Origin of the sequence: Paraburkholderia sp. GAS41 (assembly GCF_050436545.1) — a bacterium.
In the GTDB taxonomy this organism is placed as follows: domain Bacteria; phylum Pseudomonadota; class Gammaproteobacteria; order Burkholderiales; family Burkholderiaceae; genus Paraburkholderia.
In genome coordinates, this window is sequence record NZ_JBNDMK010000001.1 from 459,327 (window position 1) to 516,997 (window position 57,671).

The following is a 57,671-nucleotide window of genomic DNA, read 5'->3' on the forward strand; positions in this document are numbered from 1 at the left end:
AGCTTCGACGGTGCATCGCTGGTGCCGGAAGCGACCGGCAACCCGGTGGGCGATCCGCGCGAGTTGCTGGTCTGGTTTGTGAATCATTGCGCGGCCATGGGCATTACCATCGAACCGGAATGGACTATTACAACCGGTTCCTATGTGGGCGCGCACCCGGTCGACAAGGCGGGCATCGTGCATGGCCGTATCGACGGACTCGGCGAAGTCGAAATCAAGCTGACCTGACAGGCGGCCCTGGGCGCTTTCCCTCTGCGCCAGCGGGCCCGACCCTCCGTTTCATCCCGTCCCCTCCGCCCCGCGTCTGCACCTTCCGCAGATGCGCGCGCAGCCGTCCTGTCCCTGAGGACGCATCTGGGTAGCGCGTCTCGCCGTATACACCTATGCACGCCAGCGCGTGAGCGGCCGAAATCCGGTTATGTAAGTGTGGTCGACCATGCCATCGATGTGGATATCGTGCGTGTTGGTCGGCCAGCGTACGTTTGCATGTAATTTGTCGTGAACAAAAACCCGCGTTGCCCTGACGAACAATTCAGGCGCTGCACGAGTCAACATGTAACACCGCGTGAAGCCTGTACACGAGAATGCCGCGCCGCGCGTTGAGGAAAAAAGCGCGGCACGCAGCGCGCAGTACGCTGACAACGAGCGGATTGGGTGCAAGTCGTACGGTGATAGCGAACAGGGCGCTAGAAGCACTGCGTGCAGCCAAGATGTTTCAAGCTGTACGCATAGCGTGGATGGATTGGATGGATTGCGGCGTGTCGTGGTCAATGCCTGCACACAAGTGAGACAGAACACGTTTCGCGCAAGATAGCAGTGTTGATCGCTGCAATGTTGGGTGATCCGGTCGAAGATTGTAGGTGACCGAATCTATGTTTCCAAGTGACGATTGTAGGGAGGGCAACACGGCACGATTTTCATCACGTAGTCCGTGAAAAAAAATTTAAAAGGGTTTAGGATGAATTCGAGCGATGTCGTTTCCGATTAGCGCGCCGCGCACGACATCGGTCTAGACTTTGGCGAGGAGGTAGCATGGATATCTACAGCAGTTTCGCGACCCGCTTCGAGAAAACGCGAGAAGATGAGCTCTCGCTCGAGGAGTATCTCGCGCTCTGCAAAGACAATCCCGCCGCGTACGCTACTGCTGGCGAACGCATGTTGACGGCAATCGGGGAACCGGAACAGATCGACACTCGTAACGATCCGCGCACGTCGCGCATCTTCGCGAACAAGGTGATCAAGGTATACCCCGCGTTCCGTGAGTTCTACGGAATGGAAGATGTGATCGAGCAGGTGGTCGCGTATTTCAGGCACTCGGCCCAGGGGCTCGAAGAAAAGAAGCAGATCCTGTATCTGCTCGGCCCGGTCGGCGGCGGCAAATCGTCGATCGCAGAACGTCTGAAGCAACTCATGGAACGCGTACCGTTCTATGCGATCAAGGGCTCGCCCGTGAACGAGTCGCCGCTGGGTCTGTTCGACTACGACGAAGACGGTCCGATCCTTGAAGAGCAGTACGGCATTCCTCGCCGTTATCTGCGCAGCATTCTCAGCCCGTGGGCGGTCAAACGGCTGCACGAATACAACGGCGACATCCGCAAGTTCCGCGTGGTGCGCCGCTATCCCTCGATCCTTCGGCAGATCGGTATCGCCAAGACGGAACCGGGTGACGAAAACAATCAGGACATCTCGTCGCTGGTCGGCAAGGTCGACATCCGCAAACTCGAGCAATACGCACAGGACGACGCGGACGCGTACAGCTATTCCGGTGGCCTGTGCCTCGCGAATCAGGGCCTGCTCGAATTCGTGGAAATGTTCAAGGCGCCGATCAAGGTGTTGCACCCGCTGCTCACCGCAACCCAGGAAGGCAACTTCAAGGGCACGGAAGGTTTCGGCGCAATCCCGTTCGACGGCGTGATCCTCGCTCACTCGAACGAATCGGAGTGGAAGGCGTTCCGCAATAATCGCAATAATGAGGCACTGCTCGACCGGATTTTCGTCGTGAAAGTACCTTATTGCCTGCGCTATGGCGAAGAGATCAAGATCTACGAGAAGCTGTTGCGCAATTCTTCGCTGGCCAGTGCGGTGTGCGCGCCCGGCACGCTGAAGATGATGGCGCAGATGTCGGTGCTCACCCGCTTGCAGGAGCCGGAGAATTCCAGCCTCTTCTCGAAGATGCAGGTCTATGACGGCGAGAACCTCAAAGACACCGATCCGAAAGCCAAGTCGTATCAGGAGTATCGCGACTTTGCCGGCGTCGATGAGGGCATGACCGGTGTGTCGACACGCTTCGCGTTCAAGATCCTGTCGCGCGTGTTCAACTTCGATTCAACCGAAGTCGCGGCGAATCCGGTGCACCTGATGTACGTGCTCGAACAGCAGATCGAGCGCGAGCAGTTCCCACCGGAAACCGAGCAGAAGTATCTGTCCTTCATCAAGGACGTGCTCGCGTCGCGCTATGCAGAGTTCATCGGCAAGGAGATTCAGACGGCTTATCTGGAGTCGTATTCGGAGTACGGGCAGAACATCTTCGATCGTTACGTCACGTATGCCGACTTCTGGATTCAGGACCAGGAGTTCCGCGATCACGACACCGGCGAGAGTTTCGACCGGGCCTCGTTGAATGCAGAGCTGGAGAAGATCGAGAAGCCCGCGGGCATCAGTAATCCGAAGGATTTCCGCAACGAGATCGTCAACTTCGTCCTGCGCGCGCGTGCTGCGAACGCAGGTAAGAACCCGGCGTGGATCAGCTATGAGAAGCTGCGCGTCGTGATCGAAAAGAAGATGTTCTCGAACACGGAAGAACTGCTGCCGGTGGTCTCGTTCAACGCCAAAGGATCGGCGGAGGAACAGCGCAAGCACGAAGACTTCGTCAACCGGATGGTCGCGAAGGGTTATACGCCCAAGCAGGTGCGGCTCCTGTGCGACTGGTATCTGCGCGTGCGCAAGTCATCGTGATCCGCTCATGAAACTCATGGCGTGCCGCCCGCGCAGGAAGACTGCGCGGGCACCTTGCGAGGCGCAAGTTGTATGGACCTAGCCTTGCGATGGGCGACGCACCTTTCGTGCATTCGAAATGAGTGCGCCTGCATGGGATCGGAGTCAGCGCTTCGCATGGGACCTGAGTACCGCGCTAAAGAGCGAACTCGGGTCGACAGGTGAAGCGCGACTTCCGATCGACACAGGAGACCGGATGTGCTTCATCAAATCATCGACCGCAGGTTAGCTGGCAAGAACAAAAGCATTGCAAACCGCGAACGCTTCTTGCGTCGTGTCAAAAACTATATTCGCCGTGCCGTCTCGGAAGCGGTGCGCGACCGTAGCATCAAGGATATCCAGAACACCCAGAGCATCACGATTCCGCGGAAGGACATTGCCGAACCGTCGTTCAGGCATGGGCCCGGCGGCAAGCGGGAAATGGTGCATCCGGGTAACGCCGACTACATCCGGGGCGACAAGATTCCGCGTCCCCAGGGCGGTGGCGGCGGAGGCGGGGGCAACCAGGCCAGCAACGAGGGCGAAGGTCAGGACGACTTCGTGTTCGAGTTGAGCCGCGAAGAATTCATGCAGTACTTCTTCGACGACCTCGAATTGCCGCGTCTGGTCAAAACACATCTGCTGGCCGTGCCCACCTGGAAGAGCATTCGCGCAGGCTGGGCGGCGGAAGGCACGCCGAATAACATCGACGTGGTCCGCTCGCTGCGCAGCGCGCTCGGCCGGCGCATTGCGCTCGGCGCACCGCTCGTCAACGAACTGCATGAACTCGAAAAGAAACTCGAGGTCATGAAGGCCGATCCCGAGGATCGCCGTGAGGACATCGCCACGCTCGAGGCGGAAATCCATCATCTGCGCGGTCGCATCTGGCGCATTCCGTTCATCGATCCGTTCGATCTGCGCTACGTGAATCGCGTGAAGCAGCCGCAGCCGTCGAGTCAGGCGGTGATGTTCTGCCTGATGGACGTATCCGGTTCAATGGACGAGCAGCGCAAGGATCTCGCCAAGCGTTTCTTCATCCTGTTGTACCTGTTCCTCAAGCGCAATTACGAACGCATCGAGGTGGTGTTCATTCGCCACCACACACGTGCCGAGGAAGTCGACGAGGACACCTTCTTCCATTCCACCGAAAGCGGCGGCACGGTCGTGTCGAGCGCGCTGGAGCTGATGAAGAAGGTTCAGGAGGAGCGTTATTCGCCGAGTGAATGGAATATTTACGGCGCGCAGGCCTCCGACGGCGACAACTGGACCGACGATTCGCCCAAGTGCCGCAAGATCCTGAGTGATGACATTCTCGAAAAGGTGCGCTATTTTGCGTATATTCAGGTAACGCCCGAAGAGCAGAACTTGTGGCTCGAATATGCACAGCTTGCGCTGTCGCAGCCGCACATGGCGATGAAGAAGGTCGAAACGGCCGCCGACATCTATCCTGTGTTCAGGGAGTTGTTTGAAAAGCAGGTGGCGTCCTCATGAGCACCAAACATCTGCACAATGAGGCGCGCGGCTATCAGCCGGAGCGCAAACAAGGCGTGCCGAAGCAGAAGTCCGGGCATGCCGAAGCCGCAGCGGCCGGAACAGAGGCCACTGATGCGGGAGCGGGTCTGGACGCAGTGGAAGCACGGGGACACACCGGAACGCCCGCGGAAGGGCAAAGGGAAGTCCGTATGAACGTAGCCGATAGACGGCCTCTGCCGTGCCCGTCCGACTGGACCTTTGAGCTGATCGAAGAATACGACACCCATATTGCGCATGTTGCAGAGCAATATGAGCTTGACGTGTATCCGATCCAGCTCGAACTCATCAGCGCTGAACAGATGATGGATGCGTACGCGTCCGTCGGCATGCCGGTGAACTACCGGCATTGGTCGTTCGGCAAACACTTCCTGTCTACCGAAAAGAGCTATCGACGCGGGCAGATGGGACTGGCGTACGAAATCGTCATCAATTCGAACCCCTGCATCGCGTATCTGATGGAAGAGAACACGATGACGATGCAGGCCCTCGTCATCGCGCACGCGGCTTACGGGCACAACTCGTTTTTTAAGGGCAACTATCTGTTCAAGCTGTGGACGGATGCCCACGCAATCGTCGACTACCTCGTCTACGGCAGGAATTACATTGCGGAGTGCGAGGAGCGCTTCGGGGTGGACCGGGTGGAGGAACTGCTCGACTCCTGCCATGCGCTGCAGAATTACGGCGTGGATCGCTACAAACGGCCGCAAAAGCTCTCGTTGCAGAAGGAATCGGCGGCGCGGCGCGAACGTGAGGCGTATCTGCAATCGCAGGTGAACGAGTTATGGCGCACGCTGCCGAACCGGCACGCACCCGAACCGGAAGAAACCGACGACCGGTATCCGCCCGAGCCGCAGGAAAATCTGCTGTATTTCGCGGAGAAAAATGCGCCGTTGCTGGAACCGTGGGAGCGCGAGGTCATTCGCATCGTGCGCAAGATCGGCCAGTATTTTTATCCGCAACGCCAGACTCAGGTGATGAACGAAGGTTGGGCAACCTTCTGGCACTACACGTTGCTCAACACGCTGTACAACCAGGGCAAGCTGGAAGACGGCTTCATGATGGAGTTTCTCCATTCGCACAGCAACGTCGTGTACCAGCCGCCGGTCACCAAGCCGTATTACAGCGGGATCAATCCGTACGCGCTGGGTTTTTCGATGATGAGCGATATCCGCCGCATCTGCGAAAACCCGACCGACGAGGATCGCAAGTGGTTTCCGCAACTGGCCGGTAGTCCGTGGTTGCAGGCGCTGCACTACGCGATGCGTAATTTCAAGGACGAAAGCTTCGTGGCGCAGTACCTGTCCCCGCATCTGATCCGCGAAATGCGGCTCTTCTCGGTGCTGGACGACGACATGCGCGACGCGCTGGAAGTCTCCGCGATCCACGACGACACTGGGTATCAGTACGTGCGCCAGGCTTTGTCGCGCCAGTACGACATGCATCATCGCGAGCCGAATATTCAGGTCTGGTCGGTCAATACGCGCGGCGACCGTAGTCTGACGCTCAGGCATTTCATGAGCGACAACCGTCATCTATCCGGCGATAGCGACGAGGTGCTCAAGCATATGGCGCGGCTGTGGCAGTTCGATGTGTATCTGGAAAGCGTCGATGAGAACGGCACGGTCAGGAAACGCTATGAGTGCCGGTACGTGCCGCCAGCGGTGCGGGCCTGACGCGCAATACGCAAGTCGCAATTGGGATTACGCAGTACGCGGCCCTGAAGATGTTTCCAGCAAAGCCAGCCTTCGGGCTGGCTTTTTTTATGGACGCAACGGCTTGCTTGCCGTACGCGCGGCTTCGCATATTCCAACGCAAGGGGCGCCGAGCAAACCCCGATCCTTGTCACGCGCTACCTCGAGGAAATAAAAAAACGCCCAGTCAGGGGGCTGGGCGAAGTCACCAGGAGACTGGCGACGGAGGATTTCTGTATCGGCATACAGGCGGGCGTGTTCGTCTGCCGCGGTCCTGTTGCCTATGTGTGGCTAGCGAGCCGGCAAACCGGCTCTGTCCTGAACAACGAGTCGCCTCGCGGTGACTCAGTGGCCAACGTAGACCGGCGGCGAATAGCTGCTGGCCGTGAATTCGTTGCGTTGACCCGCTTGCGAGCTACCGCTCGTGGCCGGGCCGTAACCCGTGGTCGAAACTTGCGCGTTGCCGTTCTCCTGGGCGACGCGGGCTTCCGCTGCCTGCAGGTCCGACGGGTAATACGGATCGCGCCCGTTCGAGGGCCTGTAGCCGGCCTGCTCGAGTTGCACCAGTTCCGCACGCACCTGAGCGCGGGTCACGGGTTGATTCGACTGGGCAAACGTGGCCACCGGAGCAGCAAGTACTACGGCGATTGCAACCGCTTGAATAAGGGACTTCATGATGCTTCACCTCCAAAATTTATTTTGTCGACTGCTACCAGCAAACTTCCGCGCTGCTACGACCGGATCAATGGCCGAAGAAAATCGAATGCAGGCCGCTACGATGGGCGCCTGACTGGGAAGTCTGGTCACTCACGCCGCCGTACGAGCTGTTGGTGTTGGCGTTGGTATTCGCGCGTTCAGCAGCAACGGTTTGTGCGCTCTGGCCTTGTTGCGAAGCCGGCGCGCCCACTGCAGGACGGTAAAACGGAGCCGGGCCGTAACCGCTTGCAAATGCGGGGGCTGCGAGCGTGGCAGAAGCGGCAACCAGCAGGGCGGCGATGATCTTGGTGTTCATGGTGGACTCCATATCCGTTTCGACTTCAGTTCAGAATGGCGTCGCGACAAGCGCCTGAGCGGTATGTCTGCAACGTCGATGGAGCCAGTGTATACCCTAACTATCGAATATTTGTATCGATAGCATGAAATCACTGTTACGTTTTGGCGGCTAATCGCGTCAGGCCTGTCAGATAAGGCCGAGCGTGGGGCGGCCTACCTCAGCCGCCCGGAGAGTCGCGGGGCCGCTCGGGGTCTTTGTGCTTCGCGCCGGACCGTCACGCCACGACGATATCCGTCCCCAGCAGATGCAGCAGATCGCGTAATGCCTCGGCCTGGGCCATCCGTGCGTCGCCGCGCAGGTGAATCTGTACCGCACGGCCGGCGATCCCATCGACGGGATGCGCCAGCCATAGCTCGACCGCGAGCCCGAGACCGTCGGGCTGATTGTCGGCAACCGGTTCGATGACGCGCGGCTTGAAAGAGGCACGCTCGGACATGTGGAATTTCCTCCAGATCGGATGTGGAGACTCGATGCTAGTCAGCGTCCCGTAAGTCGACAAACGACAAATACACGTTTGCAAATCATGCCGACGCTTAGCAGAAATCACGCTTACTACAGGAACATTTGTTGGTTCTGCCGGGCCGGACGTGGCTGCTAAGGTTGCGGTCGTGCATCGTTGCAGCGATGCCGCTGCTCGAGCAGCATGACTTGGACTGCAACGCGGGATTGCAACACGGGGTTGCAATCCACGGCCGCCACACACACGAAGGTCTCCATAAAAATGAAATCCAGTACTCTCGCCGCATGGCTCCTGGGATTGATGGTCACGGTGTCCGGCGTCGCGCACGCCGATCGTCTCGACGACATCAGGAAAGCCGGCGTGCTGCGGGTTGCCACGTTCGACAGCAATCCACCGTTCGGCTTCGTCGATCCGGCCACGAATCACATCGTCGGACTGGACATCGACTACGCGAAGGCGCTGGCTGACAAGCTCGGCGTGAAGCTGGAACTGCAGCCCACCAATCCGGCTAACCGGATTCCGTTCCTGACGTCGAACAAGGTCGATCTGGTGCTGGCCAATTTCACCATTACGGACGAACGCGCCAAACAGGTCGACTTTAGTATTCCTTATTTTTCGTCCGGTCAGCAGTTCCTCGCCAAAAAGGGCGTGCTGAAGTCGCCGGACCAGATCAACGGCCTGCGCGTCGGCGCCGACAAAGGCACCACCAACGAAATCACGCTGCGCGAAAAATTCCCGCAGGCGACCATCGTGGCGTACGACGATACCCCGTTCGCCTTTGCGGCCTTGCGCGCGGGTAACGTGCAGGCGATCACCCAGGACGGTCCGAAACTCGTCGGCTTGCTCGCCAACGTGCCGGACAAGCAGAACTACGAGATTGCGCCGTTCACGATCTCGAACGACTACATGGGCGTCGGCATCCCGAAGGGCGAAACGCGGTTGACGGCTTTCGTCAACGAGACGTTGAAGGGCCTCGAAGCCGACGGTTCGGCCGGCAAGATCTATAACCGTTGGTTCGGTCCGCAAACGAAGACGCCGCTGGTGCGTATCTTCAGGATCGGCGACAAGACCGGCGCCTGAGGCGAATCCGCCGGCGTGAAGAGAAGAAGAGGGGCGCGCCTTGGCGTGCCCCTCTGCGTTTCAAGGTTCGATGAAATCCAGCAGGTCCGACGATGCAGGCATGGCTCGCTCCAAAGTATCTGACGTGGTTGTGGCAAGGTTTCGGCGTGACGGTCGGCCTTGCGTTGTGCGCGGCCGTCGCGGCGACGGCGGTCGGCTTCGCGCTGGCGATGGCGCGACATGCGCGCTATCGTCTGGTGCGGCATCTCGCCGGCGCGTACGTGGTCGCATTCCGCAATACGCCGTTACTGGTGCAATTGCTGTTCTGGTATTTCGGCGTGGCGACCTTGCTACCCGAGGCCGTCATGCAATGGCTGAATACAGCGCACAGCCTTCACGTGGCGGCGTGGGCGATACGGTGGCCGTCGTTCGAATTCGTGGCCGGCTGGCTCGGACTGACCTGCTATACGGCGGCCTTCATTGCTGAGGAGTTCCAGGCAGGACTGCGCGGCGTACCGGCAGGTCAGCATCACGCGGCGTCCGCGCTCGGGCTCACGCCATGGCAGGCGTTCCGCCATGTCGTGTTGCCGCAGGCGGTACGCATTTCGTTGCCACCGCTGTTCGGCCAGTACATGAACCTAGTCAAAAACTCTTCGCTGACGATGGCAATCGGGCTCGCCGAACTATCGTACGCAGCCCGCCAGGTGGAGACCGAAACCTTCCAGACCTTCGCGGCGTTCGGGGTGGCGACGCTGCTGTATATCGCCGTGGTGGCGCTGATCGAGGCGCTTGCGCGGGTCGTCACGTATCGGCGTGACCTATCGTTTGCGAGGCGCTGATGATGGGTTCGCTATTCTTGAGCAACCTGCCGTATCTGCTGGTCGGTGCGTTTCCAGACGGGCCGCTGGGCGGCGCGGCATTGACGCTAGTGCTCGCGGTGACGTCGGCGCTCGCCTCGGCGCTGCTCGGCATGGCAGGCGGTATTGCGCTCGCCTTGGCGGGTCGCATCGCGCGGGTGCCGTTGTTGCTCGTGATTGGATTTTTTCGCGCGATTCCGGTCCTGATGCTGATCTTCTGGACCTTCTTCCTGTTGCCGGTGGTGTTCCACGTTAACGTACCTGGCCTCGCGGCGGTCGTCTGTGCGCTCTCGCTGATCGGCGGCGCGTATCTCGCGCATTCGGTCCACGCGGGCATCCTGGCGGTCGGCGAAGGGCAATGGCAGGCCGGGATGTCGCTCGGACTCACGCGCATGCAGACATTGCGTCATGTGCTGCTGCCGCAGGCGATCCGGATCATGACGCCTTCGTTCGTGAACCAGTGGGTCTCGCTGGTGAAAGACACGTCGCTTGCGTATATCGTCGGGGTCGGCGAATTGTCGTTCGTCGCCACTCAGGTGAATAACCGCCTGATGGTGTATCCGGTGCAGATCTTCCTGCTCGTCGGTTTCATCTATCTCGTGCTATGTACCGCGCTCGACCGCATCGCGACGTGGTGGCTGACGCGCAGCCGGTCTGCCGCGCGCCGTGGCGTGGGTGCTGCTGCGCAGCCGGTCGCGGGCGAGTAATGGGCGAGTAGCGCGCGAATGATGGCGCTCCACACGCGGGCGCGAACCAGCGCCTTGTCGTGACACTCGTGACGCCCGCAACCGCCATCCTAACTACGCTACTCAACCCAGCAAGCCGCGACGTCTAACTGACCGATGGCTCGCCTTCACCCGGCTTCTTGCCCGGCCGGTCGGCCGGCGACTGGTTGCGGTTTTCGTCGTCGCGCTCGGGCAACTTGCTTTTCTCGTTGTCGCTATGGCCGGCATGCGGCGGATGCTCGAGATCCGGCGGTGTCGTGTGTTCGGGTTTGCTCATGAGAGGCTCCTTGAGTGAATCTACCCGAGACGTAGCAACTCATGGTCCTGATGGTGGGGTTTGACCGGCGACCGGCACGTTAGGGCAGCGGGATTGGATCTTGCAGACGCATAGCTGGCGTGTAGAACTGACGACACGGCGTCGCCACGACGCAACTGCATGCAAGGCGCCTGCGCATCGACGCTTAGCTGTCGCACGTGCGCGGCGCAGTCGTATAAAGTAATAAGGCAGCCGGATCCGAACGCAGTGCCGTCCCCACTTTTATGAGCTGTCTTCCACATGAAATACAAGGACTATTACGCGACCCTCGGCCTCGAGCGCAGCGCCACCGAGGATGAGATCAAGCGCGCGTATCGCAAGCTCGCGCGCAAGTACCACCCGGACGTCACCAAAGAGGCGGACGGCGAGGAACGCTTCAAGGAAGTGGGCGAGGCGTACGAGGTGCTGAAAGACCCAGAAAAACGCACAGCCTACGACCGCATGGGCAGCGAATGGCAGAACGGCCAGGAATTCCAGCCGCCGCCGAACTGGGACGAAGGTTTCGAATTCAGCGGGGCGGCCAGGGAAGCGGCGGGTGAGGCCAGTCTCGACGATTTCTTCGAAGCCATGTTTGGTCATGCGCGCGGCGCGCAGCAGCAGCGGCAGGCCGCTGCCGCGATGGCCGGACAGGATCACCACGCGAAAGTCTTGATCGATCTGGAAGACGCCTACCGCGGGGCGCAGCGCTCCATCGCCTTACAAATGCCGGTGCTCGACCCGCAGGGCAATGTCACGCTGCAGTCGCGTACGCTGGACGTCACGATACCCAAGGGCATTCGTGCGGGCCAGCATCTGCGGCTCAACGGCCAGGGCGGCCCCGCACTGGGCAACGCCCGGCCCGGCGACCTGTATCTGGAGATCGCCTTTCGGGAACATTCGCGCTTCCGTGTCGATGGCCGCGATGTTTCGCTCGATCTGCCGGTGGCGCCCTGGGAAGCGGCGCTCGGTGCCCAGATCAAGGTGCCGACACCCGATGGCTCCGTCGAAATGACCGTGCCCAAGGGGTCGCAAGGTGGACGGCGTTTGCGCTTGAAAGGCAAAGGCATTCCGGGCCCGGCGCCCGGCGATCTCTACGTCATCCTCACCATCGTCTTGCCGCCGGCCGACACCGAGCGCGCTGCCGCCGCCTATGACGCGATGCGGCAGGCCTTCAACTTCGACCCACGTGCGCATTTTTATGGATGATCGCTCATCATGAAAGAGTCCGTGACGACCTATCTGGAAGGCCAGATTGTCAATGAAGAGATGGAGTTCACGCTCGTCGAACTGTGCCAGGCGAGCGGTGCGTCGCAAGACGAGGTGGCCCTGTGGGTCGCTGAAGGCGCATTTACTCCGCGAGGAGCCGCGCCGCACGAGTGGCGTTTTAGTGGCGCATCGTTGCGCCGGGTGCGCACCGCCAGCCGCCTCGCGCGCGAACTGGAGATCAATCCGCCTGGGATTGCGCTGGTGCTCGATCTGCTCGATGAAATCGACACATTGCGCAGCCATTCGCGGCGTGCACGGAGCGGTTGAAAAACGCGCCCAGGTGAAGGCTGCATGGCCAGCGCCTATTCGCGTTGCGCGAAGCCTGTATAACGACTTACCAGGCCGCTGCAAGATTTGACGATCGCCGCGCTCAGCCGCGTTCAGCCACGCCAGGTAAGCCGCCACGGGGCATTGGGCAAACCGGCAAATGGACCTGTTCTCCGGCTCTTTTCTGCGGATCGAAATCCCGTCATCCCCGTAATATTCCGTGCTGTCGTGATGAACTGAAGGTCAGTTCACGCCTGTCACGCGACGAATCACACGGGAAGAATCGATGAGAACCAGCATGCTCTGCGCGGCTGCCGCCCTGACGGCGTGCGTCGCCGGCATTCCTGCGCACGCCGAACTAGGCGGTGCGCCCACCTGGGCCGCCGCCAGTGCGAGTCAGGTGACAAGGCTGGTCCAGCACGTCACTCTGGCCGAGGTGCCATACACGGTCAACGAAACCACGCTGAACGGCGGCACGGTCGTGCGCGAATATCTCGCGCAGAGCGGGACCGTGTTCGCGGTGGTCTGGCATGGCCCGCAAATGGCGCCGCTCAACACGTTGCTCGGTCGCTATTTTTCGTCGTATCTGCAAGGCGCGAGTGCGTTGCACGCCGCTCAACACGGCGGTCACGGGCCCGTTTCCGTGCAGCAGCCAGGTCTCGTGGTTCAGTCGGGCGGCCATATGGGCAATTTCACCGGCCGGGCCTATTTGCCGGGCGCGTTCCCGCAGGGCATCAGCCCCGACGACTTGCAATGAGCAGAACGAACATGAAGCAAACCATGGTCTGGGCGTTCGTCACGGCGCTCATTACGGTTTTTGCGGCGTGCGGCGGGGCATCGGCAATCGGCACACTGGTCTTTGGTATCGACACGCAGGCCAACAACCGGCTCGCGGGGAGCGGCGCGACGCTGCTGCAAACCAATGCGTCCGGCGACTTCAACGCGACGTACAACGGCGTGACCTACAGTGGCACGTCATACTTCGATTCAGGGTCGGCCGCGCTGTTTTTCCAGGACTCGACCATCGGCACGAACAGCCTCAAGGAGTACATACCGGGCACCACGCTGGCACGTTCCGTTTCGATAGCCATCAGCAATACGGCGACTGCGACCGTCGATTTCAACGTGGCCAATGCCAACACGCTGTTTGCTTCGGGCAACTACGCGTTCGACGATATGGCGTCCTATATGACCGGCATCTTCGACATGGGCTTGCCGTTCTTCTATGGACGTCACGTCTACTATGGCATCTCGGGCAAGACGTCGGCGGGTGGCGGCACCGGGCCGTATGTTGCGTTCACGTCGAGTTGACGCTATTGCAGGCCAAGGGGGCATACATCGCTCAATTCATCGTCAGCGCATCCGCGAGCGTTGTTTGCGGGCGCGCCACGTGGTAGCCCTGCACGTACACCCCCGGGCGTTGCCTGAGCCAGCGTAACTGCGCCTCGCTCTCTACACCCTCCACGACGACTCGCATATCCAGCTTGTCGAGCAGATCGAGCAGTCCGGTCATCACCACACAGTCACGCGCCGATACCGGCACGTGCGTCATGAACCCGCGTGCCAGTTTGACCGTATCGATCTGGGCCACGCCGAGCATCGCGAGCGGCGAATAACCGGAGCCGAAGTCGTTCAGCGCGATCCGCACGCCGAGTTGACGCAAGGTGCGCGTGAACTCCTGGGTGGACAACAGCGTCGACGCGTCTTCCGTGGCGACCAGTTCGAGTTCGAGCAGCGACGGATCGACGTCGTGACGCCGCGTCGTGTCGCGAATGGCGGCGGTGAGCGTATCGTCGAGCAACTGCGAAGGCTGGATATTGATGGTGGTAGCCGGGAGGGTCTCGCCGGCACGCCGCATTTCGCCGAGTTGCCGGCACACCGACTCCAGCATGAATTCCGTGACCTCGCGTGAGGTCTGCGTATCGTCGAAAGCCGACACGAAGCACTCGGGCAACAGCAAACCATACTCAGGATGCTGCCAGCGCAGCAGGCATTCGACATTGAGCAGCCGAAACGTCTGTGCATGGACGACCGGCTGGAAGGCGACGCCGAATTCGCCGGCCTTCAGACCGCGGCGAATCCGTTGCGCGAGCGTTTCCTCGCGGCTCGTGGACGCTGCCGCGGCACTCGGGGTGCCCCGGTTTGTCAGTTTTAACGCGGTGTTGCCAATGCGGTCCACGGCGCCTTCCTTTGTAATGTAAACGTAAGTGTGCGACGAGCCTGCGGGCCCGCTGCTGGCGTTGTGAGGAACGGGATTGGGACTAGCTTAGCGTCCCTGGCGCCGGTCGTTCAGAGCGCAAGCGAACGGTTCGACGCAAAAGCGCGATGGCGTGGCTCACATTCCACGGTCTATCGGCCCGACGTACGCCGCACTGTTCGACGATCTGATGGCGCGCCCGGCGCATTGATATGTGCCCGCTTGAGCGATGCCCAACAACGTTTTTGTTTAGAATCCCGGAGGCGACGATACGCCCGGCGTTGTGCAGCCCCATTCGTGGCTGGCTCTGTCCGCTGCGGCGGCTCACTTTCACGGTCGTGCGTGTTCGATGAATGCCTTGCGAGGGGCTGCGACGGACCGGGAGTGCGGCGAGCGACGACGGTTTTCCACAGGAGCAGTATGGTGTGGCATTTCCCTACGGCTATTCCGCCTGCGCTGTGCGCGTGGGCGGTCTTCATGAGCGTGCTCGTCACGCAGCTTGGCGCACCGTTGCCGGCCGCACCCATGCTGGTGCTCGCCGGCACCATGGCCGCTGTGGGCGAGGTGTCGTATTCGAGCGTGTTCATCGCGGCGGTCTGCGCCACCTTGCTGGCCGATACGCTGTGGTTCACCACCGGGCGGCTGCGCGGGCGGCGCATGTTGAATTCGCTGGTGCGCTTTTCGTTGTCGTTCGATGCCACCGTGCGTACCGCCCGTAACGTCTTTGAACGTCACGGCGCGCCGATTCTCGCGGTATCCAAATTCGTCCCCGGGCTTGGTCTGATTGCCGCGCCGTTACTCGGCACCACGAATATCGATCCGCGCGTGTTCCTGCTGTGGGACCTGCTGGGTGCGTCGCTGTGGGCGGGCGCGTGGCTGGTGGGCGGCGCCGCGCTGCACGACTATATCGCGCAGGGGATGCTGCTGGTACGGCATAACGGCGGCACGATCTTCGATCTGTTTGCGGTGCTGGCCGTCGTGTTCATCGCCTATCGCTGGGTGCGCCGGGTGCAGTTTCGCCGTTGGCTGGCGAAGATTCGCATCAGTCCGGAGCAACTGGACGAACTGATGAAGTCGAGCGCGCCGCCGCTCATTTTCGATGCGCGTCCTCCGGAAGTGCGCGCCAAGGAAGCGTACCGGATTCCCGGCGCACGGGCGCTCGATCTGCACTCGCCCGAGCAGCTGGATTCCGGATTGCTGACGCGGCCGATCGTCGTGTACTGCGTCTGTCCCAATGAAGCGACCGCCAAGCGGATCATCGCGCAGCTCCACGCCAAGAATATTCATCACGTCCAGGCGCTCAAGGGCGGGCTCGACGCATGGGAGCGGCGCGGTTATCCGGTCGAGCCGCTATCCGCCGATTTTCATGCGCCGCGGGAAGAAGAGGCGGAACGGGATGCCGTGCTCAACAGCGAATACACCGTACGGGCACGCCTGTCGAAGTAACGCGCCGCGCCGCTGCCCACACGCATGCGCAGACGCGCGGCTCAAGCGAGCGCGCTCAACCCGTCCTCCACGGCTCGCACATGGGCGGGCCGCACCACTCTGGCGATCTCGGCGCCATCGCGCAGAAAGATCAGCGTGGGCCACAGCTTGACCTTGAACGAGCGCCCGAGCGGGCGGCCCGGACCATCCTCGATTTTCAGACGCCGCACCTCGGGATGCGCCTGAAGCGCTTCGCCGATCAACGGTTGAGCGGCCTGGCAGTAACCGCACCAGTCGGTGCCGAATTCAAGAACCGTTGCGCCCGCAAGCGTGTCGACCTCGGCACGCGTCGGCGAGGTGGTGGAATAGGCGCTGGAAGCGGCGGCATCATGGGTCATTTTTGCTCCGGATTGGACTGCGCTCGGATCGCGGGACCAGCACAATTTACTGGATTCGACGCCTCACCGCGCCTGGCAAGATCGCATCAATGTAGCGGAAAACGCCACATGCGGCATTCGGTGTGCTCGCGGGTGAATTTACCCTCGGGATTCCCTCGCTTTCGCATCTTTGCAGGGCAATCTCCTGCATGCGAGAATCTGGCGCAACGGGCCAGTTTGCATTGCCGAGGCGTAACACGCGTGGCGGGCCGCTTGCGAACCTCCAGCAGAACCAGACCAACGAGAGAAGTGTGCCGAGGAGATTGCGGGAATGAAGCCGGATAGCCGAACGGCTGACGCCTTGCGCGCCAGTTTGAGCACGACCTTCCTGGTCGGCGGCGGGGAAATGGGTGCGCTGATGCGCGCGCACGACTGGAGCGCGACCTCGCTCGGGACGCCGGAGAACTGGCCGCAGGGCCTGAAAACCGCGATCCGTATCATGCTCACTTCGCGCCAGCCGATCTGGATCGGCTGGGGCCCGCAACTGCTGTTCTTCTACAACGACGCGTACAAGTCGATTATTGGCGGCAAGCATCCGGTCGCGCTCGGCCAGCCGACCGAGGTCGTGTGGCACGAAATCTGGAGCGACATCGCGCCGCTGCTCGATACGGCGTTGACAGGGGCCGAAGGCACCTTCGTCGAGCAGAAGCTGCTCATCATGGAGCGCAACGGTTTTCCCGAGGAGACGTACTACACCTTCTCGTACAGCCCGATCCCCAACGACGACGGCAGCGCCGGCGGCATCATCTGCGCCAATAGCGACGACACCGCGCGGGTGATCGGCGAACGGCAACTGATGCTGTTGCGCGATCTGGCCGCCTCGACCGCGGATGCGCGTTTGTGGCGTGACGCCTGCGAGTTGAGCGTGCGCGCCTTGCAGACCGATGCGCGCGATATTCCGTTTGCCTTGTTGTACATGGCCGAACCGGGGGGCGCGGACGTTGCCCTCGCGGGCCTGAGCGGTATTGCGCGCGGCCACCGCGCGGCACCCGAAGCGATGCGCGCCGGCGACGCCGCGCACTGGCCGTTTGCGCAAGTGCTGGGCACGCAAAGCCCGATGGTCGTGACGGATCTGGCACAACGCTTTGGTGCCGGTTTGCCGAGCGGGCCATGGAACCGCGAACCGACCGAGGCGGTCGTGCTGCCCATCATGCCGGGCGGCGAGACGGCGCGGGCGGGCGTGCTGGTGGTCGCGCTCAATCCGTGCCGGCTGCTCGACGACGGCTACCGCACTTTCCTCAATCTGGTGGCGGGGCAGATCGGCGGGGCGATCGGTTACGCGCACGCCTATGAGGAAGAGCGGCGGCGCGCGGAGGCGCTGGCCGAAATCGACCGCGCCAAGACCACCTTCTTCTCGAACATCAGCCACGAATTCCGCACCCCGCTGACCTTGATGCTGGGTCCGCTCGAAGAACTGCTCGCGAGACCCGAGACGGCGAACCACGCCGATCGCAATCTGATCGAGATCACGCATCGCAACGGCCTGAGGCTCCTGAAGCTCGTCAACGCGCTGCTCGACTTTTCGCGCATTGAAGCGGGGCGTTTTCAGATCAGTCCGCAACCGACCGATATCGCCGCTTTCACCGCCGAGCTGGCCTCGCTGTTTCGCTCCGCCATCGAAACCGTCGGGCTGCAGCTGCAAGTGGATTGCGGAGCTGCTCCGCTGATCGCCGAGATCGATCGCGACATGTGGGAAAAGGTCGTGATGAATCTGCTGTCGAACGCGTTCAAGTTCACCTTCTCCGGTGCGATTACGGTGACGGTGAGGCAGACGCCGGACGGCAGCATCGCAATGAGCGTGGCCGACTCGGGTATCGGCATTGCGCCCGATGACATCGCGCGCCTGTTCGAACGGTTTCACCGCGTGGCTGGATCGCCGGGCCGCTCGGTCGAGGGCAGCGGCATCGGTCTCGCGATGGTGCAGGAGCTGGTCAAGCTGCACGGCGGCACGATCGCGGTCGAGAGCGTGCCCGGCACCGGCAGCCGCTTCACCGTCGTGTTGCCGCGCGTGAGCCAGGGCGCCGTCGCAACGGCGTCCGGACCGGCCGCACCGGCTGCGCTGAGCCGCAACGTCCTGGCGTATGTGGATGCCGCGCGGCGCTGGATTCCCGCTTCGAACCCGCTGTCCGAAGTCGAAGTCGACGAACCGCCGCCCTTGCTGGACGAGGCCGGAGCGCCGCCCGTCGTGCCTGCCGGACAGCTGGCCGGGCGCGTGCTGGTGGTCGACGACAACGCCGATCTGCGCGACTACATGCGCCGCATTCTCAGCCAGGCGGGGCACGAGGTGGCGGTTGCCGTGGACGGGCAGGATGCGCTGGAGGCGGCGCGGGCCCACGCTCCGGACCTGATCGTCTCGGATGTGATGATGCCGCGGCTCGACGGCTTCGGTCTGCTACGCGCGTTGCGCGGCGACCCCGAATTGCGCGAGACGCCGGTGCTGCTGCTTTCGGCCCGCGCCGGCGAAGAGGCGCGGGTAGGCGGTCTCGAATCCGGCGCCGACGACTATCTGACCAAGCCGTTCTCGGCGCGCGAACTGCTGGCCCGTGTAACGGGCAATCTGCAACTGGCCCGGCTGAGGCGGGAGACCGAACTCAAGTTGCGCGAAGAGTCGCACACCCTGGAGATCCTCAACCGCGTCGGCACCGCGGTGGCGGCGGAACTCGACCTGAGCCGCGCCGTGCAGGTGGTGACCGACGCGGCGACGGAGCTGACCGGCGCCGCCTTCGGCTCGTTCTTCTACAACGTGTACGACCCGCAGGCGGAACAAGCCGGCAGGAGCGGGCGCTACCGGCTGTACTCGCTGTCCGGTGCGCCGCGCGAAGCGTTCGCCAGCCTGCCGATGCCGCGTAACACCGCGTTATTCGAGAAGACCTTCAACGGCGAGGGCATCGTCCGGGTCGACGATGTCACGCAGGATCCGCGCTACGGCCTGAGCGCACCGTTTCACGGCATGCCGCCGGGGCATCTGCCGGTGCGCAGTTACCTCGCGGCGCCCGTCATTTCGCGCAGTGGCGAGGTACTCGGCGGGTTGCTGTTCGGCCATCCTGAGCCGGGCGTTTTCGACGCCCGGGCCGAACGCATCGTCGTGGGGATTGCGGCGCAGGCGGCCACCGCGATCGACAACGCGCGTCTGTATCAGGCGGCGCAAACGGAAATCGCCGAGCGCACCAAGGCCGAGCAAGCCCTGCGCGAGTTGAACGAGACCCTGGAGCGGCGCGTGAGCGAGGCCGTCGCCGATCGCGACCGGCTGTGGGAACTGAGCGAGGATCTGCTGGTGGTGGCCGATTTCGACGGCGCACTGCAGCGCATCAGTCCGTCATGGCACAGCACGCTCGGCTATTCGCAGCATTGGCTGATGTCGCACTCGTATATGGAGCTGGTTCATCCCGACGATGTCGAGCTGGTCACCGAACAACTGGCGCGCTTGCGGCGCTCGGGCGTGCCGGCGCGTTACGAGACCCGCCTGAAGCGCACCGACGGATCGTGGCGCTGGATCGCCTGGACCCTCTCGCTCGACCGGGCCTCGGATCGCATTCACGGCGTGGGGCGCGACGTCACCACCGACAAGGAAACCGCCGAAGCCTTGCAGCACGCCGAGGAAGCGCTGCGGATGGCGCAGAAGATGGAGTCGATCGGCAAGCTGACCGGCGGCGTGGCGCACGATTTCAACAACCTGCTGCAGGTAATCGGCGGCAATCTGCAACTGCTGGCCAAGGACGTGGCTGGGGTCGAGCGGTCCGAACTGCGGGTGCGCAACGCGCTCGCCGGCGTGGCGCGCGGCGCGAATCTCGCCTCGCAGTTGCTGGCCTTTGGCCGGCGTCAGCCGCTCGCGCCGAAGGTCGTCAATCTCGGCCGCTTCATTCGCGGACTGGACGACATGTTTCGCCGGGCGCTCGGCGACGGCATCGAGATCGAGACGGTGGTATCGGGCGGATTGTGGAATACGCTGGTCGATCCGTTTCAGGTCGAGAACGCGCTGCTCAATCTGGCGATCAACGCGCGCGACGCCATGCGCGGACACGGCAAGCTCACGATGGAAGCGGGTAACGCCTCGCTCGACGACGCCTACGCGCAGCGCAATGCGGATGTGACGCCCGGCCAGTATGTGATGGTGGCGCTCACGGATACCGGCTCAGGCATGCCGCCGGAAGTGCGCGAACATGCCTTCGAACCGTTCTTCACCACCAAACCGGAAGGTCAGGGCACAGGACTCGGGCTCAGCATGGTGTACGGCTTCGTCAAGCAGTCGGGCGGCCACGTCAAGATCTACAGCGAGCCCGGTCACGGGACGACGGTGCGGCTCTATTTGCCGCGCGTGCGTCAGGAGGAGGACCGCGAGACCCAGCTCGACGCGGGTCCCGCCAAGGGCGGTGCGGAAACGGTGCTGGTGGTCGAGGATGACGAGGATGTCCGCTCCACTGTTGTAGAGATGCTGACGGAGCTGGGCTATTCGGTCCTCAGGGCAAAGGACGCGCAGAGTGCGCTGGCGATCGTGGAAAGCGGCGTGCCGATTCATCTGCTGTTTACCGATGTGGTGATGCCGGGGCCGCTGCGCAGCACGGAGCTGGCGCGCAAGGCGCGCGAGCGCTTGCCCGCCATTGCGGTGCTGTTCACCTCGGGCTATACCGACAACGCGATCGTGCATGCCGGCCGGCTCGACGAGGGCATCGAACTGCTCAGCAAGCCGTACACCTACGAAGCGCTCGCGCGAAAAATCCGCCATGTGATGCGCAATCAAATCGGGGAGAGCGTGGATGAGGGTACTGCCGGGGTGCAGGATGCGAGTCTTGCGGCGCTCGTCGATGGGCGAGGCGCTGCGGGAATCGAGGCCGTACACGCGGCCGATGCCCTCAATCGTCTGCGCATCCTGTATGTCGAAGACGACGAGCTGGTGCGCCTGAGTACGGCTGAATTGCTGCGGACATTCGGACTGCAGATCGTCGAAGCCGGCAGCGATGTCGAAGCGCAGCGCATTCTCGCCGCGCAGCCGGTCAACGTGCTGCTGACCGATGTCGGGTTAGCGGGTAAGTCGGGCGTCGATCTGGCGATCGATGCATGCCGGGGGCATCCGCAACTGCAGGTGATTTTCCTGACCGGCTACGACCTCGTGCTGACGCCTGAACAGCGGGTACTGCTGCATAACGCCATCCCGCTGCGCAAGCCGTATGACCCGCTGGCGCTGATCGGTTTGCTGCAACGCTGCGCGAGGTGAAGCCGAAGCAACGCGGACATCACCGCCAATCAATTCAGGCCGCCCGTTTGGGAAACAGAATGCCTTCCTTGACGAGGCTGCCGGGTTTGACGCCATCGCCCCACGCGCGATGCCATCCGGGGCCATCTGTCACGCCGAGCCAGCCTTGCAGCTCGCTCATCTTGCCCGGCATCACGGGATGAAGCAGGTTCGAAACGCAACAGAGCCCTTCGAGCAAGGTGTGGAGCACGGTATCCAGGCGCCCGGCGCTCTGGGCGTCTTTGGCCAATGTCCAGGGCGCGCTGCTCGCCACATACGCGTTGAGCTGTTTCACGAACTCCATCACCTGTTCGGCGGCGCGGCCGAGTTTCATTTCCTCCACCAGAGCCAGCACGGCCGACGGCAGTGCGGCCGCCCGCGTGATCAACGCCTCGTCGGCCGCCTCATGGCGTCCGGGTGCGGGCACGCGAGCGCCGCGGTACTTCACCACCATCGACAAGCTTCGCGCGGCAAGGTTGCCCAGGTCGTCGGCCAGATCGCGATTCAGACGCTGTTCGATCACCGCTTCGCTGATGATGCCGTCGAAGCCGAAGCTCACTTCGCGGATCAACGTATAGCGCAGCGCGTCGACGCCATAGGTGTCGGCAGCCGCGAGCGGATCGACGCCGTTGCCGAGCGATTTGCTCATCTTGCGCCCATCGGCGCCCAGCAGATGCCCGGATACGTGCAGACGCTGGTACGGCGCGATCCCTAGCGCGTGCGTCATGCTCAGCCAGAAGAGGGTATGCGTGCGCAAAATATCCTTGCCGATCACATGCCGCGCCGCAGGCCAGAAGTCAGCAAAGTCCGCCTGATCGGGATAGCCTAGCGGCGAGACATAGCTGAGCAGGGCATCGAACCAGACATAGGTGACGTGCTGCGCGTCCCATGGAATCGGGATACCCCACGCGAGACGCTGCACCGGTCGCGAGATGCTCAGGTCGCCTATCGGTTCTTCCAGCAGCCTGAGGACTTCGTTGCGGTACTGCGCGGGCTGGATCAGATCGGGCGTGTCGAGCAGCAACTGACGCATCCATGCCCGGTGCGCCTCCATGCGAAAGAAGTAATTGGGCTCGCGCCGCACCACGGGCGGCTCCTTGTCCTCCGGCAGCTTGCCGTCCACCAGTTCCTTCTCGGTGACGAAGCGTTCCTGGCCGACCGAGTAAAGGCCTTCGTAATCCGCCAGATAGATCTCGCCGGCGTCGTACAGACGCGTCAGGCACGCCGACACCACCCGCGCGTGATCCGGCGCCGTGGTGCGCACGAACCGGTCCGGCTCGACCGACAGACGCCGCCACGCCTGCTGGAACGACTGCGCGTGGCGTTCGGCGAACGCGCGAGGCGCCTCGTTGGCCTGCATGGCGGCCTTGGCGATTTTCTCGCCGTGCTCGTCGGCGCCGGTGAGCAGCATGACCCGGGCGCCGGCTGCACGAAGATAGCGGGCCATGATGTCGGCATGGACGCTTGCGTAGGCATGGCCCATGTGGGGCCGGTCGTTCACGTAGTAAATGGGCGTGGTGATGTATCGGTACGTCATTGCCGCTCCAGAAAAGAAAAAGGACGCCAGCGGCGTCCTTTTTTAGAAGCAAAAAAGCCCTCAGCGCCTAGGGGGAGAACCTGCCAGGAACATACGCATCGAACGAGCGGGGGCTTGGATAGCGTGGATTTTCATCGAGACCAGGGAAAGGCGAAATGGCGGCACGAGCCGCAATGCTTTTAATCGTGCCAGCAAATGCCGTCACTGTCCAGCGGCGGCGGGCGCGCAGTGGCAGTGAGTGAGGGTCAACCCGCGCGACACGCGCCTCGCGGCACACATTGAGCCAGCGCTCGGACATAATGTCGGCAACGGTGCCGTCCGCGCACCGGTGGCCGTTCGCACCCGACCCGGCACGGGCGAGCGGTGCCCGACATGCCGTGTCACGATGACTGACGAGGATTACCCCGTATGGATCGCCTCCAGGCAATGGAAGTCTTCACCCGCGTGGTCGAGACCAACAGCTTTTCGAAGGCAGCAGAACTGCTGGATTTGCCGCGCGGCTCGGTGAGCAACCTGATTCAGGCGCTCGAACAGCATGTCGGCGTCCGCCTCCTGAACCGCACCACGCGCCAGGTCAGCGTCACTGAAGACGGTGCGCTGTACTACGAACGTTGCGTCGGCATCCTGGCGGAGATCTCCGAGGCGGAGTCGTCGCTGTCGAACAAGCGGCAAAGTCCCGCGGGCACCATCCGGGTCGATACCTCGGGCACCCTGGCGAAGGCGTTGCTGTTGCCGGCCCTCGGCGACTTTTACCAGCAGTACCCGGAGATCGAAGTGCGTCTCGGCCTCGCGGACCGCAATATCGACCTGATTCAGGACGGCGTCGACTGCGTGATCCGCATGGGCTTTCTGGAAGAGTCGAGTCTCGTCGCGCGGCGCATCGGCAATTCGCGCATCACGACCTGTGCGTCGCCCGCGTATCTTGCCGAGCATGGCACGCCAACCACGCTCGAAGAGCTGCAGGGGCATCGCGCCGTCAACTATGTGTCGGCGCGCACCGGCAAGGTTTTCCCCTTCGAATTCCAGGCGAACGGCGAAGTGGTCAAGGTGACCCTGGACGGCGCGCTGGCGGTGAACGACGGCACTGTCTACATCACCGCGGGTACGCTGGGCTACGGCATTATCCAGCCCTCGCGTTTCATGGTGGCGGATATGATCGCGCGGGGCGAGTTGCAGGAAATACTCACCGCCTACACGATCCCGTCAACACCGTTGTCGATTCTGTATCCGCATCGGCGCATGAGTTCGCGCGTACGCGCATTTACCGAGTGGATCACTGAACTCGCTAACCGGCATCCGGATCTCGGTGTCTGAAACGACGCCGCGCTGCGTGCCATTCGCAACGGAAACGGCTGGTGAAGCCGGCTAGCCAAGCCGGTTAAAAAGCGCGGCGTGCTGCCCAGGTCGGCGCGGAATTATTTTTTTACAACAAACTATTTGGCGCGAAAAAGGCGGCATTTCTTTAAATTTCCGCGTTGCGCCGCTGCAGTTTTTTTCTCTTCCATGACGTCCTATGATGGCCTGAGTGCGCCGCGCGAGCGGCCTCTCAACCGTGTCGCCACGGCCTTCAGCAATCCGCATGTGACAGGCATGCACCGAACCGGACGACGGCACTCATGGACAACAGGATTCGCGGTTTCGACGGACTACGTGCTATAGCGGTGCTGATGGTGTTCCTGCAGCATCGGGTGCTGGGCAGTCGCGCTGAGGCGGGTCATCTCGGTGTATGGATTTTCTTCGCGCTGAGCGGCTTTCTGATCACCGGTATTCTGAGCGCCCAACGCAGAACCATCGAGGCGGGCGCGAGCGAGTTCCTCGTCGAACTGAAACGCTTTCTGCTGCGCCGGACGCTGCGCATCTTTCCGGTCTACTACCTGCTGCTGGCAATCATGGCAGTCCTGATGATGCTGGGACATGCCAGTCCTCAACTGAAAGGCGGCCTGCCATTTCATTTTGCTTACCTGTCGAATCTGTGGATCGGCGGCGTGTTGCGTTACTGGCCCGGCCCGTGGTCGCATCTGTGGAGTCTTTCGATCGAGGAGCAGTTCTATCTGTTCTTTGCGCCGCTGCTGCTGTTCATACCGGTGCGCTGGCATCTGCTGGTTTGCTACGCAGTCCTCGTGACCGGTGTGGTGTCCACCTTGTCGATGCGGGCGGCAGGCACGCCGGATATTGTGATCTACACGCACCCGTTGACCAACTTCTGGATGCTGGCACTTGGCGGTATCGGCGGGGCCTGGCTGCGCAGGGAAGGCTCGATACTGCGAGCGCTTCTGTTACGGCCGTCGAGCTTCATCGTATTGCTGCTCGGCGTAGCGGTGCTATGTACGACTGAGCCGGACTGGACGACGGCTTCGAACCCTGTCGTCTACACGTTCGTCTGCACGCTCTACGGCACGTGCATTGCGTCCATCGTGTGTGCCATTGCGTGCAGTGGCAGCAGCCTAGTGGTTGGCGTGCTGGAAACACGCTGGCTGGCGTCGCTGGGACGCATCAGCTACGGCTTCTACCTCTATCACAACTTCGTGCCGGATCCGGCGCGGCTGAACCGCGTGGAGGCGCTGTTCCATGGCGCGGGCGAGCCGGCCTGGATACGGCTTGCGGGGATCGTGATTTCTTTTGGCGTCTCGCTGTTGCTGGCGAAACTCTCGTGGCGTTTTATCGAAGCCCCTATTCTGGGCCGCAAGGCGGAGTGGACGCGGCGAGTGGCAGGTGCCTCTCACCCCGCTATTTCTCGAGCCGCCGCGGGTCCGACGCGCTCCGCGTCCGCATCGCCGTCCCGCGCGACATCCGTCGCGCCATCAGACTCGCCGGTGGCCGGCGCGCCGGTGGTGCGCGTACGCGTGGCGAGCAGGTCCTGATAGTGCAGCCACGACGGGTGGTCGCCCGATTTGGCCGCGTACATCGCGGCATCGGCATTGAGCAGCAAGGCTTCGGCGGAAGTGCCGTCGGCCGGATAGTGGCTGATGCCGATACTCGCGCCGACCAGCATCGATTGCCCATCGATCAGCAACGTGTCGTTCAAGGCGCGGATGATGCCGATGGCGATCTCCTGCGCGGCTTCGGTCGAACGGGCGCCTTTGATGAGCACGATGAACTCGTCGCCGCCGAGCCGCGCCACCATATCGCCCTGTGACTCGCTGCCGGACACGACCGCTTGCAGACGGCGCGCCACGGTGGCCAGCACCCGATCGCCGACGGCGTGCCCGTACTGGTCGTTGATCTGTTTGAAGCGGTCGAGATCGACGAACAGCACGGCGAGCCGCTCGCCTTTCGCGGCAGCCTCGTGAATCGCCGTCTCCAGCCGGTTGGCGAACATCATGCGGTTGGGCAGGCCGGTCAAGGCGTCGTGACTGGCGAGATGGACCAGCTCATGCTGCTTGTGATGGAGCACGTCGAGCTGCGAGCGCACTTCCAGGCGCATCCGGTCGAAGCAGCGCGCCAGTACGCCGATTTCATCCGTGCGCCGCAACGGCAAGGCGTCCATCGTATGGTCTGCGAAGAAATGGGTGGCGGCGTGCGCAAGCATGTGCAATGGCTTGGTCAGCGCGCGCGCGAACAGGATAGCGAGCAGAAACGCAAGGATGCTGGAGACCACCACCATGCGCACGATGCGCTCGCCGAGCAGCGTTGCGCCTGTCAGGACGTCGGAGAGCGGCCTGGCGAGCCCGAGGACGATGAAGCGGTTGCCGTCCGCGACGCCGAACGGCCTGCGGACGAACGCCAGCACGAGGCCGGAGGCCTGCTGAGGGTGCACCAGTCCGTTCATCAGCACATCGTTTTCCGCTTGCCGGAACAGCGGCGCGGTTGCCGGAAAGCTGTCCTGCATCAGGATGCGCCGTCCGCGGTCGAAACCGAAAGTCTGTGCGGCATTCGGGTGCACCAGGAAATCGCCCCATTCGTTGGCGAGATATACCTGGTAGTCCTGCGGTAAATCGACCTGCAGCACCTTGAGCAGGCTCGCCAGATCCACGTCGATCACCAGCGCGCCGACCACGCTGCCGTCCGCAGCCATCACGGGTGTAGCGAGGCGCAGCGTCGGCTTGCCTTCGGCGGAATGCGCGCCTTGCTCGTGATTGACCGTGATCGGCGAAATGTAGATGCCGCGCGGCGGCAATGCGAGCGTGTCGAATACGTAGGCAAACTGACCTTTTTCCTGCAGTCCGCTGGCTTCGACCCGCACCGCGCTCTGTGCGTTGCGGTCGAAACGGATCAGTTCCAGGCCATGATGCTGGCGCGTGATGAGGCGAATCTGCAGATAGCCGGGATGCGACGCCATGAAGCTGCTGAAAACTCTCGCCAGCCGTTCGCGGGCGGGGTTAGTGCCGGAACCGTCGTCGAATTGCGCGACTGGCGCGGTCGACGGCAGTGCGGCGAGCACCTGGGCGTCGGCGGCCATGTCGTCGATCGCCGCCGAAAAGCGCTGGCCCAGCATTCCGGTGGAGGTCAGCAGGTTCTGCTCGGCTTCGTGCACGAGCATCGTGCGATTGGCGTGGTACGCGTAGTAGCCGGTTGCCCCGGAGGCAACCACGCCGATGCACGCGAGCAGCAGCGAAAGCTTGATCGTGAGACCGGGGCGCATCATTGGAAAGTTTCCGGCAGATCGCCCGAGACGATCTTGCTCCACAGCGCTTCACGCCGCTCGACGTCGGTCACCGGGCGAATCCACACCAGATGCGCGTTGATATTGCTCTCGGGCGACGGCGTCAGCGTGTTGGCGAGGCCCTGGCGCCGGGTCAGGAGCGCGCTGACGTCCGGTTCGAGCATGGTGTTGATCCACGCGAGCGCGAGCGGGCGATTGGCTGCCGCACTCGTCACGGCCCAGCAATCGAGCCAGGCGAGCGCGCCTTCGTCCGGGATCACGTAGCCCACGTCGGCACCGGCACGGCGCAACTGTTCGAGTTGCTGGGTGCCGTAGTTACCGAACATCAACGCGACCTTGTGCTGGATGAAGAACGCCGTCGCTTCCTCGGGAAGCGTGTAGTAAGTGAGCAGATTGCGGCGCAGATCGATCAGCTTGAGAGCGATCGCGCGGCTTTGCGTGGCACTCAGCTTGAACGGGTCGCGATAGCCGAGGGCAAGCGCGGCAAACGAGAAATTGTGCTGCGCGCTATTGAAATCCAGCACCTTGCCGCGATAGCGCGGATTCCACAGTTCAGCCATCGAAGTCGGCGCCACCGCAATCTGCTTGCGATCGTAGATCAGACCCATCGACGAGTAGGTGAACGGAATGGCGTAAACGTTGCCGTCCGCCGTCAGCCCCTCGATCGACGAGCGCGCCTGAAAACGCGGCAATTGCCGGCGGGTATTGGGAATCTGCGTGAGATCGAGCGGCGCCAGCAGATTTTCGCGGGTGTAGCGCTGGATTTCCGCCGTGTTGGCGGCCAGTACATCGAACGGGGGCATGCGGCCAGCGTGCATGTTGTCCCAGAGCGCTTCGTCGGAATCGACCAGCGTCACTTCCACCTTCGCATGAAAGCGCGTTTCGAAGGCCTTCACCACATCGGGATCGGCATAGCCGGGCCACGCCAGCACCCGCAAGACGCTCTCGCTGGCGCTTGCCGGGGCAGCCGCGAACACGCAGCCGCAGGCGAGCAGCGAAAGCACAACCAGCGCCCGATAGGCGCGATAGATTTCACGCTGCGGGTTCACCGTTGTCCTAACGGATCGGGGCGTGCGATGCGAGATGAGCAGGAGGCCCCAGTGCATGTTATCGGTCCTTTGGCAAGCGTGTCACGGGATCCATACCGCTCAGCATCATGTGCCTGAATTCAGGCGCTTTCATGACTGCAACGGCGGTTGCCGCGCCGTCGATGCGCCTGAGCGAATCCTGATCTGTTGTTCGCCGTTTGCGAAGATTGCTGCGCGCCTCGTTCGTTTCGCGATCTGCATCTGGCTCGACACCCTGTCGTCGAAAATACGCGAGCACGCCTCTCGTCTGTTTAACGGCTTTTGCGGCCACATCTTGAGCTGCGCCGCCCGCGCTACGCTCGTGCGAATCTTTCAGAAAATAACAGTCGCAAGGGTTCGCGTAGCGGCCAGTGGAGCGCGATAAAACCGCCGGGCACCCGTTGCGCAGAGACAAAAAAAGCGGCCCCTCGCGGGGCCGCCTTGTGCTTCAGTGGATGAGGCAAAGCCTGCTTGCCAACCTCCTCGCAGATCAGCCGATCAGGACGACATCACCGTCACGGCCTTCGTCACCAGATAAGCTTCCACGGCTTCAGGGCCGCCTTCCGAGCCGTAGCCCGAATCCTTGACGCCGCCGAACGGCATTTCCGGCGTAGGCGTAGCCGGCTGATTGATCCACAACATGCCGACTTCAAGCTGCTGCGAAAGCAGATGCACGTTGGCGAACGACTTCGTGAACGCGTAGCCGGCCAGGCCGTACGGCAGACGGTTGGCTTCGGCAATGGCGTCTTCGAGCGAGTCGAAGCCGCGAATCGCCGCGATCGGGCCGAACGGTTCGTTGTTGAACACGTCCGCTTCGAGCGACACGTTGGTCAGCACGGTGGGGGCAAAGAAATTGCCTTCCGTGCCGATGCGCTCGCCGCCGGTGGCGACCGTGGCGCCGGTGGCGCGGGCGTCGTCGAGCACCTTGGCCATGGCGGTCAGGCGGCGGGCATTCGCGAGCGGCCCGAGGGTGGTGCCTTCGGCGAGGCCGTCACCGAGTTTCAGGCTCTCGGCGTGCTTGACGAGCGCCTGCGCGAACTCTTCGCGGATGCTGTTGTGGACCAGAAAGCGCGTCGGCGAAATGCAGACCTGACCGGCGTTGCGGAACTTCGCGCCGCCGGCGGCCTTGACGGCCAGCGCGACGTCCGCGTCGGCCGCGACGATCACCGGGGCGTGGCCGCCCAGTTCCATGGTGGCGCGCTTCATATGCTGGCCGGCGAGGGCGGCCAGTTGCTTGCCGACCGGCGTCGAGCCGGTGAAGGTCACCTTGCGGATGACCGGATGCGGAATCAGGTAACTCGAGATTTCAGCGGGGTCGCCGAACACGAGGCCGACCGTGCCGGGCGGCACGCCTGCTTCGACGAAGGCCTGCAGCAGGGCGGCCGGCGACGCCGGGGTTTCTTCCGGCGCCTTGACGAGGAACGAGCAACCGCTCGTCAAGGCGGCGCTCAGCTTGCGCACCACCTGGTTGACCGGGAAATTCCACGGCGTGAAGGCGGCGACCGGGCCGATCGGCTCTTTCAGCACCAGCGACTGGGCTGCCAGATTGCGCGACGGCACGACGCGGCCGTAGATGCGGCGGCCTTCGTCGGCGAACCATTCGATGATGTCAGCCGCCGACAGGACTTCGCCACGCGCTTCGGCGAACGGCTTGCCTTGTTCCTGCGTCATCAGGCGGGCGATGTCCGACGCGCGTTCGCGGACCAGTGCCGCGGCCTTGCGCATGGTGGTGGCGCGTTCGTTGGCGGGGATCTTGCGCCACGCTTCGAAGCCCTTTTGCGCGGCGGCGAGCGCGCGGTCCAGATCGGCGATGCCGGCGTGGGCGACCTTGCCGATCGGCTTGCCGGTGGCGGGATTGATGACGTCGAGGGTCTTGCCGCTGGCGGCGTCGCACCACTCGTTATTGATCAGGAGTCGGGTGTCGGTATAGCTCGATGTAGCCATGCTGGGTTCCTCTGATGGGTCGGGCGAGTGGCCGCGCCAGCGTGCTGGCGGCCGGAGATGGGGTGCTGACAGGACAATCTTAGCCGATTGTGGTTAAGGGCAGCAGCGGCACCGTCAGCCGCGGCCTGGCGCCGCCGTGGTGGAGCGCCGCGGTGGAGCACAGTCACTGCCCGGACGGCGGGACTGTATGCTGGTTGGCGCAGTCGGCGGTGGCGAGCATGCTGGCCTGGTCGGGCGTCATGGCCTGGCCTTGCGGGCTGTACACCTTGTCGATGATCGCGTTGACGGCCAGCCGGTCGGAGTCGTCCTTGTAGTATTTGGCGGCCTGGTCGAGCGCCTGGGCCTTCGTCTTCTTGTGCATGCGCCACGACGCGACTTGCCCGGCAATATCGCCAAGCGCGAAACATTGATCGCTGACTGTCTGCGCCGCCGCCTGCATGGCCGGTTGCGCGAGGCACACCGCAAACGCGGCTGTGATGACGACTCGCTTCATTCCCTGATCCTGTTGTGAGCTGGGCGACGGCTCACGCGAGGCGCTTGCCCGTCGCGTCCGAACCGTCGAACCAAACACGACAGTTTACCGGTAAGTGTGCGGCGCTGCCCTGTCGACGGGCAGGCCGGCAAACCGGCGGCGAGGGCACCGCAGCCCGCTTGCGGGACGTGCGGGCGGTGCGGGCGGTCTGCTCAGGCTGTCACCGCAGCAGGTCAGTCGAAGTCCGTCGAGCGTGAGACGCTCTCCCACTCCGCGATTTCGTCGCCTAGCGCCGCGAGTTTGTCCTGAACCAGCTTGAGCGCGTCGTTGCCGAGCACGAGGTGGACGGGCGGATCCGCGGCCTCGACCAGCCTCAGCAGCACTTGCGCCGCTTTGGCCGGGTCGCCGGCCTGTTTGCCGCTTTTTGCCTCGCGCGCCGCACGTACCGGATCGAACAGCGTGTCGTAGTCGGCGATGCTGCGGCCTGCACGGACCATCGAGCGGCCGGCCCAGTCGGTGCGGAAGGAGCCCGGTGCGATAGCGGTGACCTTGACGCCGAAACCCGCGACTTCCTTGGCGAGCGACTCGGAAATGCCTTCAAGCGCGAACTTGCTGCCGCAGTAGTACGAAATGCCCGGCAAGGTGATCAGGCCGCCCATCGACGTGATGTTGATGATGTGGCCCGTGCGGCGCGTGCGCATGCTGGGCAGCACGGCCTTGATCGTGGCCACCGCGGCGAAGACGTTGATGTCGAACTGGCGGCGCAGATCCGCGAGCGGCGATTCTTCGAGCGTGCCCTCGTGGCCATAGCCCGCGTTATTGACGAGCACATCGATCGGGCCCACTTTGTCCGTCATCCTGTCGATAGCCGGCGCGATCGCATCGAACTCGGTCAGATCGAGCACGATGGCATGCGCGCGGCCCGCGGCAAGCGCTTCGAACCCTTGCGCGGCGGCTTCATTGCGCACCGTGCCGATGACGCTATGCCCATCGTTCAAGGCGGCCTCGGCGAAAGCGCGGCCAAAGCCGGAGCTGACGCCGGTGATGAGGAAGGTTTTGCGGGAGGTGGAACTCATGGCGTAATAATCCTCTGACTTGTCGATCATTCGGAGCGGGCTCCATCGAGGAGCCCGCGCTGGCATGATTCTATGAGTCTCTGGATTTCCGCGTACGCCAATGGCGCGTTGCCGGCGCGCAGCCTGGCGTTAGCGTACGCCGCCGCCCGTCAACAGTTGCTCGCCCGTCACCCAGCCTGCGTCGTCCGAGGCGAGAAACACTGCGACTTTCGCGATGTCTTCGGGCCGGCCGAGACGCCCGAGCGGCGTTTGACCGACGACGTCGGCGGCCATCTCGGAGCCGATGATGCCGGCATCCGTCGTGCCTTCGGTTTCCACCATGCCCGGATTGAGCGTGTTGACGCGAATCTTGCGCGGTCCCAGTTCACGTGCCAGCACGCCGGTAATGGCATCGACAGCGCCCTTGGTGCCGGTGTACACGGCGCTGCCCGGCGGGGTGATGCGGCTCACCACCGAGCCGATATTGATGATGCTGGCGCCTTCGCCGAGGTGCTTTACGGCGGCTTGCGTCGTGAGCAGAAGCCCGAGCACGTTGATGTTGAAGTGGCGGTGAAAATGCGCTTCGGTGATTTCTTCGATCGGTGCGAATTCGTAGACGCCCGAGTTGTTGACGAGGATATCGAGGCGCCCGTACGTTTCGACGGCTGCGTCGATGATGCCTTGTGCGTCGGCGGCCTGCGAAACGTCGCCGCGCACGGCGATGGCGTTGCCGCCGTTCTGCGTGATGGCAGCCACTACCGCGTCGGCGCCAGCCTGGCTTGAAGCGTAGTTGACGACCACCGATGCGCCTTCAGCGGCGAGCGCCTTGGCGATGGCCGCGCCGATACCTTTCGACGCGCCGGTTACGACGGCTACTTTGCCGGTGAGCTTGGTCACGATTGAGTCCTTTCAGGGAAATCTATCGGAGCACGTGCGGCACGTTCTCCGCAAATGCAGTGAGGGTGGGGCTGAAAGAACTGTAATGGATTGATTGCGCGGGATCATTGCCCGCGCGACGAATTCATTTGCCGGGACGGGCGAACAATGGCGCGACAGTGCTGGCGGGCCTACGGCGGACCCGCAGGGGACTGGGGGCGCAGGCGCGCAAGGAGAATTTTTTGGCGAACTGGCACGCACGGTCAAGCGTGGCGGCAAAAGGCGCTGAGAATGGCGGCGGTTGCCAGAACGGGCGCGGGGCTCCGTTGGCCAACCCCCACAAAAACAAATCACGATAAAAAAAGCCGACCGGATTAACGGTCGGCTAATGATTCTGGCTATTCCGAGGGCCGTGCCAGAACCTGAGAGAGTGCGCATTATGGCATTGGCGGTCGCACCATGCTGTCCAATGCCTTACAGGCGCCGGTGGTCACGAGCGCACGCGTGCGCGGTTTCTGAATGATTTTCAGACCGGGGAACGAAAAAGTTCATGAAAAGTGAATTTTTCGGTTAAATTTCCGGTGCGACTGCCCCGGTCGCCTCAGACCCCACCCCAGCGATGCCTCGTTTCACATGAACGCCCGTGCTACCCCAGCCGATTTCGGCCGTCCGTTGCCCGCCGGTTTCGCGCATAGTCATTTCAGCGTGTTGGGGGAGTCGCCGCAGCGGCAATTGCTGGCCTGGCGGGAACGGGTCGGTCATGTGATCGACGTGCTGCCCTCGCGCGCCGAACTGGACAAGCCGTTCCACGCCTCGATCGACCGCTATCAGGTTGGCAAACTGGTATTCACGGACTGCCGCTCGGACCTGATGGTGCTCGAACGTTCACTGGCCCGGATCTCGGTCGACACGATCCGCGATTTCGTCTTTCACGTGTTTCTGGAAGGCGGCATCGAAGAGATCGCGGTGCCCACCAACCGGCGTTACAGCACCGCTTCGGTGGCAAGTATCGTGGCACTGGACATGGGCCAGCCGGTACGGATGCTGCGCAATGCATGCCGGGTCCTGACGTTCTTCGTCCCCGGTGAAATCGTGCAGGAAGTCTTCCCCGATCCGGAGGCGATCCACGGTCGTACGCTGCACGGCTCGACGCCATTCGCACGTCTGATCATCGAGCACATTTCAGCGCTCGCCCGCAATATCGCCTCCATGAGCACCGCCGAAGCGGACGGCGCCATCCGTGCAGGCGCCCAGCTTCTCGCCGCTGCGTTTGGCAAGGAAGCGGGACTGACCGGCAACGCGCGTGCAGCGGCCCGCGCCGTCATGTTCGGGCAGGTGCGGCGCCATATCAAGGCTCATCTGCACGAAGAAACGCTGTCTCCCGAAACCGTGCTCGACGCACTGCATGTGCCGCGCCGCAGCCTGTATCGGCTGTTCGAACACGAGGGCGGGCTGAATACGTATATCCGGCATCTGCGCCTGAGAAGCGCGGCTGACGACCTCGCGCGCTTTCCGCATCTGGCGGTGATGAATATTGCTTATGGCGTCGGCTTTAAAAGCGCCTCGGACTTCACGCGTGCTTTCCGCCGGGCGTTTGGCATGGCGCCGCAGGATTTTCGGGCGATGGCCGTCAGGGCGGTTTAGACACGAGGGCGTGGAAGCGGTGCGATGGCACTGCGGATGCAGTGCGTTCGGCGTCCGCGCGCGTGGGCGGGTTCAATGAGTGCCGAGTGCCCGGCGTGCAACTGCAGCATGCAGTGCCCAGCACCTACCGCTTGAACGGCCGTTCCTTGAACAGCAGCAGCGCACAAAAACTCACCGCACAGGCGGGCGTCACATACCAAGCCGCCGACATCGGATTGCCGGTCCACTTGATCAATCCCGTCACGATGAATTGAGCCGTTCCACCGAATATCGCGACGTCGAGCGCATGCGAAACCGCCGTGCCGCTCGCGCGCACCCGCACAGGAAGCGCTTCCAGCACCAGCAGCGTCGTGGCACCCGCGCCGAGCGCGAGCAGCAGGCTGATCAACCCGACGCCACCCAGAATGGGCAGCACGTCATGCGCATGCGTCATCATGAGAAACACGGGATAGACCAGCAAAGTCATGCATCCCGAGCTGAAGAGCGCCAGCGGTTTGCGACGTGGCATACGGTCGGCCAGCAGGCCGGCAAGCGGCGGGATGCAGGTCAGCAGAAGCGCGGAACAGGCGGACACCATAAAGCCGGTCATCGCGGGCATGTGCTTCACGCGCGTCATGTAGCCCGGCATGTAGTAGACCGTCGCGTAGACTGGCACGGTCTGGCCCATCATCATCAGCATGGCCAGTACGATGGTCTTGCCATGGGCGCGAAACATCTCGGCGAGCGGCGTGCGAGCCGCTCTGGCGCGCGTGGCGGGAAGCGGCACGTCACGTAAGCTCTGCCGCACGTACAAACCCAACGGCGCGATCAGCAGGCCGACCAGAAACGGTACGCGCCAGCCCCACTCGGCGAGCGCGTCCGGCGACATCGTGCGACTCAGTAGCAGCCCCAGGCTTGCGCCGAGCAGGGCGGCTGCGCCCTGGCTGGTGAACTGCCAGCCGAGCAGAAAGCCGCGCCGCGCGACGGGCGCGGACTCCATGACGAAACTCGCGGCGACGCCGATGTCGCCGCCCACCGCAAATCCCTGCAACGAGCGGCCGGCGACGAGAATCAATGGCGCGGCCACGCCTATGGCGGCAAACGACGGGCAGAGCGCGAGCGCGGCGGTTCCGATCGCCATCAGCCAGCAGGCGCGCACCATGGCTGCGCGGCGTCCGACGCGGTCCGCATAAGCGCCGATCAGCATCGCCCCGAGCGGGCGCATGAAGAAGCCGACGCCAAATGTGCCGACCGCCAGCAACAACGAGGTCAAGGGATCTTGTGCGGGGAAGAACTGCTGCCCGATCATGACCGCGAAGAATCCGTACACGGTGAAATCGAACATTTCGAGGCCGGTCGCGAGCGACGCCGCGATAACGGCTTTGCGAACCTCACGGCGGTTGTCCTGCAAGCCCTCCGGCTGGTCGCATTGCGCGACGAATGTCTTGAGCATTTTTTTATGGTGTGGTCGATTTTGGCGCGTGGGCTTCGTGTGACATACCAGGCCCACTGCAATGTGCATTTGAACATACCACGTTTGGTCAAATTGATTGCACGCGTGAAACGTCCTGGTCCGTCATTTCCCTCTTCACCTTGGGTTGACTAGCTGCATTGACGGGTTCATCAAGAGAATTTTTCATTGCCGCAGCAGATTTGCGGTGATGAACGAGAGGTATCCTCGAAGCGGCATGAGACCTCATGACGATCGTGTCGCAGGCAAACGGCTTCATCGGGCAAAGAGGCTCGGCGTATATGAAATCAGCGCGTCTCGGATTGGCAATGCGCGACGTGACCGGTGCTCTCGCCGGTGCGTTGACCGTGGTTCCTATCATCCTCAGTTGCGGCGCCGTGCTGTACGAAAGCATGGGGGCGGCCTGGGTGACGGCCGGCATATCGGCGGCCTTCGTTGCGGCGGTCGTGGCGGCCATCGTCACGGCGCTATTCGGTGGGGCGCCGTTGCACCTGAACTCGCCGAAAACCACCCATGCCGCGATCTTGTCGGGGTTGATCGCGAGCGTGGCGGCAGACCCATCGTTTGCCGTGGGAAGTGGCGGCGGCGCTGCGCTCGTGCTGGTGGCGTCGACCGCGCTGCTGGTTTCGGGCGTCGTTCAGACGCTTCTGGGCGCATCGCGCCTCGGCTTGCTGGTCAAGTTCGTGCCGTATCCGGTGCTGGCAGGTTTCATCAATGGCTTCGCGATCCAGATCATCCTGAATCAACTTCCCCGTGCGCTGAATATCGACGGTCCGGAAGAACTGCTACGGGCGTTCAACGGCACGGTGCCGGTCAACTGGTGGGCGTTAGGATTCGCATTCGTGTCCGGCGGCGTCGTCATGCTGGCGAAACAGCGCAGCGGGCCTGTGCCGGCGGCGCTGATCGGCCTCGTTGCCGGCACGGCGCTGCAGATGCTGTGCTTGCGGCTCTTTCCCGACGAGGCGCTGGGCGCCACGATTGGCGCCTTGCCACCCGGCATCCCGCTGAACCTGCGCATCGCCGATATCTTCCACTTCATCACCTCCGCAGCTTTTAGCAGTCACGCGGCGGTCATCCTCGCGACCGGCGTCACGATCGCACTCGTGTCGTCGATCCAGTCCCTGCTGAGCATTTCGAGCACCGAACAGCTTTTCGGCGCGCGCCACCGCAGCAATCACGAACTGATCGTGCAAGGCGCCTCCAACATCGCGTCGGCGCTGTTTGGCGGCGCACCCAGCGGCGGCTCGCCGAACCTCACCCGCATCGTGCATGCGAGCGGCGGCCGTACCGGGTTCGCCAATTTCGCTTACGCGTGCATGCTTCTCGCGCTGTCGTATGGATTGAACCGGGTGGTGGGCCAGATTCCGCTCGCGGTCATGGCGGGTGTCGTGATCGTGACCAGCGCGGAGGCGATGGACAAATGGACCCATCAACTGCTGATCGGCGTGGGTTACGGTGGCCATTCCTCGACCCGCTGGGAGATCTTTCTCAACCTCACGCTGGTGTTCGTGGTAACCGTGCTGGTCGTCCTGACCAGTGTGCTGGTGGCGCTGGGAGTGGGGTTCGCCGCGGCATTGGTCGTCTTCATCTATCGCTCGAATGCGCAAATGATCCGGCGCATCCAGCACGCGGTGCAGCTTCGCTCGAGGACGGAACGATCGCGTGCGGCGCTTGATGCGCTCGGCGTGCATGGTCGCCGGATCGCGGTGGTCGAACTCGACGGCCCGCTTTTCTTCGGCTCGGCGGAGCGGGTGGAGCGCGTGGTGGGCGATGAGTTGTCCGCGAGCGACTGGGTGTTGCTCGATCTGAAGCGCATCAGCCATTTCGACAGCAGCGGGGTCCTGATGCTGAAGCGGCTCGACGAACTGCTGGTCAGATCCGGGCGGCGTCTGTTTCTTGCGCCGCTGCTCGCCGGGGGGCGCCGTCGCAAGTTCCTGGTCGAATGGGGGCTGACGAAACCGGAAGCCGAGTTACGCGTCTTCGAAAGCGTGGACGCCGCGCTATCGCAAGCGGAGGACGAATTGCTCGACAAGCTGGCCGCGCCGGATAGCGACGAAGAAATCGAGCTTGCCGCCTTCCCGCTGACCCGCGAGCTGACCGATGCCGAGCGCGCGCTGCTGATCAGCCTCGCGACGCGCAGGCCGCTGGTTGCCGGCGACATCGTGCTCGGACGCGAGGCCCCGCGCGGTGGATTGCTGCTGCTGACGCGAGGCCGCCTCAGCGTCCTTTGGGAAAAAGACGGCAAGGCGTTACGGACTGCCAGCTATCGGGCGGGCATGGCGCTGGGCGAAATACCGTTGATGCTGGAGCGACAGCGTTTGCTGAAACTGGTGGCGGATACGCCGAGCGTCGTGCTGGAGATACCGCAGAGCGCACTCGACCATCTGGGCACGACGATGCCGGGCCTCGACGCCAGGCTGATGCGCAATCTGAGTTCGGAAATCGGCTATCGCCTCTGCGATCTGCTTGCCACGATGCGAGACCTCGAAGGCGACTGAGCGCGCGCTCTTCGTGTGGTGTTCAGAACCGATCGTGTTCAGAACCGGTCGATCATCCCAAACTGCACGCCGCGAACGGGCGCACCGGGATAAGCGGGCGCGAGTCCTGTCACGTCGACGCCGCGCAGCGTGAATTCGGCGCTGCCATGATTGCGCAGCAGGCCGGCGCTCGCGTACAGCATGACCCGCGCCGAGAGGTCGTATTCGCAGGCGGCGCTGAACTGGTCGGCATTGTTGTCGCCACCCGACTGGTCTTGCAGGTAGGTGTATCCCAGCGAGGCACGCAAGCGCGCGGTAATCGCATAGCGTGCCGACACGGCGATGCCTTCGTCGTGATAACGCGGCGAGCCGCCATCGCCATTGAAGAACGACACGAACGCAGTGGTCTTGCCGAGTTCGTATGATACGCCGCCAAGATTCGCGCGCAGCCCGGTTGTCCCCGTGGTCTGCTGATGCGCGTACGACATGTGGAACGGCCCGTTGCGATAGGCGACGGTTTCGTAGTCGCCGGACAAACCGTTGCCGTTGCCGCTTTGCGGCAAGGCAACCATCAAGGTCGTCGTGAAGCCGTACAGATCGGGCGACAGATACGCGAAGCCGTTGTTCGTGTACGGCGTGATCTTCGACAGGTTGTTCAGTCCGGACGCGATGGTGCCGGCGCCGAAGGCATCCAGATCGCCCTTGAATGGAATGTAGATCGGCGAGTACTGGCGCCCGAGCCGCACTTCGCCCCATGGCGCGCCCACGCCGATCCAGGCCTGGCGGTTGAACAGAGTGCCGGCCGTCGCAAGCGCCCCGTTGCCCGAGTTGAAACCGTTCTCGAGATCGAACAGGATGTGCGTGTCCGAACCGATCTGCTCCGAGCCACGCACGCCGACCCGCGATCCACGATAGGCGCCCGAATCCACCCGGGGTGTCCATGAAGAACCCGGGTTGGTGATTTCGATGCTGGTATCGATCAGGCCATACAGCGTCACCGAACTTTGCGCGTGGACGCACTGGGCGACACCGCCCAGCGCGAACCAGACCGCAACCGCGCACACCGCCTGCTTGCGCACGCGGCTCAATTCCCGTCAGGCAAAGCGTAGGCGATGACGTAATCGCCCAGTTTCGTGCCGAACGAGCCATGCCCGCCCGCCGCAATGACCACGTACTGCTTGCCATTGACTTCATAGCTCATTGGCGTGGCCTGGCCGCCTGCGGGTAGACGGGCTTGCCACACCTGCTCGCCGGTATTGGTGCTGAAAGCGCGAATATAGTTGTCGGCGGTGGCGCCGATAAAGAACACCTCGCCCGCAGTGGTCATCGGGCCGCCGAGCATGGGCATCCCCATCTTGAACGGAAGCGGCAGCGGCGAGCTGTCGCGCACGGTGCCGATGCGCTTCTTCCAGACGATCTGATTGGTCTTCAGATCGATGGCCGAGACATAACCCCAGGCCGGCTGCTTGCATGGCAAGCCAAGCGGCGACAGAAACGCGTTGAGCGTCACGCCGAAACGCGCGCCATACTGCGGCTGAATGCCGGATTCGGTGCCGCTGCCGCCTGCGTCGCTGGCGGCGGGTTGCAGGGGATTGCCTGGACCGCGCGGCATCAGCCGTGAGACGAACGGCAGCGCAATCGGATTGGTGATCGCGATCTGCCGATCGGTGTCGACCGCCATGCCGCCCCACTCGAACATGCCGAGATTGCCGGGGAAGACCAGCGTGCCATTCACCGACGGCGGCGTGAAGGTGCCGTCATAGTTCAGGCGGTGAAACATCACCCGGCACACCATCTGATCGAACATCGTGGCACCCCACATATCGGCGCCCGTGAGGTTTTTGCCCGGCCGGTAGGTCAGTTCGGAGAACGGCTGGGTGGGCGACACGTGATCGCCTGGCGCCGCGCCTTGTGGCACCGGCTCTTCGGGCGCCGGGACCACCAGCGCGCCGGTGCGGCGATCGAGGACGAAGATGTTGCCGGTCTTGGCGGGCGCGTAGACCACCGGCACCTCGTTGCCCGCTTTGTCGGTGATATCGGCCAGCGTGGGCTGGGCGGGCAGGTCCATGTCCCACAAATCGTGATGCACCGTCTGATAGAACCACGCCAGCTTGCCGGTCGTGGCGTGCAGCGCGAGCAAGCCGCTCGCGTAGCGCTCCTCCTCCGGCGTCCGGTTGCCACCCCAGATGTCCGGCGTGGTGACACCCATCGGCAGGTAGACGATATCGAGCTTGGCGTCGTAGACCGCGGGCGCCCATGAATTCGGCGAATTCAGGGTGTAGTGTTCCCCTTCGCCTGGAATCACGTTCGGATCCTTGTTGCCCGGATCGAAGGCCCAGAGCAGCTTGCCGGTATCGACATCGAAACCGCGGATCACGCCGGAAGGCTCGCGGGTCGAATAGTTGTCGGTGACCGCGCCCGCGACGACGATGACCTTGTCGGTGATGACCGGCGGCGAGGTCGGTTCATATTGACCCGCCGTGGTCACCGGCTGGCCGTGCTGCAGATCGAGGTCTCCCTGGTTGCCGAAAGCCGCGCAGCGTTGTCCGGTTTGCGCGTCGAGGGCGAACAGATGGCCGTTGTTGACCGGCAGGTACACGCGGCGCACGCAAAGGGCGGCCGCGGCGCCCGAGGCAGGCGGGTTGGCGGTGTCACCGGTGCTTGCCGCGGCTGCGTCGTGCGTGTCGCGCATGTCGTGATACGACACGCCACGACACGTCACGTGCTGAAAGCTCGGATCGGTGACGAGGCCCGGGTCGAATTTCCACGCCAGCTTGCCTGTCGCGGCATCCAGCGCGAACAGGATCTGATGCGGCGAACACAGGTAGAGCATATTGCCCACCTTGATAGGCGTCACCTCATTGGTCGTCTCGACCGGGTCGGTGGGACGCTTCGTGTCGCCGGTCTGAAATGTCCACGCGACCTGCAGGTTCTTCGCGTTGTCCGCGGTGATCTGTTTGAGCGGCGAGTAACGCGTGCCGTGCTGCGTGCGGCCGTAGGCTGGCCAATCGCCATCCGGTTGAGTCGGGGGCGCGCCCGGCGCCGCCGAAGGTGTCGCACTCGCGCTCAGAATTCCGTTGATTTCCTGCGGATCGTTGAAGGACGCATACACGAGCACCACGCCGCTGAGAACCAGCGTGCCGGCCAATGCCAGTGCCGCCGGTTTCACGGGGGCATCGAGCGTGCGGTGGACAAACGGTAGCAGCAGCCAGATGCCGAAGACCACCAGCACATCGAGTCGCGGCGTCAATGCCCAGAAGTCGAAGCCGGCTTCCCACACCGCCCATCCGATGGTGCACAGCAGCAGTAACGCGTAGAGGCCGAGTGCACTCGCCCGGCGGCGGTACAGCAGCGCGGCTGTCACGAGCATGACGGCACCGGTGACGACATAGTACGGCGACCCGCCGATGGCTGTCAGCCACACGCCGCCGATCAGCAGATACAGGCCGGCGAGGGCTGCGAACAGGACACTCAGGAGACGGCCTACGTCCGATGTTGCGCGCTTCTGCATCATGTGCACCTCTTGGACTTATATGAACGATGGGGCTGCCGGGCGGCTAACGGCGTGCGTTGCAGAAACTTCGCTGCGTGCTCGCAGGTGCAACAAACGCGGCCCATGATGTCGAGCATCGCTGTGCGTGTGAGTAGCACGGTTCGGGCCCGCTCGAACACTGTATGCGACAGCGCGGCGGATTGCTAACCACGTGAGCTTACTATGCATTGTCCGTATCGATAGGTCAGCTTTTTGTTAGTTTTGTTAGTCATGCTGGCTACGCAAAGCGTTGCTTGGAGACGTGCCCTTTAGCCTGTACGCTGTATCAATAAGCTGGCCGCTGGATTTCCTCATGGCAGGCAATCCAGCGCGACCAGACGGGTTGCCCGGCGCTAGCGGGCCGGCGCACCGTCCGCCGGTGGAGCGCCTCACCCACTGAGAAGGAGGCATTCATGGAAGCGTCTTCAGTTCCGCAAACGGGCGCCCACGCGGGCCACGTCGAGAAGTCGATGGCGAAGCTGGCGTTAGCCGCTGTCGGTATCGTGTTCGGCGATATCGGCACCAGCCCCCTTTACACGATGAGTACGGTATTCGACTCGAGTCACGGGCTGACGCTCACTCACGCTAACGTGCTGGGAGTGGTCTCGCTCATCATCTGGTCGCTGATGATCGTCGTGACGCTGAAGTACGTGACGCTGATCATGCGCGCTCACAACCACGGCGAGGGCGGCATCATGGCGCTGCTGGCGCTGGCCTCCAGTTCGGTGATGGATCGGCCGCGGCTGCGCAATGGGTTGCTGCTCGCCGGTGTGTTCGGCGCGGCCCTGTTCTATGGCGACGGTGTCATTACACCGGCCATCTCGGTGCTCAGCGCGGTGGAAGGACTGCAAGTGGCGGAGCCGCAGCTCAAGCCCTTCGTGGTGACGATCACGCTGGTGGTGCTGATTGCCCTGTTTCTGGTGCAGCGGCACGGCACGGCCGGCATCGGCGCGGTATTCGGGCCCGTGATGGTGTTGTGGTTCGGCGTGATCGCAGTGTCAGGATTGCTAAACATCGGTCGCGCGCCGGTTATCCTCGCGGCGTTCGACCCGTTCCTCGGGCTCGCATTCCTGCTGCGCAATGGCTGGGTGGCCTTTGTCTCACTCGGTGCGGTGGTGCTCGCGCTGACCGGCGCCGAGGCGCTCTATGCCGACATGGGCCACTTCGGCGCGCCGCCGATCCGCCTGTCGTGGTTCGCTCTCGTGTTGCCCGCGCTGGCGCTCAACTATCTGGGTCAAGGGGCGCTCCTGCTGTCGGATGCGAAGGCCGTGGACAGTCCCTTCTTCCATCTGTTCCCTTCGGTGACGCTGTTCCCGCTGGTCATACTGGCGACGGTGGCGACCGTGATCGCATCGCAGGCGGTCATCAGCGGCGCGTTTTCCATGACCAAGCAGGCCATGCAACTGGGTTTCATGCCGCGCATGGGCATAGTCCATACCTCGGAGCGTGAGGTCGGGCAGATCTACGTGCCCGCCATCAACTGGCTGCTGCTGATCGCCGTGGTGGCGGCGGTGCTGGGATTCGGTTCGTCGACGGCGCTGGGATCGGCCTACGGTATCGCGGTGACGGGCACCATGATGATCACCACCTTCCTCACGTTCTATGTGGTGCGCTACGCCTGGCACTACAACTGGTGGCTGTGCGTGCTGGCCACGGGCTTTTTCTTCGTGATCGACCTGACGTTCTTCTCGGCCAATCTGCTCAAGTTCGTGGAAGGCGGGTGGTTTCCGCTGCTGCTGGGCGCCATCATGTTCATCGTCATGTCCACCTGGCACCGTGGCCGTGAGTTGATGGTCGACGAGGCCCGCACCCATGCGGGCGAACTGCCGCTCGCCCAGTACCTGGACTGTCTGTTTGCCAAGGAAACGATACGCGTGCCCGGCACCGCCGTGTTCCTGAACATCGATATCAACTCCGTGCCGCATGCGCTCGTTAACAACCTGGAGCACAACCACGTGCTGCACGAGCGTGCGCTGTTCGTGCACGTGACCAACCTGGATGTACCGTACGTGCCGCGCGAGGAGCGTGTGGTGATCACGCCGCTGGGACACAACTGCCACAGCATCGTGGTGGCGTACGGCTTCAAGGACGAGGCCAACTTGCCGCAGGCGCTGCGCGACTGCGAACCCAAAGGCCTGCTGGTCGATCCGGCGCGGGTGTCCTACTTCCTCAGTCACGCCACCGTGGTGGCGACCGGAGGCAAGGGCATGCCGGTGTGGCGCGAACGGCTGTTCAGCGTGATGGTGCACAACATCGGCAACATCGCGGCTTATTTCAAGCTGACGGCCAACCGGGTCATCGAGCTGGGTTCGCGGGTCGAGATATGAGGTGAAAGCTGCGTTCCGGTTGGGTGGGTTTCGATTAAGTGGCGGGGTTCGTGATGATGAGCGTGCCGCGCACCGAACGCGGATCGTAGTGGACTGCGCTGTTTGCGCTCTGCTTATTCCAGCCCGATACGCACACGAGTCTGGCATCAGCCATACTGTGGCATTAACGTTGCTGGAGCTTACGTCATCATGAAGCGCTTTTGCTTCGCCGCGGTTCTCGTCTTGCTCACCACCGCTTGCAGCTCGACGGGCAGCCCCGCGAACACTCAGCCTGACACGGATACCTACATTCTGCACACGCCTAACGTCACGATTCCTGCTGACGCGACTTCAAGGCCACCGAGGTTGACCGTCGGCGTCAGCGATCCCAATACGCAATTGATTTTGCCCTGGTTCCTCAACGACATCATCAACCTGGTTAACTATCGCTAGCGCTGAGCGTGCTATGGCGTTGCAAAGAGTCAACCGTTTTTCTTCACGAAGATGCTTCCATGGAGAGATGAGCGATGGCGTCGAAAAGCGTCCGCATGGCATGCGCAGAAGATGTCCCGGTGCTCGCACGGATCCGCAACGATGCGCACGCGAACATGCTGGCGCGCGGCGATCATGCGTGGGGCAAAGAGGGAGACGGCTTTAGCGAAACGTGGGTACTGAACAGTCTCTCTCGCAGAGACGTGTATGTGGTCGAGCAGGATGGCATACCCGTGGGGCCGTTTTCACTCGATTGGGACGACGAAATGTACTGGGGAGCGCAAGACCCGATTGCAGGCTATGTGCATGGGATTTGCGTGAGAAGCGGTTTCAACGGTCGAGGGCCTGGCAGTTTCGCCATCGATTGGTGTGCCGACAAGGTGAGCGCATTGAACCGGCATTTTGTGCGGCTCGACTGCGATCCGGACAACCGGAAGCAATGTGCTTACTATGAGTCGCCTGGTTTTATCCGGGCGGGACTCAAGCCTATGCCCGATTCCGGTGGCTATATGGCGGCATCGTATGAGAAGCGGGTTCGCTAGCGAGCGGCAGGCGCCCGTTTCAGGCGCGCCCGCAGCTCATTCGTTGTGCCAACCAGATCTGCCGCCCCCTACGCCTCCGCAAAAGCAATATCGGAAGGGCTCCCAACCGCCACATACGTACCTGTAGCCCGAAGCTTGCCACTGGCCTTATCGACGGCAAAGATCGCGATGTGGTCGCTGCGTTGATTGAGCGAATACATGAAGCGACCCGACGGATCGAATTTTATCACGCGCGGATAGTCGCCGCCGGTCGGCACTTCGCCTATCCGTTGCAGATGGCCGTTCGCGCCGACGCTGAACTGCACGATCGTGTCGTGCAGGCGGTTCGCCACATAGATGAAGCGACCGTCATGTGAAAACACGAGTTCCGAAGCGAAGCTCGTGCCCTGGTAGCCATCGGGCAATGTCGAGACCGACTGCAACTGCGTCAATGCACCGTGCACGCTGTCGTATGCATAGCAGACGAGCGTCGACGCCTCTTCGGTGACCTCGTACAGATAGCGGCCATTCGGATGAAACGCGAGGTGCCGGGGTCCGGCACCTGCCGAGGCGGCGACGAACGGCGGGTCGTTCGGTGACAGCGCGCCCGTCGCTTCGTCGACTTTCCAGAGATAGGTTCGATCGACACCGAGGTCGGTCGAGATCGCGAATCGCCCGTCGGGCGAGGGCACGATGGTATGGGCATGCGGGCCGTCGTGGTCGCTGATGGCAAAGCTGCCGGGCACGCCTTCCGCGGCATGCTGGGCACCGGCCGGTGCCTGCGGTTGCTGAACCGAACAGGCCTCGCCGAGGGTACCGTCGTTCGCGACCGGAAACACCGCGACGCTGCCGCTGTTGTAGTTGGCGACCATCAGGAAACGGCCGTTGGGATGCAGGCTCAGATAGACGGGACCCGCGCCCTGCGAGTTGACCGTGTTGACCAGCGTCAACGCACCTGTGCCGCTTTCGATCGCATAGGCGCTGATCGAACCGTTCGACGTGCCGTTGTAGTTCTTCACCTCGCTTACGGCGAACAGGAAGCGCTGTTGCCGGTCGACGATGAGGCTGCTTGGATTCTCGATACCCCGCTGCGGTTCGAGTGCTTCGAGCTTGCCGCTATCGCGATCGAGCTTGAAGCGATGGATGCCGAGGCCATTGGGCGTGTAAGTGCCGACGTACGCGAATAACGGCTTGCCAGTATCGGCTGCCGCCGCGGCACGTTGACTCGCGGCCTGCGCCGGACGCGCCGCCGCGAGCGAGCCGATGGCGGAAGCGGCCGCCAGCGCGCTCACGCTTCTTAGCCAGCCACGTCGCGCCTGCGAGCGAGGTCCCCCGAGAATCCAGGCATGACTCATTGTCTTCCTCCAAGGTTGTCTGCGTGGGTTATCCAGCGTTTGTCTGTCCGATATACCGGACATGTGTCCGGCTCAGCGGATAAATTGCAGTGTTCCATGGAAAACCAATCGGTGCAATGGGGGGGCCATGGCGCGGTTGGAGTGTGCGGGATGTGGGTTGCAGCCGCACAGGACGTTTCTCGCGCGGCGCGGCGATCACGATCAAACGGCAGGGTAGGCGGGCACGGTGAATTGAACGAGCGCGCCGCGCGGCAGGTTCGCGCTCGCCCACAACCGGCCGCCGTGCGCGTCGATGATCGAACGGCAGATCGACAGCCCCATTCCCAAGCCGGTGGGCCTGGTGGTGTAGAAGGGCGTGAAAACGCGTTCGTCGACCTGCGGCGCAAAACCCGGTCCCGAATCGCGCACGCTCACGAGCACGTCACCGGAGTCGGTGGTCTCGGTGCTGATGAGCAGTTCCCGTACGCCGTCGCTCACGCTGCTCATCGCTTCGAGCGCATTGATGACCAGGTTCAGGAGAACCTGCTGCATTTCCACCCGGTCTCCTTCGATGAATGGCAATCCTTCCGCCAGGTGCGTGTGCACCGAGGCGCCGCTCTTCATCGCTTCGCCTTGCGTGAGTTCGATCACCTCGCGGATCGCCGCGCCCATGTCCACCGGTTCCTTGCGGCGTGGGGCCTTCCTGATGAGATCACGAATCCGGCCGATCACGCTGCCCGCGCGACTGCCGTCGTTGACGATCCGCCCGAGTACCAGGCGGATTTCGTCGAGCTCAGGCGGTTCGGCGCTCAGCCAGCGTAGCGCGGCCCACGCGTTCGCCACCGTCGCGGCGATCGGCTGGTTGACCTCATGCGCAATCGAGGCCGCGAGCTGGCCCATTGTCGCGACGCGGTTGGCGTGCGCCAGTTCCGCCTGCACTTCGCGGTAGCGCAGTTCGCTCTGACGGGCTTGCTCCTCCGCGCGCTTGCGCTCGGTCAGATCGAGTACGAACGCGACGCCTTCCTTCCGGCTCGCTTCAAAAGTGGCCAGGCCAACAATGACCGGCACGCGGCTGCCATCTTTTCTGAAGTACTCCTTCTCATAGGGCCGGGCGCGTCCGGTCTGCGCGGTTTCCGCGAGGGCCCGCTCGCTGTTCTGCCGCCATTCGGGCGGCGTCAGGTCGCGCCAGCGGACCCGGCCTGAAAAAAGATCTTCGCGCTCGTAGCCCACCATGCGAAGAAATGCGTCATTGGCTTCGAGAACGATACCCGCGGCGTTCCAGACCAGGATGCCGATGATATTGGCGTCGACCAGACGCCGCACCTTCGCCTCGCGTTCCGCAAGGTCGCGGTAGAGCCGCGCATTCTCCAGCGAGATCGCCGCCTGTGAGGCGACCAGCTTCAGCACGGCAATCCGGCTCGTGCTGAACACGCGGGCGGTCAGATTGTTTTCGAGGTACAGCGCGCCGGTCAGCTTCGCCTGATTCATCAAGGGCAGGCACAGGATGGAACGGGCCCGCTGCTGACTGATGTACGGGTCGGAGTCGAACGCGGAGTCGCCCGCGGCGTCGTCGAGAATGACGCTTTCCCGTGTGCGCAGGACATGGTAGAGAAGCGACTCCGGCAACATCGCGGCGCTCACCGGCACATCGCGCAACTGCAGCCGGGTCGCGTCGCCGCCGGTCGTCGCTTCTGCGGCGATCCGCGGCTCGGCACCGTCCGCCAGAATCAGCAGGCCGCGTTCTGCGCCGGCCTGTTCGATGGCCGTCCGCATGATCATATCGATCAGCCTGTCCAGCACGATATCGCCCGAAGCCGCCTGCGACACCTTGAGCACCGTCGCGAGATCGAGATGTTCGACGGGTGTGGCGATCGTTGTGGTGGGCAGCGGTGTCGGCTCATCCGTGCGCAGGTAGGTGTACCGCTCCTCGAGTTGCCGCACCTTGCCGTCGGCGCGCCAACGCAGATAGCCGTAGCGGGCATCTTTCAGATAGACGCGGGCAATTTTCTCGAGACCGCGCGCTGCATAAAAGCGCGACGCGAGTTCGTTGGCGAGCGCCTCGTTATGCACAAAGCCGTTTTCCTGTGCCGCGCGGATCGCCTGTTCGTAGAGCTGCTCGGCATCGTCGACACGGCCTTCAAGGCGGGCGATCTCGGCGCCTACCAGCGCGGTACGGTCCGTGAAATTCTCTGGGCAATGTTCCGCCCAGATCTGCAATTGCCGGTGATGTGCCGCCACGCCGGCGAGCTGCTGTGCGCGCCCGTCGGGCAAGTCGGCGTCGTACCACGCCGCCCGAGCCAGCGCAGCGTAGAAGTGATATTCGGCCTCCTCGATAAATAGCGAGGAGGTCCAGAGCAGCCGCTGCGCTTTCGCGGCGGCCTCCACGGCGGCGGCATAGTCGCCGGCCAGATAGCGCGCCTGCAATTTGCGGATCCAGTAGTAACACGCGGGAACCGCGAGCGCCGGGTTGCTAGACAGATGCGCTTCGATGCGCAGTTCGTTGAACTGAGCATCGTCAAAGCAGCCGAAGGTCGGCGTCAGGCCGCGCAGCATGCGGATCAGCGCAAGTTGCGTGGTGATGAAATCGATCACCAGACCGAACCCCACCTTGCCGGTGAACGCGAGGCCGAATTCGGCCTCGGCCTGCAGCGCGGGCAGCGGCTCGCCCGCGAAGAGCAGGTCCGAATAGAGATTGGTGCACGCGAAAGCCCCATACAGCAGCTCGCCGGTCCGGTTCGCGGCCTCGAAGGCGCGGCGCAGCAGATCGCGGCCGGCGCGCACGTGGGTCATCCAGCGCAGCGAAAAAAGCTCGAAGCAAAGATAGGTGTTGGCTTCGAAGCGTTTCAGGCCGCGCTGCTCGACGAGTTCGTAGCCAAGCTGGCCGAAACGGAAGCCGACCTGGTAGTCGCCGAAACGCGGACCGGCGACTCTGCTGAGCATGACGTAAGCGAAACACGATGCATCGCAGTTACCCCGCTCGAGGCTCAGATTGACCGCCTTGCAGCTCATCAGGGCGGCGAGGTTGGCATCCGTCTGCAAGGCCGGGGCGAACAGCTTGCTCAGTACCTCGGCGGTCGCGAGCGACGCCGCATCCTTCATGAGCGGCAAATCGATCAGGGCCTCGATAAGCCGGTTCGCCAGTTGCGAGCCGATGTGCCTGTACTCGCGGAGGACCTCATCATCGTCCGGATGCGCTGACCATTCAATGCCGACATGCCACAGGTAGTCGAGACACACCGCGACCGCGCGGTCGCTGTGGTCGAGGGTCGTGCAGACATCCGTATGCAGGCAGGCAACGCTGGCCTGCTCGACGGTTGTCGTGGCCCAGTTGGATAGCGACGCGAGACGCGCGTCGGCGGCCGCCAACCGGCCGGTCAGGAATTCGCAGGCGGCCCGGTTCAACTCCAGTGCGAACATCAGGTCGGGCCGGCGCTTCCAGCCATCCGCGCCCAGCAGTTCGGCGCCGGCGACGAGATAGGGTAACGCCGAGGCATAGGCGGTCGAGGCGCGCGCCCGCTGCCCCGCGAGCAGGTTGAACGCAGCCAGTTGCTCGCGCTCGTCGCGCGCAGTGATCAGGGCCGCGCCGCGATTGAGCTGACCCACGATCTCGAAGATCGCCTCTTCACGCTTGCCCGGCGGCGTCTCTCTGGCGAGCAGCCGTCCGGTGCGCAGATGGGCCTCGGTGCGCGAGGCGAGCGGGATCAGTGAATAGGCGGCTTCATGAACCCGGTCGTGCGTAAAGCGGTAAGAACCGTTCAGCCGCTCGACCAGTTCCTGGCGAACCGCCTCCCACAGCGCCGCATGGACCTGCGGCTGCGGCAGTCCAAGAACGCTCGACAGGGTCGCGATGCCGGCGACGTTGCCCAGACAGGCGAGCTGCTGCAACACCCGCTGCGTTTCTTCGGGCAAGCGGCTCAGCTTGCCAACCATCAGGTCCACGACATTGTCGGTGTAGCCCTTGGCATGGATGCGAGCGGGATCCCAGCACCACTGGCCCGCGTCATGATCGAAGCTGAGCAGATCCTGCTGGACGAGGGCGTGCAGAAACTGGATCACGAAGAACGGATTACCTGCAGTCTTGTCATGCACCAGCAGAGTCAGCGTCTCGATGCGCGCCGGCTTGCAATGGAGCGCTTCCGCGATCAACTGCCTGACATGTAGCCGGGCGAGCGGCGCGAGCGTGATTTCGTTGATCTTGACGCCCGCGTTCCTGAACGTCTGCAGCTTGCCCATCAGCGGATGCGTGGCGTCGACTTCATTGTCGCGATAGGCGCCGACCAGCATCAGGTATTGCAGCTCCGGGCCGCGCAGCAGATCTTCAAGCAGGTCGAGCGTCGCGACGTCGAGCCATTGCAGATCGTCCAGAAAGAGCGCGAGCGGATGTTCCGCGCGGGCAAACACGCTGATGAAACGCCGGAACACCAGCATGAATCGCCGTTGCGCCTGTTGTGGCTTGAGTTCCGGGACCGGTGGCGGTTCGCCGATGATCAGCTTCAGTTCGGGAATGAGATCGGTCATCAGCCCCGCGTTGACGTCGAGCGCCTCCAGCAAGGCGTCGCGCCAGCTCGCCAGTTCCGTGTCGCGCTTGCCGAGCAGTGGCCGCACCAGGCTTTGAAAGGCCTGCGCCAGCGTCGCATACGGGATGTCGCGCTTGTACTGGTCGAACTTGCCGGACGCGAAGAGCCCGCGCGAGGGCACCAGCACCTTGTGCACTTCATTGACGACCGACGATTTGCCGATGCCGGCGTAGCCCGAGACCAGCACCAGTTCCGGCGTGCCGCTCGCGACGACCCGGTCGAACGCGGCAACCAGGGTGTCGACTTCGCGCTCGCGCCCGTACAGTTTCTCGGGAATCAGCAGACGGTCGGGCGTGTCGTGTTCGCCCAGCACGAAGCTGTCGACGCGGCTCTGACGCTGCCAGTCGGTGAGACAGGACTGCAGATCATGTTCGACACCGGCCGCCGTCTGGTAGCGCTCTTCGGCCGTCTTGGCGAGCAGCTTCATGACGATGCGGGAGACTGCGGCAGGCACGCTCTCTACCCGCGTGCTGGGCGGCAACGCCTTTCTGGCGATATGGCAATGCACCCATTCCATCGGGTCGGTAGCGGTGAACGGCAACGTGCCCGTCAGCATCTGGTAGAGCGTGACGCCGAACGCGTAGAGGTCGCTGCGTGAATCGATCGAGCGATTCATCCGGCCGGTCTGCTCGGGCGCCATGTAGGCCAGCGTGCCGGCGATGGTCTCGGGCGGCTCGGGTGCCTGGCGCTCGTGCGGCAGCCGCGAGGCAAGGCCGAATCCGGTGAGGCGCGCCTGGCCGTCGGTGCAGTTCACCAGAATATGGCTGGGCTTGAGATCCTTATGCACGAGACCGCGCTGGTGCAGTTGACCCAGCACCGCGGCGATGCCAACGGCGAGCCGCAGGAAATAGTTTGTTTCCATTGGCGCGCCGAGCAAGTGCGCGAGCGGCTCACCGCCGGGGTCATCGAGCACCAGCATGGTCATCGCGCCTTCGCGCAGCAGCTTCAGGGGCCGCACGGCCCATGCACCGTCGAGCTCGTCCTTCAGCTCGAACTCGTGGGCGAGGCGGTCAAGGCTCGTGGGGTGGGGATGTTCGGCGGCGGGTCGTGCCAGCAGGACGTCGTGTTCACTGTCCGTGCCAGCAAAGCGCCCCCGACTGAAGACACGTTCGCCATCGTCCCACAAGACCTGAAATCTGTTGTCCATCGGCGCTGGAACCCTCTGTACACGATCGTCTCCTGCACGCGGCAGTCAGGCTGCCGCGCGCGTCTTTAGAATACACCGCGACCGCGCGAATGGGGTCAGACGTTGCACAGCGTGCGCGGGAAAACGACAGGCGGATCGGGAATGCGCGCTTCCCGGCGTCTTTGGATGCGATGGAGGATACTTGCAGTGCAGCACGCCAACGCATTCAACAGGATTTGCCCATGAAGACGCTTTTTCATCTGACGTTTTGCGCTGCGTTGTTCTCCTTCAACGGTGCGGCGTACGCGCAAGTCGATCAAACGGAGCCGCAGCGTCTGATCAAGACCGCGACCCAGCAGATACTCGACGAGGTGCACAACAAAGCCATCCAGCCGGACGATATTCCCCGCATCATGGATATCGTGGACCGGGACATTGTTCCGTACACCGATTTTCGCCGCACCACGGCACTTGCCATGGGACGCGACTGGCGCATGGCGACGCCCGCGCAGCAGCAGCAACTGGTGGATCAGTTCAAGATGCTGTTGATCCATACGTACTCGGGTGCGATCGGTCAGCTCCGTCCGGATCAACAGATCGAGTATCCGCCGATGCACATCGCACCGACCGACACGGACGTGGTGGTGCGCACGATCGCCACCCGGAACGGCGACCCGGCGGAAATCGACTACCGGCTGTACAGCACGCCGCAGGGCTGGCGCCTGTATGACCTGAACGTGCTCGGCGTCTGGCTGATCCAGACTTACCGGCAGCAGTTCAGCGAGAAGGTTCAGCAAAGCGGCGTGGACGGTCTGATCCAGTTTCTCGCTGAACGCAACCAGCAGCTGGCTTCGGGCAAGCTGTAGATAGCGACTGGCTCGCAGGGCGGCAGGATGAAACGGACCGCGGCGAGAATCTCGCGGACCCTTCGAAGTGCGAACGAGTGTTAGCGGCCGGCATTCCGGGACATGGACGGAAGGGACAGTCTGCTGGTCGCGAACATCACCCCTGCCAGCACGACAATGCCCATGAAAATGCCGGATAGCCGCATGAGCGCGGGTAACGGATCAGACGACCAATGATGATCCTGCACGAACACCATGATGAAGGCGATGGTGAATTGCCGGCCCACGTAGCTCGCGCCTTCGCGTCCTGTCTGCACGTGACATCCCACCCAGACGCCCATGGCCAGCGCGAGCATGCAGAGCAGCGCCTGCCCCAGCATCAGGGGCAGTAGCGCCACGGCGAGCACTCCGGCCAGCAGACAGCCGGCCACCCGCTGCACCATCTTTTCCATGACCGGTTGCCGCGTGCTGTCTGCGTTCGGCCCAAGCGGCACGATCAGCACGGCGACCGTCGTGACCATGGCTTGCGCGAAGCCGGGCAGATGCAGAACGTAAGTCAGGGCCGCGAGCAGGGTGATGGACAGGGCCGCCTGCAAGCCGAGCAGCATGCGGGTCGAGCGCACGAATTCTAGCGGTGGCGTTAAAGCCGCGGGGTTGGAAATATCCGACGCACCAGACGGACCAGACGGACCAGACGCGCCGGATTTGCCAGACGCGGCAGAAGTAGTAGACGCACCAGATGCCACCGACGCACCAGATTCGCTCAACACACTCGTGGCATGAGCGGTTGCATCCGCCGATAACGCACGGTTAAACCGCCACCACTTCGGCACGAAATGAAACGCGCTCGCCACCAGCACGCAAGCCAGCGTGCCAACCGCGACCTCGGCCACGCGGAGCCCCGCGAACAGGGCGGTGGCCCGGAAGGAAGCGAATTTGTGCGCTTCGTACGTCACCATCAGGGCAGTCACGCCGCCCAGAATCCAGGCGTAGGCCGATTTGGAGCCGTTGGCGCGATACACCGCCACACCGCCGATCACCCCTAACGCAGGCACGAACAGCCATGGACGGTCGCCAAGCCAGGGGCCCGCGAGGGCTCCCAGTGCCGCGCCCGCCACCGTGCCTATGATGCGATGTGCGGCGCGTTGCACGGAGCCGGCAAAACTCGTCTGCATGACCGCGAAGCCGCTGATGGCGGCCCACCACGTGTCCGACAGACCCAATGCATTGGCAAGCGCGACCGAGAGCGCCACCGAAAGCACCGCTTCGGCCGCGAATGCCGTACGCGCGCTGGACGCCCGCCACGCCGCCAACTCACGTCCGAGGGCGAAGAGGGCCGCGCGGCAGAGTTCGGCGAGCGTGGCGCGGGTCGTCGTCATCGTCCGATGAACTTGAACGCATCCAGCATGGGCGTCTTCGACGCGTTGACCATTCCCTGGAATGGCGTGTCGAGATCGAGAACCACATACACGGCAGTCGTAGCCGACACGGCGCAAAGAACGAATACGACGCACATGCTCCAGTTTCTCGGCGCACTAAAACCAAAGATGCCGAAGATGACCGTCAGCCAGCCGACGAGGATCGCAATGAGCGGCGTGGGTATCGAGCCTCTTCGATGTTCGAGCGCGAGCCATCGGCCCGCAAAGATGTCGTCCCACAGTTCCATGCTACGGCTGCGCAGTTTTTCCTGCGAGGGATCGAGGGGCTGTAAAGCAAAAATGCGCCCCTGGATATCGTAGGTGTTCTGAAGGATTTCTCGCGACTCTGCCTCGGCGGTTTTGCCCCTCTTGCTGGAAAACAGGAAGGAGATCCAGTGGCCGTAGTCGTTCTTGATGTCGACGCGCAGACTCTCGGCCGCCGGACCATACTGGGACAGGCTGCGGTCCAGCTGGATCATGGCGACGCTGTTGTGCTGGAGCGCGGTGTTGACCAGGTCGAGCGAGGACTTGCCGGACGAGATCAGCAGGCTGAGCACCAGGGCCGACAGCGTCGCCACCAGCCCCACGGCAATGCGCATCGCGGCAAGCGAGTCTTCCGAGAAATGGTGATCGGCCAGGCGTACGCGGACATACGATCCCAGCGCTGCGCTGACGAGAATGAGCACCAGCACACCGGCAGAAAAAACATAGTGATCCATCAGGGACCAGCCTCGTTCGATCACGCGGGTTATGACACTGACGTCGAGCCACCTTCACAGCCGTTCTGCAGATTATATGGCCGGTGGCGCAGGACGTCGTCCGTTATCTGGCGTGCGGCCTGGCCGGAAGTTGCCATGCGTCGCGCAGCAGTCTCAGGAAGGCGGCTTCGCGATCGCAATGGCCAGGGTCTGCCATCACGGCTTCGTTGCACAGCTCCATGATGTCGCGTCGCAGTTGCCGGTCCTGCACATCGGCCGCGAGCGACGCAAGCGTCGCGGGATCGAGCTGGCAGATGTCGCTCCAGCTGAGGTATCCGCAGCGCGTCATGTCTTCGTACAGCGTTTGCACGATCGAGAGCAGACGGTGTCGATTCAGCAGCAGCCGTCGTTCCATTCCGCACCGGTCGAGCGCCTCGAGTTCCGTGACGCTCAGATGTCCATCGGTCAGCAGGCAGGCTGCGAGGATGCGGCCCGCGGCTTCCGGAGAGTTGCATTGATAGTGACGCATTTTCTACTCCTCAATAAATCGACAGGGATGACTCGGTGAAACCGGAACGGCGCGCGGCGCGAGTCGGCTGCCGGTCACCTTGAAGAATTTTCTCGATCGCGTGGCGGTCTGCTTTGCCCTGCTCGGTCAGCGGCACGCTATCCGTCACGACCAGACGGATCCGGCTGGCGATCACGGGGCCGAACGCGGCGTTGAGCTTTTTCATGCATTGGGCCAGATCCACCTGCCCGGCGATCCACGGCTCGACCAGCGCGTTCCACGCGTAGTCGCCCGCAGCGTGACTGGCCGCCAGCGCCACCGCATAGCGAACCTCAGGCAAATGGCACAGGACGTCTTCGATCTGGGTGGGGCCGAGCGCCACGCCGTCGATTTCCGCGACATCGGCCGCGCGGCCGACAATGTGCAGATTGGCCGCCTCGTCGATGAAGCCGGCATCGCCGGTCAGGCACCAGCCGTCCTGAAACTTCTGTGCTTCCTCGACCGGTTGATGGTAGTAACCGTCCGCCACGGCGGCCGATCTGACTTCAATGGTGCCGCACTGGCCCGCGGGCGCCAGGCTTCCATCGGCGCGCCGCAAACGGATTTCGACGCCCGCGCGAACATGTCCCGCGCAATCCAGCAGGTCCGGATTCGCCGCGTAAGCGGCGGGTGTCAGCGTGCTGACGAGACCGATTTCGCTCGCGCCGTACAGATGGGTCAGCACCGGACCCAGTCGCGCGATCGCACGTTGCCGCAACACCGCCGGCGCCGAGCCGCCAACATGCGCGATCGAGCGCAGCGACGACAGATCGCGGCGCTCGACATCCGGGTGATCCATGGTTTCGAACAGTTGCGGTTCGACCAGCAGCAGGTCGGTGATGCGTTCGGCTTCGATCGTCGCGAGCGTTTCAGCGGGATCGTAGCGACGCTTCAGGACCACGGTGCCGCCGCCGACCAGCGTGGTATCGACGAGCACTTGCGACAGGTAGGCGAGGGGACCGTTGACTAGCTGACGGCGGTTTTCATCGTTCGGTGTACCGATCATCGTCGAATACGTCGCGAAGGAGCGCCGGCTGCATTTCGGCAGACCCGTCGTGCCGCCCGATGAGACGACGACCGCGAGGTTATCCGGCCTCACGAGTCTGCGCAGCGGCAGATCCGATTGCGCTTGCGCGAGCCTGTCGAGGCTCGAAGACGCGAAGCCGACGCCGACAAAGACCACGTGGCCGTCGACCGCGTCGGGAATCAGGTGAGCGGTCTCAGGAAAGAGAACGAGGAGCGTGGGCCGCACCCGTGCCAGCAACGCTGCGCGTTGCTCAGCGCTGGCAGACGCCGGCAGGAACATCGTCGCCGCGCCGATCAGGTTGGCCGCGTAGCGGATCGCCAGCGCATGCGGGCAATTGGGTGCGAGCAGTGCCACCAGATCGCCGCGGCCGATGCCCAGTGCCGCAAGTGCCCGTGCATAACGAAAGATGGCACGCCGCAAGGTGTTGCCCGTCACGTCATGGTCGAGATAGCGCAATACGGCCCGCTCGGAGTGCTTTTCCAGCTGATCGAGCAAGACGTCGATATACGGTCGAAAGGCTGAATCCTGGATGTTTTGCATGATCGTTCCCTTTGGGTGACGCGTGATTCGAGGTGCGAATCAAGCTGTGATGGGACGGATTGTGCGGATGCAAAATGAGCGAAGAATTAGCGGGCGCAGAGCGGCACGCGACCG

The 57,671-nt window shown here is 63.1% G+C and carries 43 protein-coding genes and 1 pseudogene (1 of these 44 only partly in view); 21 read left to right on the forward strand and 23 right to left on the reverse strand.

Going from position 1 to position 57,671, the window contains the following annotated elements; genetic code table 11:
• The 4 genes from P3T43_RS02120 to P3T43_RS02135 form a co-directional block, all read left to right on the forward strand.
• A protein-coding gene (locus P3T43_RS02120) for a 2-keto-4-pentenoate hydratase (RefSeq protein ID WP_429279361.1) crosses the window boundary here: on the forward strand, window positions 1-228 show its 3' portion. 534 nt of this gene lie to the left of the window's left edge; the window shows 228 of its 762 coding nt (coding positions 535-762); its start codon lies beyond the left edge, outside the window; its stop codon occupies window positions 226-228.
• 804 nt (window positions 229-1,032) lie between these two features.
• The gene (locus tag P3T43_RS02125) at window positions 1,033-2,955 is read left to right on the forward strand and encodes a PrkA family serine protein kinase (RefSeq protein WP_429279362.1); all 1,923 of its coding nucleotides are present in this window, start codon (window positions 1,033-1,035) and stop codon (window positions 2,953-2,955) included.
• Between the two features lie 237 nt (window positions 2,956-3,192).
• A complete protein-coding gene (locus tag P3T43_RS02130) occupies window positions 3,193-4,464 on the forward strand; it encodes a YeaH/YhbH family protein (RefSeq protein WP_429279363.1) in 1,272 nt (423 codons plus the stop codon).
• Entirely contained in the window at window positions 4,461-6,179 is a 1,719-nt protein-coding gene (locus P3T43_RS02135) for a SpoVR family protein (RefSeq protein ID WP_429279364.1), read from the forward strand. The genes P3T43_RS02130 and P3T43_RS02135 overlap by 4 nt, the downstream gene beginning before the upstream one ends.
• A 363-nt stretch (window positions 6,180-6,542) precedes the next feature.
• Here the strand turns inward: P3T43_RS02135 and P3T43_RS02140 are convergent, their stop codons facing one another.
• From P3T43_RS02140 to P3T43_RS02150, 3 genes are all read right to left on the reverse strand, one after another.
• Window positions 6,543-6,872 (reverse strand): DUF4148 domain-containing protein, encoded by a 330-nt coding sequence (locus tag P3T43_RS02140; protein WP_429279365.1) that lies wholly within the window; start codon window positions 6,870-6,872, stop codon window positions 6,543-6,545.
• A gap of 67 nt (window positions 6,873-6,939) precedes the next feature.
• Window positions 6,940-7,209 (reverse strand): hypothetical protein, encoded by a 270-nt coding sequence (locus tag P3T43_RS02145; protein ID WP_429279366.1) that lies wholly within the window; start codon window positions 7,207-7,209, stop codon window positions 6,940-6,942.
• Between the two features lie 256 nt (window positions 7,210-7,465).
• Entirely contained in the window at window positions 7,466-7,687 is a 222-nt protein-coding gene (locus P3T43_RS02150; protein WP_429279367.1) for a hypothetical protein, read from the reverse strand.
• A 285-nt stretch (window positions 7,688-7,972) separates the two neighbouring features.
• On the opposite strand from P3T43_RS02150, the gene P3T43_RS02155 reads away from it, so the two are divergent.
• The 3 genes from P3T43_RS02155 to P3T43_RS02165 all read left to right on the forward strand — a co-directional run bounded on the left by P3T43_RS02155 (window position 7,973) and on the right by P3T43_RS02165 (window position 10,334).
• A complete protein-coding gene (locus P3T43_RS02155; RefSeq protein ID WP_429279368.1) occupies window positions 7,973-8,791 on the forward strand; it encodes an ABC transporter substrate-binding protein in 819 nt (272 codons plus the stop codon).
• A 92-nt stretch (window positions 8,792-8,883) separates the two neighbouring features.
• The gene (locus tag P3T43_RS02160) at window positions 8,884-9,609 is read left to right on the forward strand and encodes an amino acid ABC transporter permease (protein ID WP_429279369.1); all 726 of its coding nucleotides are present in this window, start codon (window positions 8,884-8,886) and stop codon (window positions 9,607-9,609) included.
• 2 nt (window positions 9,610-9,611) lie between these two features.
• Window positions 9,612-10,334, forward strand: a complete 723-nt coding sequence (locus tag P3T43_RS02165) for an amino acid ABC transporter permease (protein WP_429279370.1) — start codon at window positions 9,612-9,614, stop codon at window positions 10,332-10,334.
• Between the two features lie 124 nt (window positions 10,335-10,458).
• Here P3T43_RS02165 and P3T43_RS02170 read toward each other — a convergent pair whose 3' ends face one another.
• A complete protein-coding gene (locus tag P3T43_RS02170; protein WP_429279371.1) occupies window positions 10,459-10,629 on the reverse strand; it encodes a hypothetical protein in 171 nt (56 codons plus the stop codon).
• 279 nt (window positions 10,630-10,908) lie between these two features.
• Here P3T43_RS02170 and P3T43_RS02175 point away from each other — a divergent pair, with 279 nt between their 5' ends.
• The 4 genes from P3T43_RS02175 (at window position 10,909) to P3T43_RS02190 (ending at window position 13,491) form a co-directional block, all read left to right on the forward strand.
• Window positions 10,909-11,853, forward strand: a complete 945-nt coding sequence (locus P3T43_RS02175; protein WP_429279372.1) for a DnaJ C-terminal domain-containing protein — start codon at window positions 10,909-10,911, stop codon at window positions 11,851-11,853.
• 9 nt (window positions 11,854-11,862) lie between these two features.
• Window positions 11,863-12,180 (forward strand): chaperone modulator CbpM, encoded by a 318-nt coding sequence (locus tag P3T43_RS02180; RefSeq protein ID WP_429279373.1) that lies wholly within the window; start codon window positions 11,863-11,865, stop codon window positions 12,178-12,180.
• A gap of 286 nt (window positions 12,181-12,466) precedes the next feature.
• Window positions 12,467-12,937: a DUF2844 domain-containing protein gene (locus tag P3T43_RS02185; protein WP_429279374.1), complete on the forward strand. Its 471-nt coding sequence runs from the start codon at window positions 12,467-12,469 to the stop codon at window positions 12,935-12,937.
• A gap of 11 nt (window positions 12,938-12,948) precedes the next feature.
• A complete protein-coding gene (locus P3T43_RS02190; protein ID WP_429279375.1) occupies window positions 12,949-13,491 on the forward strand; it encodes a DUF3443 family protein in 543 nt (180 codons plus the stop codon).
• A 31-nt stretch (window positions 13,492-13,522) separates the two neighbouring features.
• Here P3T43_RS02190 and P3T43_RS02195 read toward each other — a convergent pair whose 3' ends face one another.
• A complete protein-coding gene (locus P3T43_RS02195) occupies window positions 13,523-14,359 on the reverse strand; it encodes an EAL domain-containing protein (RefSeq protein WP_429279376.1) in 837 nt (278 codons plus the stop codon).
• A gap of 441 nt (window positions 14,360-14,800) precedes the next feature.
• Between P3T43_RS02195 and P3T43_RS02200 the strand changes: the two genes are divergently transcribed.
• Window positions 14,801-15,823, forward strand: coding sequence for a VTT domain-containing protein (locus P3T43_RS02200; protein WP_429279591.1), 1,023 nt, complete (start codon window positions 14,801-14,803; stop codon window positions 15,821-15,823).
• Window positions 15,824-15,864: 41 nt separating this feature from the next.
• Here the strand turns inward: P3T43_RS02200 and P3T43_RS02205 are convergent, their stop codons facing one another.
• On the reverse strand, window positions 15,865-16,200 hold the full coding sequence (locus tag P3T43_RS02205) for a thioredoxin family protein (RefSeq protein ID WP_429279377.1): 336 nt from the start codon (window positions 16,198-16,200) through the stop codon (window positions 15,865-15,867).
• A gap of 310 nt (window positions 16,201-16,510) precedes the next feature.
• On the opposite strand from P3T43_RS02205, the gene P3T43_RS02210 reads away from it, so the two are divergent.
• The gene (locus tag P3T43_RS02210) at window positions 16,511-21,451 is read left to right on the forward strand and encodes a response regulator (protein ID WP_429279378.1); all 4,941 of its coding nucleotides are present in this window, start codon (window positions 16,511-16,513) and stop codon (window positions 21,449-21,451) included.
• A gap of 34 nt (window positions 21,452-21,485) precedes the next feature.
• On the opposite strand, the gene metG is transcribed toward P3T43_RS02210, so the two are convergent.
• Window positions 21,486-23,006, reverse strand: a complete 1,521-nt coding sequence (metG, locus tag P3T43_RS02215; protein WP_429279379.1) for a methionine--tRNA ligase — start codon at window positions 23,004-23,006, stop codon at window positions 21,486-21,488.
• Between the two features lie 408 nt (window positions 23,007-23,414).
• On the opposite strand from metG, the gene P3T43_RS02220 reads away from it, so the two are divergent.
• A complete protein-coding gene (locus P3T43_RS02220) occupies window positions 23,415-24,320 on the forward strand; it encodes a LysR substrate-binding domain-containing protein (RefSeq protein WP_429279380.1) in 906 nt (301 codons plus the stop codon).
• A gap of 302 nt (window positions 24,321-24,622) precedes the next feature.
• Window positions 24,623-25,636: pseudogene (locus P3T43_RS02225) on the forward strand (acyltransferase family protein); the annotation flags it as partial.
• 89 nt (window positions 25,637-25,725) lie between these two features.
• Here the strand turns inward: P3T43_RS02225 and P3T43_RS02230 are convergent.
• The 7 genes from P3T43_RS02230 to P3T43_RS02260 form a co-directional block, all read right to left on the reverse strand.
• Complete coding sequence (locus P3T43_RS02230; protein ID WP_429279381.1) at window positions 25,726-27,591, reverse strand: diguanylate cyclase domain-containing protein; 1,866 nt, start codon at window positions 27,589-27,591, stop codon at window positions 25,726-25,728.
• Window positions 27,588-28,715, reverse strand: coding sequence for an extracellular solute-binding protein (locus tag P3T43_RS02235; RefSeq protein WP_429279382.1), 1,128 nt, complete (start codon window positions 28,713-28,715; stop codon window positions 27,588-27,590). The genes P3T43_RS02230 and P3T43_RS02235 overlap by 4 nt, the downstream gene beginning before the upstream one ends.
• 1 nt (window position 28,716) lies before the next feature.
• Window positions 28,717-29,091 (reverse strand): hypothetical protein, encoded by a 375-nt coding sequence (locus P3T43_RS02240; protein WP_429279383.1) that lies wholly within the window; start codon window positions 29,089-29,091, stop codon window positions 28,717-28,719.
• 83 nt (window positions 29,092-29,174) lie between these two features.
• Window positions 29,175-30,620 carry an NAD-dependent succinate-semialdehyde dehydrogenase gene (locus tag P3T43_RS02245; RefSeq protein ID WP_429279384.1) on the reverse strand — a complete coding sequence of 482 codons (1,446 nt, stop codon included), beginning with the start codon at window positions 30,618-30,620 and terminating at the stop codon, window positions 29,175-29,177.
• A gap of 163 nt (window positions 30,621-30,783) precedes the next feature.
• Window positions 30,784-31,113, reverse strand: a complete 330-nt coding sequence (locus P3T43_RS02250) for a hypothetical protein (RefSeq protein ID WP_429279385.1) — start codon at window positions 31,111-31,113, stop codon at window positions 30,784-30,786.
• 212 nt (window positions 31,114-31,325) lie between these two features.
• Entirely contained in the window at window positions 31,326-32,168 is an 843-nt protein-coding gene (locus P3T43_RS02255) for an oxidoreductase (RefSeq protein ID WP_429279386.1), read from the reverse strand.
• A gap of 129 nt (window positions 32,169-32,297) precedes the next feature.
• The gene (locus P3T43_RS02260) at window positions 32,298-33,044 is read right to left on the reverse strand and encodes a glucose 1-dehydrogenase (RefSeq protein WP_429279387.1); all 747 of its coding nucleotides are present in this window, start codon (window positions 33,042-33,044) and stop codon (window positions 32,298-32,300) included.
• Between the two features lie 612 nt (window positions 33,045-33,656).
• Between P3T43_RS02260 and P3T43_RS02265 the strand changes: the two genes are divergently transcribed.
• Window positions 33,657-34,667 (forward strand): helix-turn-helix domain-containing protein, encoded by a 1,011-nt coding sequence (locus tag P3T43_RS02265; RefSeq protein ID WP_429279388.1) that lies wholly within the window; start codon window positions 33,657-33,659, stop codon window positions 34,665-34,667.
• Between the two features lie 124 nt (window positions 34,668-34,791).
• Here P3T43_RS02265 and P3T43_RS02270 read toward each other — a convergent pair whose 3' ends face one another.
• Window positions 34,792-36,099 carry an MFS transporter gene (locus tag P3T43_RS02270; protein ID WP_429279389.1) on the reverse strand — a complete coding sequence of 436 codons (1,308 nt, stop codon included), beginning with the start codon at window positions 36,097-36,099 and terminating at the stop codon, window positions 34,792-34,794.
• Window positions 36,100-36,344: 245 nt separating this feature from the next.
• Between P3T43_RS02270 and P3T43_RS02275 the strand changes: the two genes are divergently transcribed.
• Window positions 36,345-38,615 carry a SulP family inorganic anion transporter gene (locus tag P3T43_RS02275; protein ID WP_429279390.1) on the forward strand — a complete coding sequence of 757 codons (2,271 nt, stop codon included), beginning with the start codon at window positions 36,345-36,347 and terminating at the stop codon, window positions 38,613-38,615.
• 38 nt (window positions 38,616-38,653) lie between these two features.
• On the opposite strand, the gene P3T43_RS02280 is transcribed toward P3T43_RS02275, so the two are convergent.
• A complete protein-coding gene (locus tag P3T43_RS02280; RefSeq protein ID WP_429279391.1) occupies window positions 38,654-39,673 on the reverse strand; it encodes a porin in 1,020 nt (339 codons plus the stop codon).
• Window positions 39,674-39,678: 5 nt separating this feature from the next.
• A complete protein-coding gene (locus P3T43_RS02285; RefSeq protein WP_429279392.1) occupies window positions 39,679-42,108 on the reverse strand; it encodes a glucose/quinate/shikimate family membrane-bound PQQ-dependent dehydrogenase in 2,430 nt (809 codons plus the stop codon).
• 431 nt (window positions 42,109-42,539) lie between these two features.
• Between P3T43_RS02285 and P3T43_RS02290 the strand changes: the two genes are divergently transcribed.
• The 3 genes from P3T43_RS02290 to P3T43_RS02300 all read left to right on the forward strand — a co-directional run bounded on the left by P3T43_RS02290 (window position 42,540) and on the right by P3T43_RS02300 (window position 45,466).
• On the forward strand, window positions 42,540-44,453 hold the full coding sequence (locus P3T43_RS02290) for a potassium transporter Kup (protein ID WP_429279393.1): 1,914 nt from the start codon (window positions 42,540-42,542) through the stop codon (window positions 44,451-44,453).
• A 189-nt stretch (window positions 44,454-44,642) separates the two neighbouring features.
• Window positions 44,643-44,885, forward strand: a complete 243-nt coding sequence (locus P3T43_RS02295; RefSeq protein ID WP_429279394.1) for a hypothetical protein — start codon at window positions 44,643-44,645, stop codon at window positions 44,883-44,885.
• 74 nt (window positions 44,886-44,959) lie between these two features.
• On the forward strand, window positions 44,960-45,466 hold the full coding sequence (locus P3T43_RS02300) for an N-acetyltransferase family protein (protein WP_429279395.1): 507 nt from the start codon (window positions 44,960-44,962) through the stop codon (window positions 45,464-45,466).
• Window positions 45,467-45,534: 68 nt separating this feature from the next.
• Here P3T43_RS02300 and P3T43_RS02305 read toward each other — a convergent pair whose 3' ends face one another.
• Both P3T43_RS02305 and P3T43_RS02310 read right to left on the reverse strand, forming a co-directional pair.
• Entirely contained in the window at window positions 45,535-46,800 is a 1,266-nt protein-coding gene (locus P3T43_RS02305) for a lactonase family protein (RefSeq protein ID WP_429279396.1), read from the reverse strand.
• A gap of 201 nt (window positions 46,801-47,001) precedes the next feature.
• On the reverse strand, window positions 47,002-52,503 hold the full coding sequence (locus tag P3T43_RS02310) for a trifunctional serine/threonine-protein kinase/ATP-binding protein/sensor histidine kinase (protein ID WP_429279397.1): 5,502 nt from the start codon (window positions 52,501-52,503) through the stop codon (window positions 47,002-47,004).
• A gap of 221 nt (window positions 52,504-52,724) precedes the next feature.
• Here P3T43_RS02310 and P3T43_RS02315 point away from each other — a divergent pair, with 221 nt between their 5' ends.
• On the forward strand, window positions 52,725-53,348 hold the full coding sequence (locus P3T43_RS02315) for an MlaC/ttg2D family ABC transporter substrate-binding protein (protein WP_429279398.1): 624 nt from the start codon (window positions 52,725-52,727) through the stop codon (window positions 53,346-53,348).
• 80 nt (window positions 53,349-53,428) lie between these two features.
• Here the strand turns inward: P3T43_RS02315 and P3T43_RS02320 are convergent, their stop codons facing one another.
• From P3T43_RS02320 to P3T43_RS02335, 4 genes are all read right to left on the reverse strand, one after another.
• A complete protein-coding gene (locus P3T43_RS02320) occupies window positions 53,429-54,706 on the reverse strand; it encodes an FUSC family protein (protein WP_429279399.1) in 1,278 nt (425 codons plus the stop codon).
• A complete protein-coding gene (locus P3T43_RS02325; RefSeq protein ID WP_429279400.1) occupies window positions 54,703-55,488 on the reverse strand; it encodes a hypothetical protein in 786 nt (261 codons plus the stop codon). The genes P3T43_RS02320 and P3T43_RS02325 overlap by 4 nt, the downstream gene beginning before the upstream one ends.
• Window positions 55,489-55,567: 79 nt before the next feature.
• Window positions 55,568-55,972, reverse strand: a complete 405-nt coding sequence (locus tag P3T43_RS02330; protein WP_429279401.1) for a TerB family tellurite resistance protein — start codon at window positions 55,970-55,972, stop codon at window positions 55,568-55,570.
• 10 nt (window positions 55,973-55,982) lie between these two features.
• Window positions 55,983-57,557 carry a class I adenylate-forming enzyme family protein gene (locus tag P3T43_RS02335; RefSeq protein ID WP_429279402.1) on the reverse strand — a complete coding sequence of 525 codons (1,575 nt, stop codon included), beginning with the start codon at window positions 57,555-57,557 and terminating at the stop codon, window positions 55,983-55,985.
• Window positions 57,558-57,671: the final 114 nt, after the last annotated feature.

Bases quoted from the DNA above. Each gene is read 5' to 3' on its own strand.
- P3T43_RS02175 (WP_429279372.1), top strand. From the start codon at position 10,909: ATGAAATACAAGGACTATTACGCGACCCTCGGCCTCGAGCGCAGCGCC.
- P3T43_RS02285 (WP_429279392.1), bottom strand. From the start codon at position 42,108: ATGATGCAGAAGCGCGCAACATCGGACGTAGGCCGTCTCCTGAGTGTC.
- P3T43_RS02140 (WP_429279365.1), bottom strand. From the start codon at position 6,872: ATGAAGTCCCTTATTCAAGCGGTTGCAATCGCCGTAGTACTTGCTGCT.
- P3T43_RS02185 (WP_429279374.1), top strand. From the start codon at position 12,467: ATGAGAACCAGCATGCTCTGCGCGGCTGCCGCCCTGACGGCGTGCGTC.
- P3T43_RS02205 (WP_429279377.1), bottom strand. From the start codon at position 16,200: ATGACCCATGATGCCGCCGCTTCCAGCGCCTATTCCACCACCTCGCCG.
- P3T43_RS02235 (WP_429279382.1), bottom strand. From the start codon at position 28,715: ATGCACTGGGGCCTCCTGCTCATCTCGCATCGCACGCCCCGATCCGTT.
- metG (WP_429279379.1), bottom strand. From the start codon at position 23,006: ATGACGTACCGATACATCACCACGCCCATTTACTACGTGAACGACCGG.
- P3T43_RS02320 (WP_429279399.1), bottom strand. From the start codon at position 54,706: ATGACGACGACCCGCGCCACGCTCGCCGAACTCTGCCGCGCGGCCCTC.
- P3T43_RS02275 (WP_429279390.1), top strand. From the start codon at position 36,345: ATGACGATCGTGTCGCAGGCAAACGGCTTCATCGGGCAAAGAGGCTCG.
- P3T43_RS02155 (WP_429279368.1), top strand. From the start codon at position 7,973: ATGAAATCCAGTACTCTCGCCGCATGGCTCCTGGGATTGATGGTCACG.
- P3T43_RS02305 (WP_429279396.1), bottom strand. From the start codon at position 46,800: ATGAGTCATGCCTGGATTCTCGGGGGACCTCGCTCGCAGGCGCGACGT.
- P3T43_RS02135 (WP_429279364.1), top strand. From the start codon at position 4,461: ATGAGCACCAAACATCTGCACAATGAGGCGCGCGGCTATCAGCCGGAG.
- P3T43_RS02170 (WP_429279371.1), bottom strand. From the start codon at position 10,629: ATGAGCAAACCCGAACACACGACACCGCCGGATCTCGAGCATCCGCCG.
- P3T43_RS02270 (WP_429279389.1), bottom strand. From the start codon at position 36,099: ATGCTCAAGACATTCGTCGCGCAATGCGACCAGCCGGAGGGCTTGCAG.
- P3T43_RS02300 (WP_429279395.1), top strand. From the start codon at position 44,960: ATGGCGTCGAAAAGCGTCCGCATGGCATGCGCAGAAGATGTCCCGGTG.
- P3T43_RS02265 (WP_429279388.1), top strand. From the start codon at position 33,657: ATGAACGCCCGTGCTACCCCAGCCGATTTCGGCCGTCCGTTGCCCGCC.
- P3T43_RS02290 (WP_429279393.1), top strand. From the start codon at position 42,540: ATGGAAGCGTCTTCAGTTCCGCAAACGGGCGCCCACGCGGGCCACGTC.
- P3T43_RS02255 (WP_429279386.1), bottom strand. From the start codon at position 32,168: ATGAGTTCCACCTCCCGCAAAACCTTCCTCATCACCGGCGTCAGCTCC.
- P3T43_RS02165 (WP_429279370.1), top strand. From the start codon at position 9,612: ATGGGTTCGCTATTCTTGAGCAACCTGCCGTATCTGCTGGTCGGTGCG.
- P3T43_RS02295 (WP_429279394.1), top strand. From the start codon at position 44,643: ATGAAGCGCTTTTGCTTCGCCGCGGTTCTCGTCTTGCTCACCACCGCT.
- P3T43_RS02150 (WP_429279367.1), bottom strand. From the start codon at position 7,687: ATGTCCGAGCGTGCCTCTTTCAAGCCGCGCGTCATCGAACCGGTTGCC.
- P3T43_RS02210 (WP_429279378.1), top strand. From the start codon at position 16,511: ATGAAGCCGGATAGCCGAACGGCTGACGCCTTGCGCGCCAGTTTGAGC.
- P3T43_RS02335 (WP_429279402.1), bottom strand. From the start codon at position 57,557: ATGCAAAACATCCAGGATTCAGCCTTTCGACCGTATATCGACGTCTTG.
- P3T43_RS02245 (WP_429279384.1), bottom strand. From the start codon at position 30,620: ATGGCTACATCGAGCTATACCGACACCCGACTCCTGATCAATAACGAG.
- P3T43_RS02180 (WP_429279373.1), top strand. From the start codon at position 11,863: ATGAAAGAGTCCGTGACGACCTATCTGGAAGGCCAGATTGTCAATGAA.
- P3T43_RS02330 (WP_429279401.1), bottom strand. From the start codon at position 55,972: ATGCGTCACTATCAATGCAACTCTCCGGAAGCCGCGGGCCGCATCCTC.
- P3T43_RS02315 (WP_429279398.1), top strand. From the start codon at position 52,725: ATGAAGACGCTTTTTCATCTGACGTTTTGCGCTGCGTTGTTCTCCTTC.
- P3T43_RS02220 (WP_429279380.1), top strand. From the start codon at position 23,415: ATGGATCGCCTCCAGGCAATGGAAGTCTTCACCCGCGTGGTCGAGACC.
- P3T43_RS02160 (WP_429279369.1), top strand. From the start codon at position 8,884: ATGCAGGCATGGCTCGCTCCAAAGTATCTGACGTGGTTGTGGCAAGGT.
- P3T43_RS02145 (WP_429279366.1), bottom strand. From the start codon at position 7,209: ATGAACACCAAGATCATCGCCGCCCTGCTGGTTGCCGCTTCTGCCACG.
- P3T43_RS02250 (WP_429279385.1), bottom strand. From the start codon at position 31,113: ATGAAGCGAGTCGTCATCACAGCCGCGTTTGCGGTGTGCCTCGCGCAA.
- P3T43_RS02125 (WP_429279362.1), top strand. From the start codon at position 1,033: ATGGATATCTACAGCAGTTTCGCGACCCGCTTCGAGAAAACGCGAGAA.
- P3T43_RS02230 (WP_429279381.1), bottom strand. From the start codon at position 27,591: ATGATGCGCCCCGGTCTCACGATCAAGCTTTCGCTGCTGCTCGCGTGC.
- P3T43_RS02190 (WP_429279375.1), top strand. From the start codon at position 12,949: ATGAAGCAAACCATGGTCTGGGCGTTCGTCACGGCGCTCATTACGGTT.
- P3T43_RS02310 (WP_429279397.1), bottom strand. From the start codon at position 52,503: ATGGACAACAGATTTCAGGTCTTGTGGGACGATGGCGAACGTGTCTTC.